Source organism: Hymenobacter antarcticus, from assembly GCF_039539545.1.
Taxonomy (GTDB): Bacteria; Bacteroidota; Bacteroidia; order Cytophagales; family Hymenobacteraceae; genus Hymenobacter; species Hymenobacter antarcticus.
In genome coordinates, this window is record NZ_BAABDI010000006.1 from 114,476 (window position 1) to 169,508 (window position 55,033).

A 55,033-nucleotide genomic window follows, 5' to 3' on the forward strand; every position below is an offset into this window, starting at 1 on the left:
TCCAGTGGCTGTGCTCCTCAGAGTAGTAGTTCACCACCAGCCCGGCAATGTGGATTTTGTCGGACTCGAAAATCCGGGAAATCGACTCGTAGAGCTCCTCGCCGGGCACGCCGTAGTTGCCCACCATGGGGGTGGTGAGCACCAGAATCTGGCCGGCGAAGGACGGGTCGGTGAGGTTTTCGGGGTAGCCGGTCATGGCCGTGCTGAACACGACTTCGCCGGCGGCGGAGGTGAAGGCGCCGAAGGATTCGCCTTCTATCGTGGTGCCGTCTTCGAGGGTTAGGGTTACTGTTTTGGTCATGATGGATGAACGTAGGAAGAACGTCATGCTGAGCTTGTTGAAGCATCTCTACCGCTTCGTTGAATGGCTCAGCCGAAGCGGTAGAGATGCTTCGACAAGCTCAGCATGACCGCTCGTTTAATGTGAATTTTTTCTAACACAAACGGCCTCTATATGGTATCCAGCCCCGGCAAGCCTAGCAAACCAGCGGCGCGCCGCGCTACGGTTTTGACACTGGCGACATCCGGGCCGGTGATGGTCAGGTGGCCCATTTTGCGGCCTGCGCGCACGTCCGATTTGCCGTACAGATGCAGGTGCGCGCCCGGCAGGCTCAGCACAGCATGCCAGTCCGGCTCCCGCAGTTGACCGCTGGCGTCGAACCACACATCGCCCAACAGGTTGAGCATGATGGCCGGGGAATGCTGGCGCGGCTGCGGCAAGGGCAGGCCCGCCATGGCGTGGACCTGCAGGTCAAACTGCGACACGTCACAGGCGTCCAGGGTGTAGTGGCCGCTGTTGTGCGGGCGCGGGGCCATCTCGTTGACAACCAGGCCGCCGTGCTCGCTGCCGTCGTCCACCACAAAAAACTCGACGCACAGCACCCCGACATAGCCGATATGCTGCGCGATGGAAACAGTCGCGTTGCGGGCACGAGTTGCCAGGGCGGGCGGCATATTCCCTTCGTAAGTGTGGGTCACGGCCAGAATGCCATCGACGTGCAGGTTGCGTTGCGGCGCGAAGCTGACGACCCGCCCGTCCCAGCCGCGCGCCACCAGCACCGAACACTCGGCGGTTAGCGGCAGCATCTTTTCCAGCACGCAGGCGGCGGCGCCCAACTCCGCCCAGGCGGCGGCCAGCTCAACGGCCGTCTTGACGCGGACCTGGCCCTTGCCGTCATAGCCCATGCGCGCGGTTTTCAGGATACCGGGCAGCAAATCCGCCCGGTCGGCCTGGACGGCCTGCAGCTGGGCCAGCGTTTCAATCACCGCATAGGGCCCGCAGCTCACCCCCGACACATCAGCGCAGGCTGCGAAGTGGGCCTTTTCCTCGATGCGGTTTTGGGCAATGCCCACTACGGCCGCGCCGGGTGCCACGGGTCGGGTCAGGGCCAGCGCTTGCAGGGCCTGGGCGGGCACGTTTTCGAACTCGGTGGTGATGGCCTGGCACAGCTGCGCCAGCTGCGCCAGCCCGGCCGGGTCGTGGTAGTCGGTCTGGATGTGGTGGTGACTCACCCGCCCGGCCGGGCTTTGCGCGTCGGGCTCCAGCACGGCGGTGAAGTAACCCAGGCGCTGGGCGGCGTGCACAAACATCCGGCCCAGCTGGCCGCCACCCATCACCCCCAGGGTAGCCGGCTGGCCCGCGGCATCCGTACTGCCTGGAAAAATAGGGGTCATCGCGGCAACTTGGTTATTGGCGTTCATAGCGGCAGCATCATAGCGCGGGCGGCTTCGGTTTGTTCGGCGCGAAACGCCTGCAGCCTGGTCGCCAGGTCCGCGTCGTGCAGGGCCAGCATGCTGACCGCGAACAGCGCGGCATTGGCCGCCCCCGCATTGCCAATGGCAAACGTGGCCACCGGCACCCCTTTGGGCATTTGCACGATGCTGTGCAGCGAATCAACCCCCTGCAAATGGCGACTGGCCACCGGCACGCCCAGCACGGGCACCGTGGTTTTGGCGGCCATCATGCCCGGCAGGTGGGCGGCCCCACCCGCGCCGGCAATGATGGCCTGCAAGCCGCGCGGGCCGGCTTGTTCGGCGTAGGCAAACAAGTCGTCGGGCATGCGGTGGGCCGACACCACGCGCGCTTCGTGGGCCACGCCAAAGTGCGCGAGCATCTGCACGGCATGCTGCATGGTGTCCCAGTCGCTGCTGGAGCCCATGACAACGCCAACCAGGGGTTTGTCCGGGGCGGCGCTGGGGGTTTCGGGGGTGGAAAGAGTGTTCATCGGAGTTATTTGGTTGTCATGCTGAGCGAAGGCGCAGCCGTAGTCGAAGCATCTCTACCTCACGTTTGCGGCCGTGTAGACGAAGCGGTAGAGATGCTTCGACTACGGCTGCGCCTTCGCTCAGCATGACGTTCTGTTTATTAGCGCTCCAGCAGGATTTCCGTGCCTAAAATCACCAGGTCTACCCGGCCTTTCAACGTTTGGTCGAGGAAGGGCGTGTTGTGGGATTTGGATTTCATGAATTCCCGCGTGAAGGTTGTTTCCGCTTCGGTATCAAACAAGAGGCACTCGGCTTTCTGGCCGACTTCGATGGCGGCGACCGGCAGGCCCATCAGGCGGCGGGGCTCCGCCGAGTAGCGCTTCACCACCACGTCCCACCCGAATTTTCCGGGCTCGACGAAGTGGTGATAGAGCGACACCAGGGCCGTATCCAGACCGGTGATGCCGTTGGGCGCGCTGATGAAATCCTGTGCTTTTTCGTACGGCGTGTGCGGCGCATGGTCCGTGGCAATGAGGTCGAGTACGCCTTCAATGAGTCCTTCGAGCAGCGCATCACAATCCGCCTGCGTCCGCAGCGGCGGGTTCATTTTATAGTTCGTGTCGTAGTTACCGATGTGCTCTTCGGTGAACAACAGATGGTGCGGTGAAACTTCGGCCGTGACCTTCACATCGCCGCGCGATTTCCACCAGCGGATGGTTTCCATCCCCATCTTGCTGGAAACGTGCTGGATGTGAACGTGGGCGCCCGCCGCGTGGGCCAGGCGGATGTCGCGGTCGATGATAATTTCCTCCGCGCAGGCCGGCGAGCCCTTGATGCCGAGCCGGTAACTCATCACCCCTTCGTTCAGGGCGCGCGGCCCGGCCAGCTCCGGCACCTCGCAGTGGCTGGCGAAAAACATCCCAAACTCGGTGGCATACTGCATCGCCCGCAGCAGCACCGCCGGGTCGGCCGTGGTATCCCCGTCGTCGGTCAGCATTTTCACCCCGAGTTCGCGCATCCCGTCGATTTCCGCCAGTTCCTTGCCCTGGCGGTCCTTGGTGACGCAGCCGGAGGTGTAAATCGGAATGCGGGACCGGTGTTTGGCATTGTCCAGCACGGTAGCCACCACCATCGCCGAGTCGATGGCCGGGCGGGTGTTGGGCATCATGACCACGCCGGTAATGCCGCCGTTGATGGCCGCTTCGCTACCCGTGGTAATGGTTTCCTTGGCCTCAAACCCCGGGGCGCGGAAATGGACGTGGGCATCAAACATGGCCGGCATCAGAACCCGGCCACGCGCGTCGATGACGCGGGCGCCCTCGGGAACGGCTAGATTTTTACCGATTTTCTGGATTTCTCCTTCGACAATCAGGACATCGGCCTCGAGAAGCACGGGTGAATTTTCGGAGGCAATGCGGGCGTTTTGAAGGAGGAGCATGGAGGAATGATTTCTGTAAACTGGCCAGGCGTGTTGGGAGGTCCTGGCTATTGGAGATGCAAAAGCTGTTTATAAAGTCCATTGAACGGTCATGCTCATCTGGCGTCCGCTTGTCGAAGCATCTCTACCGCAGTAGTAAACTCAATCGAAAGGATTAGTTACGCGGTAGAGATGCTTCGACAAGCGGACGCCAGATGAGCATGACGTTCAGAAGACCGCCCGAAAGTCGGTTCTGCCCTCGGAGCTTCCCCACCCGGCGTGAGCCAGTCGAGCACGGCCATGCGAATGACGATACCGTTTTCGACCTGGTTGGTGATAAGGCTGCGCTCATAGTCCATGACGGCGTCACACAGCTCGACCCCCCGGTTCACGGGGCCGGGGTGCATGATGTAGAGGCCGCGTTGGCGGATTTCCGCCAGCCGGTCGTTGGTGATGCCGTAGAGCCGGTGGTATTCCCGGAGGCTGGGAAAAAACTGCACGTCCTGGCGCTCCATCTGCACGCGGAGCAGGTACACGACATCGGGCGACCAGGCCATGGCCGCCTGATAGTCGGTGAAGCGGCGGATGGTTGCCGGGCCATACTTGGGCACCAGCGACCCCGGGCCGAGGTAAGCGACCTCGACGCCCAGCTTTTGCAGCAGGGTGCTGGTAGAGCGTGCGACGCGGGAGTGAAGAATATCACCGATGATGAGGACTTTTTTGCCCCTGGGGTCGGGAAATTTTTCCTTGATGGTGAAGGCGTCCAGCAGGGCCTGGGTTGGGTGCTCGTGCGCCCCGTCGCCGGCGTTGATGACCGACGCCGTGGTTTGGCGGGCAATCAGGCCGGGCAGGCCGGACCGACCATGGCGGACAACGATGTAGTCGGTGCGCATGGCCTGGAGCGTCTCGACCGTCTCGCGAACCGACTCGCCCTTGGTGATGGAGGAGTGGGCGATGTCGAAATTCGTCACATCGGCGGAGAGGCGTTTGGCGGCGACCTCGAAGGAGGAATGCGTCCGGGTACTGTCCTCATAGAAAAGCATGAGCACGGACTTCCCCTCGAGGGCAGGGACTTTGTTCACCGAGCGCGTGGCAAACAGCTCCTTAAAGGAAGTGGTTTGGTCGAGCAGGAGCTCGATTTCCTCACGGTGAAGGGATGCGATGTCGAGCAGGTCTTTACGTGCCATACCGGAGTTGGGGAAAATAGTAGCGTGTGCCGAAAACTGCCATCAAGTGAGGTGGCCGGGGGCAAATGGATAACCAAAGGGTGTTTCTATAGGTGCAAGACTAGCTGCTTTCGATGCTTTTATATAGGAATTGGCTGCGGGGCGGCAGCCGACGAACCCAAGGGGCATAAAAAAACCGTTTCGAAATCCGAAACGGTGGCGGGGCAATAACCAGAAAAAACAACGGAAATGCCAGCGGCAAAATCGGGAAAACCGACGGTGGCGAAGACCTTCTGGTCCTCTCGCGGGGCCCTGCCGAGCAGGGTCCCGCGCTTCATCAACGGGTTTTTTGGTTGAAGCACGATGCAAAAATACGGCATTGTTACGCCCAGTAATGTATCGGTAATGTTACTTTTTTTCCGCACCGCTTTTCTCAAACTTTATTTTCGACCTAACGGGCTAAACGACGCACTTTTTGTCAGTCTTTTCGCCATCAAAAAAAATTATGGCTCGCGTAACCAATTGCTTTGCAAGCACAACCTGCCTTAACTTTGGCTCTTTATTCCGCAACTTCAGGTTGCGGGCTGCCACTTCCCGGCGGCAAGCAGCCCATGAAGTACTCGGTATTTCATGGGCTGCTTCATTTTCGGCCGGCGCAATTAGTATTTCTTGTCCTAAGTTGTTAGTCATTAGTTATCAGTTGTTGGTAGGATGACAATCGTCTGACTGACAACTAACAACGAGCAACTGACAACCCGTTTACTTTTGAACGACTGCTTAAACGGAGACTCCCTTTTTACTGCTCTACCCCACGATTTTTACAGGTATTTGATAGTGAGTAACTTGTCTGATAAGCCAGTCCAATAAGGCTTCGACTATTCGGGCCAGCTTGGTTCGGGCATCGGTGGCGGAGCGGGTGAGTTGGCGCACGATATTCAGGCCGTGGCGGCTCAGGCTCGTAGCCCGATAGCCGTGGTTCTTGTGCGCCACTGGCGTCCGCCGGTCCGCGGCCTAGCCCACGCTCAGGCAAAAAGCATAGGCCAGGCTGACCAGCGCGACAAGTTTGCGCAGCTTGTCGTGCGAGCGCAAGTGGCTGTTTTCCAGGTTAAATTTCCTGCCTTTCAGGTTCTGAAAGCACTGCCCTATCGTCCAGCGCTTCGCGTAGAACTGCCCCAGCGAGCTCAGGCCGGCCGTGCCAAAGAGAAAGAGAAACGCCCCTTCAGCCAGGGCCTTGACTCAGACTTGCCCCCCACGCCATCGACTTGCACGTGGGCAAAGCGGCGCACCTGCCCCACGGCCATCCCCGGGTCCGCAATGGCGCGACGGCGGCCGCTCTGCTCGGTCAACAGGTGGTATTTGGGTAAGCACATGACGAAATTCAACCCGCTGTCTTTAAGTTATTTGAGCCAGATACGGCCGACAAACTCGCGGTCCCCCAGCACCAGGCCAATGCGCTCGCGGCCCAGCACCGCCACGCAGACTTCGAGCACGGCAATGCGCTGGGCCGCGTTGGAGTTGCCGCTGCGATTATTGAGCAGTTCCGAGTAGAGCGGCACGTGCCACGCGCCGCAGCCCACGGTCACGAGCAGGATGTTGACCTGATACTGGCCGAAGATTGCCCACCAGGGGCACGTACTGTAAAACGGTCGTAATTTTGGCGATGAGGCCTTGCTTCACGGGGCGGGAAGGCCGTTGAGGTGTTGGAACCACAAAGGTCGGCCCGCCCCGTTTTAGCCTATAACCCCTTCAAACAGGCGGCAGAAGGTACTGTTTACTCGCAAATAGCTGTTTGATAACTGATTGAAAAATCATGGGGTAGGGTAAATTTTTATTTAACGGCCCTAAAGGTCCGAACGACCCGGCTCCGGCACATCCCCTCTCCGCGCATGGAAATTTACCTGCTTCGCCACACGGCGGTGGCCGTCGCCGGCCACTGCTACGGCCACCACGACGTGGCCCTGGCCGACACCTTTGCCGCCGAGGCGGTAGCAGTGCGCGCCAAGCTGCCGGCGGCCGGGGCCGACTGCGTTTACAGTAGCCCTTCCAGCCGCTGCCAGGCCCTGGCCCAACAGTTCGGCCCGGCCCCCGAATGGGACGAGCGTCTGCGGGAGCTGCACTTCGGCACCTGGGAAAACCAACCCTGGGACGCGCTGCCGCCCGCCGAGCTCAACCCGTGGATGGCCGACTATGTGCACACGGCCCCGCCCGGTGGCGAAACCTACGGGCAGCTGCAGGCGCGGGCGGTGGCCTTTCTGGAGGAGCTGGTGGCGCGGCCGGGGTTGAACACGGCCTTCGTGGTGACCCACGGCGGGGTGGTGCGGGCCCTACTGGCCCACGTGCTGGGCCTGCCGCTGGCCAACGCGTTTCAGGTAAATGTGGACTTTGGCTCCGTTACGCAGCTTAGCTGGGCGGCGGGCCGCTGGCAGGCGCGGGGCGTCAATCGCTAAAACGGGGGCTGTGGCGCGTCTCGCGCTGCTTTCCCGTTGGCCAGGTGCCGGCCGTGGTGGCTTATCATTTTCGCATCATGTTGGGCTGGTAGGTTTGTCTCATTCTTTAACGATTCAACCCCCAACCGTCATGAAAAAAGCACTGTTTTCCATCCTGGCCCTGGGCTACTCCATGGTCACCCTGGCGCAAGCCCCCACCACCGCCGCCGCCGATGCCCGCCGTGCCGACAAGGAGCACCGGAAAGAAGCCAAAATCAAGCAGCACGGCGACGATGACGACCACGATGCTGACCACGATGGGGATAAAGCAGGGGCCTCCACCCGCCGCGCCGACAAAGCCGCCAAGGAGCGCCGCAAAGAAGCTAAAACCAAGCAGCACGGCGACGATGACGACCGCACCGGCGACCAGGCTGGCAAGCCTGCCAACCACGGCCAGAACGTGAGCGCCTTTGCCAAGTCCACCACCCTCACCGGTGCCGACAAGGGCGCGGCCATCAGCAGTGTTGCCCGCGGCGGCCACGGCGTAGACCACGACATGGGCAACGCCCGCAGCGCCCGGGGCGGCGAACGCGGCCACGGCGGCCGGCCGGCCGGCAGCGGCCACCAGGGCGGCGGCCATTCGATGGGCGGCGGGCACCACGGCAAGCATTAATTGCTGAACTTGCCTGCCGGGTCGGCCGCGATTCTGAACCTTTCAGAAACGCGGCCGGCTCTGTTGGTTACCGCCCACCCAATGGCCGCTGGTAGCCACTTGGGTTTCTGTATATCTGTTACTTACTGTTGCCATGAACCCTTTCGTTGCCATCGTCTGCCTGGGCTTGCTCGGGCTGGGCACTACTACTGCCCATGCCCAAACGGCGCGGCCGGCCCCGGCCGTCGCCCTGCTGCCCTCCGGGTCGCTAGTGGCCCCGGACCAGGGCGAGCGGCCCACGGCGCAAACTACGCCGCAAAACTCCTCGGAGCCCCCCGTGAAAGCGGTGCCGCAGACCGAGCGCAAAAGCAAGCCGCAGCGGGTGGATGAGAACGGGGAAGCCGTGGAAGCGCCCGATGCGCCGGCCACGGCCCGTTCGGCCCGGCCGGAGCGCAGCGCCCGGGGCAGCCGCGCCAGCGAGGGCGGGCGCGGGGCGCGGGGGGCCGGCGGGGCCGGGGCCGGGGGTGGGCGTGCCACAGGGGCCGGCCGGGGCCGGGGCCACTAATGGCTGCTGAATCGTTTGCTATGACTGTTATTACTTCTCCCGTCCGGTGGCTGGGCCTGCTCTTGTTGATGGGGTGGCTGCTGGGCAGCCGGCCGGCCGCCGGGCAGGCTGTGGGCAGCGGCCAGCCCACGGGCAGCCCGGCCGTGGGCGCCGACAGCGCGGCCCGGCATGGCGGCTTCACGGCCGCGCTCAGCTACGGCAGCAACTCCTCGTTTTTTGGGCGTACCCAAACCACCCGCTACCCCTACCTGGCCGGCGAGCTGACCTACAAAAGCCGGTTCGGCGTCTGGGGCTCGGCCGTGAGCTATGATATATTCGGCACCAGCAGCTTCGTGGACGAAACGGACCTGTCGGCTGGTTGGGACTTCGACCTGTCCAAGAAAGTGGACGCTTCGGTGAGCTACTCGCGCTTTCTGTTCGCGGCCAACAGCCCGCTGGTGAAGTCCAGCGTCAACAACTCGTTTGATGGATACCTGGGCTGGGACTGGGGCTACGTGTACTCGCGGCTGAACGCGGCTTACCTGTTCGGCGACACCAACGACTTGTTCCTCGTGCTCGACAACTCCCGCAATTTCGAGTTTGAGCAGGTATTTACGCCCAGGGGCTACCTGGCCATCGAGCCCCGCGTGAGCGTGACGGCTGGTACGCAGCGCTTCGCCGAAACCAGTTTGAAGCAGCAAATCGGGCGCGGCAACAGCAAAGGTCCCGGCCGGGGCAAAAACGGCACCACTACTGTAACGACCACCCGCCTCCAGGTGCTCAACTACGAGCTGCGCCTGCCCGTGACCTACTCGCTGGGCGCGGTGTCGGTGCAGGTGGCGTGGCGCTACGCCATGCCCGTGAACCTACTGCCCGACGACGTGTCGGGGGCGCGCTCCTACTTCACCAGCAGCTTGTCGCTGAATCTATAGCCTCTTAATTCTGCGCCGCGCATGACTGTTTTAATCGTCGAAGATGAGCGCACCCTGGCCCGCGAGCTGGGCATCTTTCTGCACAACCAGAATTTTGCCTGCACCGTGGCGCGCACCGCCGCCGAGGCGCGGGCGCAGCTGGCCGATACGCCCTTTGATTTCGTGCTGCTGGACCTGGGCCTGCCCGACGGTGACGGTCTCGACGTGCTGGCCGAAGCCAAGCAGAACGAGCTGACGGCGGCCGTCATCATCCTCACGGCCCGCGGCGCAGTGCAGGACCGCATCGGCGGGCTGGAGCTGGGGGCCGACGACTACCTGGCCAAGCCCTTTTCGCTGCCCGAGCTGCTGGCCCGGATGCACGCCATCACGCGCCGCCGCTTTGGGCTGCACAAGCCCACGGTGCCGGTGGGCGCGTTCTCCCTCGACCTGCAAAACCGCCGCCTCCTGCACGCGGGCCAGGAGGTGAGCCTGTCGGTGAAGGAATACGACGTGCTGAGCTACCTGGTGCTCAACAAAAACCGAGTGCTCACGCGCTTGCAGCTCACCGAGCATATCTGGGGCAACCTCTCCGAAGCGGGGTTTGACTCCAACTATATTGACGCCCACATCAAAAACCTGCGCAAAAAGCTGGGCCAGCACGCCGAGACGGAATGGCTCGAAACCGTGCGCGGCCTGGGCTACCGCGTGCGGCTGTGAGGCGTGCGTTTTGATAACAAACACTGCAAACCAGCACGTCATGCTGAGCGGAGTCGAAGCATCTCTACCTCAATACTAATTTAATTACTTGTGCAGTAGAGATGCTTCGACTCCGCGAACGCCAGATGAGGCATGACGTTCTTTTTACCTGCTTACCACCTCCCGCTTGAAGCTCAGCACCAAATTCTCCCTGTTCAACGCCCTGTCCCGCGTGGCCATCCTGCTGCTGCTGGTGGGGGTGCTGCCGCTGGTGATGAGCCGGCTGGCGCTGCTGAGCACCGACCAACGGCTGGGCCAGAAAAAGGAAAAGGTGCTGCGCCTGATTCGCCGCAACGGCATCTCGGATTTCATCGAAAGCGGGCAGTCGTCCTACGGCAGCTACAACCTGCTCAAGGAGGAATTTATTTCCCTGGAAGCCATCGTGCCGGGACCGAAAATCGACGTCATCGAGGACTCGAAGCGGGCCGTGGAGGATGAGATTGTGGAGTACCGGGTGCTGAGCTATTCCTTCGCGCAGGGCAGGCAGAACTACCTGCTCGAAATCGGGCGCAGCACGGGCAGCATCGGCGAGACGGAGCGCAACTTTCGCCGCTACGCTTTTTACATGCTGCTGGTGGCCGTGGCCCTGACCACGCTGGCCGACCTGGCTTTTTTCCGCTACCTGCTGGCCCCGTTCTACACCATCATCCGCCAGCGGCTCAAAAACAGCCACTACCCGCCGGCCTTCGTCTTCGACCCCATCGAAACCAGCACCGACGACTTCCGCTACCTCGACGAGAGCCTGCGCGAGATGATGAGCACCATCCAGGCCTCCTTCACCAAGGAGCGCAAGTTTATTGCCGACGCCTCGCACGAGCTGCTGACGCCGCTGGCCGCCCTGCAGTACCGCTTCGATAACATGCTGGCCGACGAAGGCCTGTCGGACGAAAACCTGATGCGGGTGGTGGAGTCGCAGCGCACCGTGCACCGGCTGCGCAACATCATTAAGTCCTTGCTCATGATATCGAAAATTGAAAACGACCAGTTTGTGCGCACCGATACCGTGTCGCTGGCCGGGCTGGTGGCCGAGGTGTGCGAGGAAGTGCAGGACCGACTGGAGGTAATGCACATCGCGCTGACGTACGTGGTGGAGCCCGATTTCGTGGTGACTCACTCCAACCGGGGCCTGCTCTTCACCCTCGTATTCAACCTGGTGAGCAACGCCATTAAGTACAACCGCGAGGGCGGGCTTATCTATGTGCTGGGCCGGCCCGCGCCGGCCGGGGCGGGCTACGTGCTGGAGGTGCGCGACACGGGCCAGGGCATTGCCAAGGCGCAGCTGCCGCACTTGTTTCACCGATTCGATAAGGGTGCGACCACCGACCCGGACAGCTACGGGCTGGGGCTGTCCATTGCCCGCACCATTGCCGAGCTGCACGGCGTGGAAATTGACGTGAACTCCATTGAGGGACTGGGTACTTCGTTTCTGCTCACGTTTCCGGCCCCTTCGGCTATTAGGTAGCCGCGCGGTGGCGGGTTATCATGTTCGCATCATGTTGGCAGAGTAGCCTTGTGGACGCAACCGCCCCTGGTGGGGCAGGCTGTTCCATTTCTATTCTTTTTCCCCATGCGTCCACTTGTACGTACTGTTCCGCCGGGCCTGGCCACGGCCCACAGCCCCTGGTTCCGCTGGGGGCAAGTATTACTGCTGTTCCTGCTTATGGGCCTGGCCCCCGGCGCCTACGCCCAAAGCCCGGGCCCCGATGGCGGCACGCTGAGCCCGGCCACCAGCACGGTGTGCTCCGGCTTCAACTCCGGCACCCTGACGTTGACGGGCTACACGGGTTCCATCGTGAAGTACCAGGCCAACAGCGGCAGCGGCTACGTGGACATCGCCAACACCGCCCCGACCTATACCTTTTCCAACCTGCAAACCACCACCAGCTTCCGGGCCGTGGTGCAGAACGGGGCCAACGCTCCGGTGACCTCCACGGTGGCCACGGTGACGGTGAACCAGCCGCCCACGGCCACCATCAACTCGCAGGGGCCGACGCGGTTTTGCCAGCAGGGCACCATTTACCTGGTGGCGGGCCCGAGCGGCAACTTCACCTACCAGTTTCTGCGCAACGGCATCAACATCGCCGGGGCCACGAGCCAGGTGTACTCGGCCCTCATCACGAACAGCGCCAGCTACTCCGTGCGGGTGACCGACGCGGCCGGGTGCTCGGCGGTTTCCGCTTCCATTCAAATTCAGGTGCAGCCGCAGAACGTGGTGAACCTGAGCACGAACACGCCCACGACCTTTTGCCAGGGTGGCTCAGTGCTGCTCTCGGCCAACGTCACGGGTAGCGGCGCGGCCAACTACACGTACCAGTTTTTGAAGGACGGTAACCAGATTCCCGGCGCCACCAACTCAACCTACTCGGCCACGACCAGCGGCACCTACACCGTGGTGGTCGACAACCCGGCCACCTGCTCGGCCACGTCCAACGCCGTGACGGTGACCGTGACCCCGCCCACCGTGGCCACGATTAGTTACCCGGCCGCCAGCTACTGCCAAAGCGGCGCGACCAACCCCACCGCCACGGTCACGCCCACGGGCGGCACCTTCTCTTCCACCACGGGGCTCAGCCTGAACACCAACACGGGCGCCATTAACCTGGCGCAGAGTCAGCCCGGCACCTATACGGTGGCCTATACCAGCGGCGGGAGCTGCCCCGGCACCGCCACGGCCAGCATCACCATTACGGTCGCCCCGACGGCGGGCTTTAGCTACGCGGGTGGCAGCCGCTGCGCCGGTACGGCGGGCACCCTCACGCCCACGGCCGCCACAGGGGCCACGGCCGGCACCTACTCGGCCACCCCTGCGGGCCTGAGTTTGAATGCCGGCACCGGGGCCATCGACCTGAGTCAGAGCCAGCCCGGCAGCTACACCGTGACCAACACCGTGGCCGCTGCCAATGGCTGCGCGGCCGTTTCGGCCACCACCTCCGTGGTGCTCACGGCGCAGCCCGTGGCCACGTTGGCAGCCGGCGGGGCCACCACCTTCTGCCAGGGCGGCAGCGTTGTGCTCACCGCCAGCGGCGGGGCCGCCGGCGCCACCTACCAGTTTCTGAACAACGGCCAGCCCGTGGCCGGTGCTACCAGTGCTACGTACACGGCCACGGCGGGCGGCAGCTACAGCGTGGTCATCACCAATCCGGGGGGCTGTGCCAGCACCTCGGCCCCGACGACCGTGACGGTGAACCCGCAAACGGTGGCCACCTTCTCCTACAGCGCGGCGGCGTATTGCCAGAACAGCGGCACCACGCCCACGCCCACCATTACGGGCACGATGGGCGGCGCTTTCTCGTCGGCTCCTGCGGGCCTGAGCGGCAACGCCAGCACCGGTGCCATCAACCTGGCGGCCAGCACGCCGGGTACCTACACCGTCACGTACAGCGTGGGCGGCCCCTGCCCGAGCACGGCTACGGTCAGCGTAACCGTCACGGCTCCGGCCGTGGCCACGTTCAGCTACGGCGCGGCCACGTACTGCGTGGGCGGCACCAACCCCACGCCGACGCTGGCCAGCGGCGCCTCGGCCGGCACGTTCACCTCCACGGCGGGGCTGGTGCTCAATGCCGGCACCGGGGCCATTGATTTGGCCCAAAGCCAGCCCGGTACCTACACCGTGACCAACACCGTAGCTGCCACGGGCGGCTGCCCAAGTGCTGCGGCCACGACGCAGGTGAGCATCAGCACAGTGCCGGTGGCCAGCCTGGCCGCCAGCGGGCCCACGACTTTTTGCCAGGGCGGCAGCGTAACGCTTACTGCCAACGGCGGGGGCGCGGGCAGCACCTACCAGTTTTTGAACAACGGCCAGCCCATTAGCGGCGCGACCAGCGCCACGTTCGTAGCCTCGGCCAGCGGCTCCTACAGCGTGGTCATCACCAACGCGGGCGTTTGCTCGGCTACGTCGGCGGCTACTTCGGTTACGGTCAACCCCATTGCCACGCCCACGCTCAGCTACGCGGCGGCCAGCTTCTGCCAGGGCGCGGGCACGGCCAGCCCCACGGTGTCCATTAGCGGCGGCAGCTTCTCGGCCTCGGGTACGGGGCTGAGCATCAGCCCCACCACGGGCGTGCTGAACCTGGGCCAGAGCCAGCCCGGCACCTACACCGTAACCTACGTGGCGGGCACGCCCTGCCCCGGCAGCACCACGGCTTCGGTGACCATCACGGCTACCCCCAGCGCAGCGTTTGCTTACGCGGGGGGCACGACGTTCTGCCCCACGGCGGCCAACCCCACGCCCACGGTTTCGGGCGCGGCCGGCGGCACGTTCTCGGCCCCGGCGGGTTTGGTTATTGACCCGGCCACCGGGACCATTAACCTGCAAACCAGCACGGCCGGTACCTATGCCGTGACGTACAGCGTGGCCGGCTCCTGTCCGGCCAGTAGCACCGTCAGCGTGACCCTTACGACGGCCCCGGTGGCCACTTTCGCCTACGCCAGTGCCACGGGCTACTGCGCCGGGGCGGCCACGGCGGCTCTGCCCACGTTCTCGGGCGGCGGCAGCGCGGGCACCTTCAGTGCGGCTCCCGCCGGGCTGAGCGTCAATCTATCAACCGGGGCGATTGATTTGATGCAAAGCCAGCCCGGAACCTACACCGTGACCAATACCATTGCCGCTTCGGGGGCCTGCTCGGCGGTATCGGCCACCGCTACGGTCACCATTAACGCCGCGCCGGTGGCGAGCCTCACGGCGGGCGGGGCCACAACCTTCTGCGCCGGGGGCTCGGTGCTGCTCACGGCTCCGGCCGGGGCCGGCCTCACCTATCAATTCCTCAACAACGGGCAGCCCATCAGCGGGGCGACGGCCGCCAGCTACACGGCCACGGCTGCGGGCAGCTACGCCGTGACGGTGACCAACGCCAGCGGCTGCGCGGCTACTTCGGCGGCCACCACGGTTACCGTGAATCCAGCTACCACGGCCACCTTCACGTACCCGGCGGCCAGCTTCTGCCGCAGCAATTCGCTGGTGACGACGCCGACGGTGACCGGAACGGCGGGCGGTACGTTTGCGGCCCCGAGCGGGCTGAGCCTGAACGCAAGCACGGGAGCCATTACCCCGAGCGCAAGCACGGCCGGCACGTACACGGTGACCTACAGCGTGGGCGGCCCGTGCCCGAGCACGGGGACGGCCAGCGTGACCATCACGGCCCCGGCCGTGGCCACGTTTAGCTACGCCAACAGCAGCTACTGCGCCACCGGAACCACTGCCGCTACCTTGGCCACGGGCAGCGCAGCGGGCACGTTCACGGCCGCTACCGGCCTGAGCGTGAACGCCGCAACGGGTGCCATCAACCTGTCGGCCTCGACGCCCGGGACCTACACCGTGACCAATACGGTGGCCGCCAGCGGGGGCTGCGCGGCGGTTTCGGCCACGGCCACGCTCACCATCAACGCGCTGCCCGCGCAGCCCACGCTCACGGCCAGCGGGGCGGTGCTCTCCGTTTCGCCAGTAGCTGGCGCCACGTACCAGTTCTACCTGAACGGGGTGGCCATTGCCGGCGCCACGAACGCCACCTACACCGCCACGCAGAATGGCAGCTATACCGTGATGGTGACGGGCGCCAATGGCTGCGCATCGCTGCCTTCCGCCCCGCTCACCATCACGGTGACCGCCACCCGTGCCGGGCTGGCGGGCGTGGAACTGACGGCCTACCCGAATCCGACCACGGGCCACCTCACCATCACGATGGCCGGCCCCCATTCCCGGGCCCGTCTGGTGGTACTGAATGCCCTCGGCCAGGAGGTGCTCACCAGCACGCTCGCCGCCACGGCCACCGCCCGCGAACTAGACCTAAGCCAGCTGGCCACCGGGGTCTATGTGCTGAAAGCCACCACGACGGAAGGCACGCTCACGCGCCGCATCGTGCGGCAGTAAGCCCGGCCGCTCCTCCTTCATAATAAGGCCCCTCCGACCGTGTCGGAGGGGCCTCGTTGTATCGGTCGGGGGAAGGATTAACCTGAAAGGTCACCCGCCTCTCGTCCTCACTCCGCCGATAAGCTCACCTTGGTGCGTCAAGCAACAGTGTTAAGTGCCTGCCCATAATTAATCAGCAAGTTCTATGCTGTTTCCTTGAGGATGCAAAAGCGCTACGGCGGTGGTCTAAGACGTGGTGATTTGTTTATTATGGTTATCAATACATATTTTGATTCTTGCATGGTGCATGGTTAACGATTTACTGAACGAACAGGATTTGCGAACCAAGACCCCGCAGCGGTGGCGGAGCGAACAGTTGAGGGCCTCCACGATGCTGGTTCGCCCGCTGCCTTTGGCGCTGGGCTGGTGCGCGTGGGCGGGCAACACCGTGGCATAGGCTTCCCAGGCATCCGTGTAGTACGTCGTACTGGTCTGATAACGGGCGGGCAAGGCTTGAAAAAGCCGCCGCCCCGTGGCCGCTCCCCGGCAGCCCAGCACCCAGGCCACGATGCGCCGGGAGGCCCGTTCGACCGCCAACCACAGCCATACTTTGCGCTTGCCGACAAAGGTCCATATTTCATCCAGTTCCAATACCGCTTCTTCCGGCTCACCCACCTCCGGTCCAACCGCCTCCGGCTCAACAGCATCCGGCTCAACTACTTTCGAATCAACTACTTCCGGCTCAACTATTTCCGGTTCAACTACTTCCGTTGCGACTTTTTTTTATCCACCGCGCAATCGTCATGCGGGCAACACCCGTGACCCGCACCACGCTGCGTTGCGAGTTGCGCTCGACTAACAGCTTGAGCACCTGCGCGTACTGGGCGGACCGCTGCGGCGCGGCGGGGGCAAAAACCGCCTAATGGCCGCAGTCGTAGCAGCGATACTTGGCTTTGCCGCGACTCGACCCGTTTTTTTGGAGCCGTTGGCTTGCACACTTGGCACACGTTAGAATAGTTGAAATCATACATAAAGATAATAACTCACCACGGTTTAGACCACCGCCAAATGTTTTTGCCGTCGCGGGTGCTGCTCAGGATGCCCTTGAGCTTCATGCCCGAGAGGTAGTGGGAGAGCAGGCTCTGCTCCACGTTGAGCCGCTCGCTGATATCGGAAACCGACAGACTTTCCTGCGCGGCCAGCAGCTGCACGATGGCAATGCGCGTGGGGTGCGCCGTGGTTTTCAGGATAAAGGCCACCTTCTCCATCTTCTCGACGCAGAGGCCCATATCAACGGTGGGAGCAGGGGTTGAGGTCATAACGAGGGCAATCTTATGAACAGTTGTTCATTTATACAAGTGTAGTCCCTATATTTGTTGCAGCAAGTACATTTTTCGCTGAGCTTGTGCCTCCCCCAAGCGGCCAAAGTACCACGGCAGCTTTTACGGACCATTTTTCTGTCTTCCGATGATGAACCGCAAGAACCTCACTGCGTGGCTGCCGCTGGCCCTGTTTGCCCTCATGATATTCACGCCGTTGCGGCCCATCGTGCTCGGCGGTGTGCAGCGCGGCCTGTTGGCCACGGGCCTCTGGAACGCCGACGCACCCGCTACCCCCGCCGCCGGAATGCCGGTAGTGCTTGCCAGCGGCGGGGCTTATCCGCACAATCTGCCCCTGGTCACCCTCGACGGCAAGGCCGTCAACCTGAGCGACCTCAAAGGCAAAGTGGTATTCGTGAACCTGTGGGCCAGCTGGTGCCCACCCTGCCGCGCCGAGATGCCGGGCATCGAAGCCCTCTACAAGAAAGTGGACCACTCGAAAGTGGCCTTCGTGATGCTCTCGCTCGACGATGACGCGGCCAAGGCCCGGAAGTTTGTGACGGCCCGGGGCTATACTTTCCCTGTGTACCTGCGCACCGGCAACCTGCCCGCGCCGTTTGATTCCAACTCCATCCCGTCCACCGTTATTCTCGGCCCCGATGGGCAGGTGGCGGCCCGGCACGACGGCATGGCCGAGTACGACACGCCGGAGTTCAAGGCCGCGCTGGATAACCTGGCCAAGTCGGTGCGATAGGCTAATGCTTTGCCGGGCAGGAGTCTGAACTGCGACCATTCGCACCGCTACAACGCAATGTTGTCGTTAAGTGCTTGCGCAGAAGTAAACGGGTTATTAGTTGCTCGTTGTCGGTTGTTAGTCAGAGTTTTATCTAATGGCTAACAACCGACAACTAATGCCTGACAACTTAGGAGCTTACTTTGAACACGTCAGATTTCGCGTACTACGACCTGGTTACCTACCTTGCTTTATTCAAGTAGTATCCTGCTGCCAACCAGAAGGCACACGTTTATGGTCTTCGCTTCATGATATTCCGGTTCCTGGTTTGCCTTAGTCTGCTGCTCATTCACCTGAAAACGGTTGCACAGGGTCTTGACTCGCTGGCCGTAGCCGCGCCCGCCGGGGCGGCCGTGGTGCTGCCCCCGGCCGATACCCTGTTTCGGGTCTACGGCCGGGTGGGGTCTTTTGGGCCCAAGGAGCGGGCCGAGGCTATTCAGCGCCGGCTCGAAGGGCTGCTGAAAGCGCCGCTGTTCGCGCCCGACTCGCTGACCGTAGTCGATGCCGAGCAGGATTCCGAAATTCTGTACGGCGACCAGCAGCTGCTGAGCGTGGGCGCGGCCGAGGCGCAGGCCCTGGGCCAGCCCCGGCCGGTAGTGGCCCGGAAGTATCTGGCCCGGCTGCGCACCGGCCTGGCCACCGCCCGGCAGGCCAGCAGCCTGCCCGAGCTGCTCAAGCGCGGCGGGCTGGCCGTGCTCACGCTGGTCATGCTGGTGGGGCTGATTTACGGGCTGAACCGTTTTTTTCGCAGCATCAACCAGCGAATTCTGCGCTGGCGCGGCAGCCCGCTGCGGCCTTTTCGCATCAACAACTACGAGCTGCTGACCCAGGAGCGGCAGCTGGCGGCGCTGCGAACGGCACTCAAGCTGCTCCGCCTGGTGCTGGTGGCCCTCACGGTGTACCTGGCGTTGCCGCTGTTGTTCAGCTTGTTTCCCTGGACGGAGGGCTTCTCGCGGCAGCTGCTGGGCTACGTGCTGGGGCCGGTGCAGCGGGTGGTGCTGGCCGTGGTGCACTACGTGCCGAACCTGCTCACCATCATCGTTATCTACTTCTTCACGACCTACGCCGTGCGCTTCCTGCGCTTCCTGGCCGACGAGGTGGCGGCCGGCAAGCTGGTCATCGAGGGCTTTTATCCGGACTGGGCGCTGCCGACCTTCAACCTGCTGCGGTTTGCGCTCTATGTGTTCATGTTCATTGTGATTTTCCCGTACCTGCCGGGGTCCGATTCGCCGGTGTTTCAGGGCGTGTCGGTGCTGCTGGGCTTCGTTATTTCGTTTGGCTCCACGTCGGCCATCGGCAACGTCATTGCCGGCATCGTCATCACCTACATGCGGCCCTACCGGGTGGGCGACCGGGTGAAAATCGGCGACGTGACGGGCGACGTACTCGAAAAAACCTTGCTCGTGACGCGCCTGCGCACCATCAAGAACGAGGACGTGACCATTCCCAACGCCAACATCCTCTCGGGCCACACCACCAACTACACGGCTGCCGCCACGCACGAAGGGCTCATTCTGCACTCCACCGTCACCATCGGCTACGACGTGCCCTGGCCGCGGGTGCACGCCCTGCTGCTGGCCGCCGCCCGCGCCACCGAAGGCGTGGAGGAAGCGCCCGCGCCCTTCGTGCTGCAAACCAGCCTCGACGATTTTTACGTGGCCTACCAAATCAACGCCTACACCCGGCTGCCCCACCGCCAGGCGGGGCTCTATTCGCTGCTGCACCAGCACATTCAGGACGAGTTTGCCCGCGCCGGGGTCGAAATCATGTCGCCGCACTACCGCGCCACCCGCACCGGGGCCGCGGCCGGCAGTACCATTCCGCCGGCGCCGACCCCGGCACAACCGTAGAGCCGGCGCAGCAGTAAACCAAGGCATATGAATAAACTGAAAGCCCTGTGGCTGAAACTGGATTCCAGCCTCTGGTTTGTGCCCACCCTGATGGTGGTGGCCTCGCTGTTTGCGGCGTACGGGCTGGTGGTGCTCGACGTGTACATCGGGGCGAAGTGGACGGCCAAGTACCCGCTGCTGTTTGGGGCCGGGGCTTCCGGGGCGCGGGGCATGCTCGCCGCCATTGCCGGCTCCATGATTACGGTGGCGGGCCTGATATTCTCGCTCACGCTGGCCACGCTGGCCCAGGTGGCCAGCCAATACACCTCGCGCCTGCTGCGCAACTTCATGCGCGACCGCACCAACCAGGTGGTGATGGGCTTTTTCGTGAGCATATTCGTGTACTGCCTGGTGGTGTTGCGCACCATTCGCGGGGGCGACGAAGGCTCGTTTGTGCCGCCACTGGCCGTGGCTTTCGGGTTGGTGCTGGCCCTGGTGAGCATCGGCATGCTGATTTTCTTCATCCACCACATTGCCAGCTCCATTCAGGCGGCCAACATTGTGGCGGGCGTGGCGGCCGAAACCGAGAAGCTGCTCGATAAGGTGTTTCCGGCCCGGCTGGGCGAGCCCGCCACCCCCACCGAGCGCGCCGACCTGGCCACCGGCCCGGACCTGCGCTGGCAGCAGGTGCCGGCCCCGGCTACGGGCTATGTGCAGGGTGTGGATTATGGGGCGTTGCTGGCCTTTGCCGAGCAGGCGAATGTGGTAGTGCGCATGGAGCAGGCCATCGGCAGCTTCATTGTGAAGGGCGCGCCGCTGGTTGCCGTCGCCAGCCCCGACGGGCACGACTTGCCCCCGGCCGACGAGCTCGCCGGCAGCCTGGCCGACAGCTACCGCCTCGGCGACCAGCGCACCCTCGACCAGGACGTGGGCTTCGGCCTGCGCCAGCTGGTGGATATTGCCCTGAAAGCCCTTTCGCCGGGCATCAACGACACCACTACGGCGGTGATGTGCGTGGACCGGCTGGGCGCGCTGCTGCGTTTGCTGGCCGACCGGCAGCTCGCCAGCCCCCTGCGCGCGGCTCAGGGGCAGGTGCGCGTTCTCACGCTGGGGCCCGATTTTGCCGGTTACCTGGGCACGGCTTTCGACCAGATTCGCACCAACGCGGCCAGCGCGCTGGCTATTTACCTGCGTCAGCTGGCGGCGCTGCGCACCATCGCGGCCAAATGTCCCGCCACGGCCGCCCGCGCGGCCCTGCGCCAGCAGGCCGACCTGACCCTGGCAGCGGCCGAAGCTGCCCTCACCACTCGCTACGACCTCGACCAGGTGCAGGGTCGCTACCGGGAGCTACGCGACGATTTAATGGCTTTGCCGGAGGTGGGGGCTTAGGTTTTTATCAAGTAAATAACCCAGAACGTCATGCTGAGCTTGCCGAAGCATCTCTACCGCAGCAGTAATCATTTACTATTGCGGTAGAGATGCTTCGGCAAGCTCAGCATGACGTTCTGGGGAATTCCGAAGTAGTTTTATTGCCATTCCCTTTCCATGAAACTACTACTCGTTGAGGATGAGCCCAAGCTCGCCACGTTCGTCAGCAAAGGCTTTCGGCACGAAGGCTACGAGCTGGACGTGGCCTACGACGGCCGCATGGGCCTCTCGATGGTGCGGCAGCAGCCGTACGATTTGGTAATTCTGGACGTGAACCTGCCCCACATCAACGGCTTCGAGCTGTGCCGGCTCATCCGGGCCGACTACCCGCGCCTGCCGGTTCTGCTGCTCACGGCCCTCGATAGCCTCGACGATAAGGTGACCGGCTTCGAGGCCGGGGCCGATGACTACCTCGTCAAGCCCTTTGAGTTCAAGGAGTTGCTGCTGCGGGCGCGGGTGCTCACCCGGCGCGGCACCGAGGCCGTTGCCGTGAAGCAAGTGCTGCGCCTGGCCGATTTGGAGCTGAACCTCAACACCAAGGCCGTAACCCGCGCCGGCCAGCGCATCGAGCTGACCACCAAGGAATACGGCCTGCTCGAATACCTGCTGCTGAACCGCAACCGGGTAATTTCGCGCGTCGATATCGCCGAGAAAGTCTGGGATTTAAACTTCGATACCAATACCAACATCATCGACGTGTACGTGAGCCACCTGCGCAAGAAGATGGACAAGGGGTTTGGGATGAAGCTGATTCATACCGTGGTGGGCATGGGCTACGTGGCTCGGGAAGGCGGGTGAAGTCGCAAAAGAACGGTCAGGCTGAGCTTGCCGAAGCATCTCTACCGCGCAAGTAAATAATTACTACTGCGGTAGAGATGCTTCGGCAAGCTCAGCATGACTGTTCTTCCTTGCTCGTTCTGCTTACACTCGATTCATGCTGATTCGCAATAAGTTGATTCTGCGCTTTACGCTGCTCGTGCTGGCCATTCAGCTCGGGTTTTCGGCGTTTGTGTACTACTTCCACGCGGCGGCGCGGGAGCAGCGTTTCACGCGGCGGCTGGCGGGCAAGGCCATTATGACGGCGCGCCTCCACCTGAGTACGGCACCCGCCGACTCGGTCGGGGCCGTGCGCCGGGCCTTCAGCCGCAGCGATTTGCTTACCATCGAGCAGGAGGAAATCAGCATTTACGCCCCCGATAACCGGCTGATTTACGTGAGCGCCGATACCGTGCCGCAGCTAGCCAACCTGAGCCAGCTGCCGCGCCTGGCCACGGGCGCGCCGCTGGTGCGCTTCCGCACCGGGCCGCTCGATGCCGTGGGCTTCACCTACGGGCCGGCGGGGCAGCCCTACCGGCTGTTTGCGGCCGGCTACGATGAGTTGGGCTGGGCCCAGCTGGCCAGCCTGCGGCTGATTTTGCTGGCCGGTAACATGGGGGCGCTGGTGCTCATTATTCTGGCCGGCTGGTACTTCGCCGACGAGTCGCTGAAACCCATTGCCCGGGTGGTGAAGCAGGTGAAGAAAATAACCGCCCGCGAGCTGAGCCGCCGCGTGGACGAAGGCAACGGCACCGACGAAATCGCGCAGCTGGCCATCACCTTCAACCAGATGCTGGGCGGGCTGGAGCAGGCGTTCGAGGCCCAGCGCAGCTTCGTGAGCCACGCCTCGCACGAGCTGCGCACGCCCCTCACCGTGGCCCTGGGTACCCTGCAAACCGCCCTGGCCTACGACCAGACCCTGCCCGACGCCCAGGAAAGCATGGCTTCGGCGGTGGAGGATTTGCGCCAGCTCGTGGGCATCACCAACGGGCTGCTGGCCCTGGCCCAGGCCGGCGAGATGGGCGGCCGCCGCGAGCCCGTGCGCCTCGACGAGTGCCTGACCCAGGCCGTGGCCCAGTGCCAGGCCCGCCACCCCGGCCGCCTGGTGCAGGTGGCTTTCGGCGATGTGCCCGACGAGCTGGATACGCCTTTTGCCGTGGCCGGCAATGCCCAGCTCCTCACCACGGCTCTGCTCAACCTGCTCGATAATGCCTGCAAATACTCGGCCGCCGAGGTGCGCGCCACTCTGGGCTACGCCAACCCCGAAACCGTGCAGGTGGCCGTGGCCGATACCGGCATCGGCATCGCCCCCGATGATTTGGCGCGGGTGTTCGAGCCCCTGTACCGCGCCGAAAATGGCCGCCAGCAGCCCGGTTACGGCATCGGCCTGGCCGTGACGCAGAAAATTGCGCAGCGCCACGGCGGCACGCTGACGCTGGCCTCGAAGCCGGGGCAGGGTACTACCGCCACGCTGCGTCTGCCGGTGGTGGGGTGATGTCTGGGAGAAGGGTATGGGGGTAGGAGGGTAGGAGGGTAGGAGGGTAGGGGGGTAGGAGGGTAGGAGGGTAAAAAGGAACGTCATGCTGAACGCAGTGAAGCATCTCTACCGCAGCAGTAAATCCGACGATTGGATTACTCCCACGGTAGAGATGCTTCACTGCGTTCAGCATGACGTTCCTTTTTTCACCCTACCCGCCAAGCACATTTTAATGTTTTTTAATCTCGCGTTCAGGCCAGGTTAATACCGGTTCAGGTCCTTTGTAGCCAACACTGCCACTGGCGTTGCTATGAAGAGAACCGCTCAAACCCGTCCGCGCATGCTGCTCTACCTGTTGGTGGGGGCGCTGGTGCTGTCGACGGCTTTCAACTTCTACTGTTTGCTGCGGCTCGAAACGCACGCCTTCGACCAGGCGCTGGAGGCCCAGCTGCGCGTGCCGGCCGCCCTGCTGCTGCCGCCCGATTCGCTGCGGCCGCCCGCCGCCGCGCCGGCCGATTCGCTGCTGGCCGTTCGCCCCTGATACCTCACGCTATTCTTAACCCAGCCCACCACCATGCTTTCGCCTTCCTATTCAACCGCTCCGGCAAATCCCGAAATGCTGCCCCGCCAGCAGGCGCTGCTCGATGCCCTCTTTACCTGCGTCACGGCCTGCAACGAGTTCATTGCCTATAGCTGGAACGAGCCCGACCTCCCGAGCCGGGCGCGCAGCATGCGCCTGGGCCGCGACTGCGCCGATTTGTGCCAGCTGGCCGGCGTGTTCGTGGCCCGGGGCTCCGAGCACTTCCGCTACATCCTGCGCGAGTGCGCCGAGCTGTGCCGGGCCTGCGCCGACGAAACCACCCAGCACCCCGGCAGCCTGAGCCGCCGCTGCACCGAGGCCTGCCGCATGGCCGAAGACGCCTGCCGCACCAGCTACTAGCGCCCCGCTTTCTCGCCCTTCTCACCCATCCTTTTCCCGCCCTTGCCATGACGACGACCAGCTTCTCCGCCCTTCCGCCCGCCGCCCAGTGGCAGGCCGTTATTCAGCTGCGCTGCGACATGGTGCGCCGTCTGGGCCGTTCGGCGGCCTCCATCTCGTGGTGGCACCGCGCCATTCTGGCCGCCGACCCGGTGCTGGAATGGTCGGCCGACCAGCACACGGCCGTTGTGCGCCGGGGCCAGACGCTGCTCGATTTCATGGCCCGTTGCTACCTGGTTACGCCCCGCGCCTCGGCCGCCACGCCCGATGCCGTGGACGAGGAGCTGCTGGCCCTGCTGCCCTGAGCCGGCGGGCCGGCGGCCCTTTTTCTGTCGATTTTTTCCCTCCGTGGACCCCACTATTCTTTTTATGCTGATTACCTCTTTTCGCCGCTTGCGCCCCGTGCTGTTTCTGCTGCTGCCCGTGCTGGGCGGGGCCGCCCTCACCGGCTGCGGCAACGGCGAAGCCAACACGCCCACTAAAGACGACCAGCCGCTGGAGCTGCCCGTGGTGCGCCTCGCCGCCCACGATACCGTGCTGACCCGCGAGTACGTGGCCGAAATTCAGGCCGTGCGCAACGTGGAGCTGCGGGCCCGGGTGAAAGGCTACATCGAAAAAATCTTCGTCGATGAAGGTAAAAAGGTGAAGAAAGGCCAGCCGCTGTTTCAGATTTCGGCCGCCGAGTACCGCACCAAGCTGGCCCGCCTGCACGCGGGCCTGAGCAACGCCATTGCCCAGGCCCGCGTGGCTGCCCTGCAGCTGGACCGCGTGAAAATGCTCACCGCCAAGAACATCATCACCGCCTCGGAGCTCGACGTGGCCCGGGCCCAGCTGAACGCCGCCGAAGCCAACGTGGCCCAGGCCCGCTCGGCCCAAAGCAACGCGGCTCTCATGCTGAGCTACACGCTGGTGCGCGCCCCTTTTGATGGGGTGGTGAACCGCGAGCTGCTGAAAGTGGGCAGCCTCGTGGACGATGGTACGCTGCTCACCACCGTGTCGGATGCCAGCCAGGTATTCGCCTACTTCAACGTGTCGGAAGCCGATTACCTGGAGTTCATCAAAACCCGCGCCCAGGACTCGGCCCGCAGCACCAACAAGGTGCGGCTGGTGCTGGCCGACGGCTCGCTCTACACCCCGCCCGGCAAGATTGAAACCGTGGAAAGCGAGTTCGAATCCAATACCGGTGCCATCGCCTTCCGCGCCCGTTTCGGCAACCCGAAGCGCATTCTCAAGCACGGCGCGACCGGCAAGGTGCGCCTCGCCAACACCGTGGCCGATGCCGTGCTGGTGCCGCAGAAAGCGGTGTTCGAGCAGCAGGACAAGTATTATGTGTATGTGCTCAATGACAAAGGCATTGTGCATCAGCAGAGCTTCATGCCCCAAAGCCGCCTGGCCGCTTACTACGTGGTGAAATCGGGTTTGAAACCGGGCGAGCAGGTGGTGTGCGAAGGCATCCAGGACCTGCGCGACGGCACGCACATCGCCGGCCGCGCGGTGACGCTGAAAAGCGTGGCGGCGAACGAGTAGACGCTTCGCATCGCACTAAAAGAACGTCATGCTGAGCGCAGCCGAAGCATCTCTACCGCTTCGCTGCAATGACGGTTAGTTTTCCAGGATTACTACTGCGGTAGAGATGCTTCGGCTGCGCTCAGCATGACGGGCTGAACGACTAAAAACCCCACGATTCTATGTTCAATATCTTCATCCGGCGGCCGGTTCTATCGCTCGTTATTTCCCTGTTTATCACGCTGCTGGGGCTGGGGGCGCTGTTTGTACTGCCGGTCACGCAGTTTCCGGACATCGTGCCGCCGTCCGTGACGGTGCGGGCCAAGTACAACGGGGCCAACGCTGAAGTGTGCGCCAAGGCCGTGGCCACGCCGCTGGAGCGCGCCATCAACGGCGTGCCGGGCATGACCTACATGAACACGGTGACGACCAACAACGGCACCACGCTGGTGGAGGTGTTCTTCGAAGTGGGCACCGACCCCGACTTGGCCGCCGTGGCCGTGCAGAACCGCGTGACCACCATCATCGACGAATTACCGGAGGAGGTAATTAAAGCCGGCGTGACCACCGAGAAGGAGGTAAACTCCATGCTGCTCTACCTGAACGTGGTGAGCGACGACAAGAGCGTGGGCGAGAAGTTTATCTACAACTTCGCCGATATCAATGTGTTGCAGGAGCTCAAGCGCATCAAGGGCGTGGGTTTGGCCGAGATTATGGGCTCGCGGGAATACGCCATGCGCGTGTGGCTGAAGCCCGACCGCATGCTGGCCTACAAGCTGGGGGCCGATGAGATTGTCACTGCCATTCAGGCCCAGAATATTGAGGCCGCTCCCGGCCGCTCGGGCGAAAGCTCGGGCCAGAAGGCCCAGGCCTTGCAATACGTGCTGCGCTACACCGGCAAATTATTCGAGCCCGAGCAGTACCGGAAGCTGGTGGTGCGGGCCAACCCCGATGGCTCGGTGCTGCGCCTGGAGGACGTGGCCGACGTGGAATTCGGCGCGCAGACCTACCGCATGACCTCCAAATCGGACGGCCAGGCCTCGGCCGCCATCATGCTCAAGCAGCTGCCCGGCTCCAATGCGTCGGACGTGATTGACGCCGTGAAAAAGCGCATGGCCGAGCTGCAAAAAACCAACTTCCCGCCCGGCATGCGCTACAGCATCAGCTACGACGTGTCGCGCTTTCTCGATGCCAGTATTCATGAAGTGCTGCGGACGCTGGCCGAGGCGTTTTTGCTGGTTTTTGTGATTGTGTTCCTGTTTTTGCAGGACTGGCGCTCGACGCTGATTCCGGCGCTGGCGGTGCCGGTGGCGCTGGTGGGCACGCTGTTTTTCATGAAAATAATGGGCTTCAGCATCAACCTGCTCACGCTGTTTGCGCTGGTGCTGGCCATTGGCATTGTGGTCGATAACGCCATTGTGGTGGTGGAAGCCGTGCACGCCAAGATGCACGAGGAGCACCTGAGCGCGATGGACGCCACGCTGGCGGCGATGGGTGAAATCGGCGGGGCCATCATTGCCATCACGCTGGTGATGTCGGCGGTGTTTATTCCGGTGTCGTTCATGAGCGGGCCGGTGGGCGTGTTTTACCGGCAGTTTTCGCTCACGCTGGCCATTGCCATTGTCATTTCGGGCGTGAATGCCCTGACGCTCACGCCGGCGCTTTGCGCGCTGCTGCTGAAAGAGCCGAAAGCTGATAGTGAGCGCACGGGCCTGATGGGCCGCTTCTTCGCCGGCTTCAACCGCCGCTACGAAGCCTTTGCCGACCGCTACCAGGGGCTGGTGCGCGCGGTGGCTTCGCGCCGCCTGATTACGGTGGCGATGCTACTGTTTTTCTTCGCCGCGACCTGGGGCGTGAGCCGGATTCTGCCCACCGGCTTCATCCCGAGCGAGGACCAGGGCATGGTGTACATCAACGTGACCACGCCGCCCGGCGCCACCGTGGAGCGCACCCAGCGCGTGCTCGATAAGGTGCAGCGGGTGGCCAGCAAGCTCGGCCCGGTAGAGTCGGTTTCGACCCTGGCCGGCTACAGCCTGCTGAACGACGTGTCGGGCGCCAGCTACGGCATGGGCATGATTAACCTCGCCGCCTGGGACAAGCGCGAGCAGTCGACCACCGACATCATCAACGAGCTGAAAGCCAAAACGCGCGGTATCACCGATGCCCAGATTCAGTTCTTCACGCCGCCCACCGTGCCGGGCTTCGGCAACGCTGGCGGCTTCGACCTGCGGGTGCTGGACCGCACCGGGCGCGGCGATTTGCAGCAGACCGCGCAGGTTACCCAGCGCTTCATTAAGGCCCTGAATGCCACGCCGGCCATTGAGGGCACCTTCACCGGCTTCGACCCCAACTTCCCGCAGTACCTCATCCACCTCGATACCGACCTGGCCGCCAAAAAAGGCGTGACCGTGGAGCGCGCCATGGGCACGCTGCAAACCCTGATGGGCGCGAACTACGCCTCCAATTTCATCCGCTTCGGCCAGATGTATAAGGTGATGGTGCAGGCCCTGCCCAACGCCCGCACCCAGCCCGAAGACGTGTTGAAGCTCTACGTGAAAAACGACCGGGGCGAGATGGTGCCCTTCGCCACGTTCCTGCGCCTGGAGCGCGTGTACGGCCCCGAGCAGCTCACCCGCTACAACATGTACACCTCGGCCCAAGTGAACGGCGACGCCGCCCCCGGCTACTCCTCGGGCGATGCCGTGAAAACCATTCAGGCCGTGGCCGCCAAGGAGTTGCCGCGCGGCTACAGCTACGAATGGAGCGGCATGACCCGCGAGCAAATCATCTCCGGCAACCAGGCGCTCTACGTGTTCGGCGTGGTGCTCATTTTCGTGTACCTGCTGCTGGCGGCGCAGTACGAGAGCTTCCTGCTGCCCCTGCCGGTACTGCTGAGCCTGCCCACCGGCATCTTCGGGGCCTTTCTGGCCCTCAAGCTGCTGGGTCTCGAAAACAACATCTACGCCCAGGTGGCGCTGGTCATGCTGGTGGGTTTGCTGGGTAAAAACGCCATTCTCATCATCGAATTCGCGGTGCTGCGCCGCAAGGAAGGCGCATCGGCCCTCGACGCGGCCGTGGAAGGCGCCCGCTCCCGCCTGCGTCCCATTCTGATGACTTCCTTCGCTTTCGTGGCCGGCCTCATTCCGCTCTGCATCGCCGATGGCGCGGGCGCAATGGGCAACCGCTCCATCGGTACGGCCGCGGCCGGCGGCATGTTCATCGGGACGATATTCGGGGTTATTCTGATTCCGGGGCTGTACGTGCTGTTTTCGCGGGGCAAGAAGGAGAAGGAGGTGGAGAAGCCGCTTTCGGAAGACGAAGTGCGGGAGGCGGCCCACGCGTAACCTCACGAGACCCCTATGGGGCCGGCCCCCTCTCCAAAAAAGAGGGGGAGCCAGACGATTGTAGCACATGCTTCAGCTTGTGTATCGAAATTTCAACCTGATTTATGTCATTGATTCGCTCTTTTTTCTTTCTAAAAATCCCACTCCAAAGTCGTCAGGCTCCCCCTCTCCGCGGGAGAGGGGGTCGGGGGGTGAGGTTGACGTTAGGTGGCATCCTGCTTTTCTTAACGAGCTGCACGGCCTCCCTGCCCCTCGTCACCACGCCCCGCGCCACGGCCGTGCCCACCGCCTTCCAGAACCCGGCCGCCGACACCGCCACCATCGCCCGGCTCGACTGGCAGCAGTTCTTCGCCGATTCCGCGTTGGTTTCGTTGATTGACACGGCCTTGCGGGCCAATCCCGACCTCGGCATTGCCCTGCAACGCGTGGAGCAGGCCCGCGCCGGCTTGCTGGTGGCCCGGGGTGCCTTATTTCCGCAGGTGAGCGCCGGGGCCGTGGGCAGCTTCGACAAGTTTGCCGACTACAGCGGCGTGGGCAACTCCGATACCAACGACGGCCTGCGCCAGCTGCCCAGCATCGTGCCCGACCTGTTTCTCGGTTTCCGCAGCACCTGGGAAATTGACCTGTGGGGCAAGCTCCGCAGCCGTCGCAAAGCCGCCTATGCCCGCCTGCTGGCCACCGAGCAGGGCCGCCGCCTGGTGCAAACGCAACTCGTGGCTCAGGTCGCCAGCGGCTACTACGAGCTGCTGACCTACGATAACCAGCTGGCCGTGCTCGAAAAAAACCGCGCCTACCAGGAGCGCGCCCTCGAAGTGGTGAAAATCCAGAAGCTGGGCGGGCGGGCTACCGAGCTGGCCGTGCAGCAGTTTGCCGCCCAGCTGCTGCGCACCCGCAGCCTGGCCGCCGAAGCCCGCCAGCGCATCGCGGCCTCCGAAAACACCCTCAATCGCCTGCTGGGGCGCTACCCGCAGCCCATCCGGCGCGGCCGGGTCCTCACGATGCAAACGGTGCCCGCGGCCGTGTCGGCCGGCATGCCCGCCGCCATGCTGCTGCGCCGGCCCGATGTGCAGCAGGCCGAGCTCCAGCTAGTGGCCGCCCGCGCCGATGTGGCTGCCGCCCGCGCCGCCTTCCTGCCCTCGCTCACGCTGGGGCCTTACTTCGGCATTAATGCCTACACGCCGGCCCTGCTGCTGAGCACGCCCGGCTCGCTGGCCTATGGCCTGCTGGCCGGCGTGGCCGCCCCGGTGCTCAACCGCAGCGCCGTGCGGGCCGGCTATGCCCGCAGCGCCGCCGAGCAGCGCGCCGCCTACCTCAACTACCAGAAAACCATCCAGACCGGTTTCGAGGAAGTGACCACCAACCTGCGCGGCCTCGAAAACTACCGCGAAGTGGCCGACCTGCGCCAGCAGGAGGTCAACGCCCTCACCAATGCCGTGGCCACGGCCAACGACCTCTACCGCGCCAACTACGCCAACTACCTCGAAGTCATCACCGCCCAGCGCAGCGTGCTCGATGCCGAGCTGAACCTGACGGCCGTCCGCCGCCAGCAGTTCCTGCTGCTCATTGACCTCTACCGCGCCCTCGGCGGCGGCTGGACGGTGGCGCAATAACCGCCAGAAACGGATTACCCGCGCTTTTGCCAGCCCGCGCCGGCAAAAGCGCGGGTAATCCGTTTCTGGCGGCCGCTATTACGTACATCTTTTTCCTATGCCCACTTTGCCCCAGCCGCCTGCGCTCCATCTTACACTCCGCGACGAGCTGGCGCTGGAACGCACCAACCTGGCCAACGAGCGCACCTGGCTGGCGTACCTGCGCACGGGCATGGCGCTGGTGATTGCGGGTTTTTCGCTAATCAATTTTTTTCGGGAGCATGTTTTTGTGTGGATAGGAGCCTTTTTCGTGCCGTTTGGGCTGGCCTTGGTTGCGCTGGGCTGGGTCCGGTTTCGGGCGAAGCACCGGCGCATCAATGCTGCCCTGCGGGCCCGGCAGGTACGCGAAGCTGCCTATACTTCACCGGTTCCGGTCTGACCGCCCTAGGCGGTCTGACCGGTTGTCGTCAGGGCGAAATCGTAATCACTTCAATCGAACTCACTTCAACCGGTCAGACCGCTTAGGGCAGTCAGACCGGTGATTCCGCCACGCTGACAGTTAGAACGGGCCTCTGCCTGTTCCTTTTTTCTCTCACCCTCTGCCTTTGGCTGCCTCAGCCCTTCTGCTATGTCAAAAACGATTATTGTTTCTAACCGCCTCCCCACCAAAGTTCAGCGCACCGACGACGGCCTTACTTTTCAGCCCAGCGAGGGCGGCCTGGCCACTGGCCTGGGCTCCATCTACCGCCAGGGCGACAACGTGTGGGTGGGCTGGCCCGGCCTGTTTGTGCACGACGAAGCCGAGGAAAGCGTCATCACCCAGGAGCTGCACGCCGATAACATGGCCCCGGTTTTCCTCACCGAAGATGAAATCAGGGACTATTATGAGGGCTTCAGCAATTCCACGCTCTGGCCCACTTTTCATTATTTCACCGAGTTTGCCACTTACCTCGACGAGCACTGGGCCGCCTACGTGGCTGTGAATCAAAAATTTTGCAAAGCCGTGCTGGCGCAGTCCGGCCCCGACGACATCATCTGGGTGCACGACTACCAGCTGCTGCTGCTGCCCGAGCTGCTGCGGCGCGCCCGACCCCGGGCCACCATCGGCTTCTTCCTGCATATCCCGTTTCCTTCCTATGAGCTGATTCGGGTGCTGCCCTGGCGCACCGAGCTGCTGCGCGGCATGCTGGGGGCCGATTTGATTGGCTTCCACACCTTTGGCTACATGCGGCACTTCCTCAGCGCGGTGTCGCAGCAGCTGGGGCTGCCCAACCAGAACGGGCAGATTGAGACGCCGAGCCACACCGTGCGCGTCGATGCTTTCCCGATGGGCATCGACTACGAGCGCTACGCCACGGCCGCCGCTTCGGCCGAAGCCCAGGCCCACATCGCGGCCTACCGCGAGGCCTTGCACGACACGCGCGTCATCCTCAGCATCGACCGGCTCGACTACACCAAGGGCATTCCGCAGCGCCTGCGGGCCTTCAACCAGCTGCTGGAGCGCTACCCCGAGTGGCGCGGGCAGGTGAGCCTGATTATGGTGGTGGTGCCCTCGCGCGACCAGGTAGCCCAATACGCTGACCTGAAAGTAGAAGTCGACGAGCTGGTGGGCCGCATCAACGCCCAGTACCGCACCATCAGCTGGAGCCCGGTGCACTACTTCTACCGCTCGTTTCCGCTAGCCGAGCTGGCCGCGCTCTACGCCATGGCCGACGTGGGCCTGGTAACGCCCCTGCGCGACGGCATGAACCTGGTAGCTAAAGAGTACGTGGCCAGCCGGCTCGACCACCGGGGCGTGCTCATCCTGAGCGAGCGGGCCGGCGCAGCCCGCGAGCTGTCTGATGCCCTCATCATCAATCCTACCGACACCCGCGCCCTGGCCGAATCCCTGCACGAGGCCCTGGTGATGCCCGACGACGAGCAGGAGCGCCGCATGCGCAATATGCAGGCGCTGGTGCAGCGCTACAACGTGTTTTCCTGGACCAAACTTTTTATGAACCAGCTGGCCTATACCAAGATGAAGCAAGAAACCCTGGCCACGGCCAACCTCGACGAAGCCGCCACCGCCAAGCTGCTGGCCGATTACCACGCCGCCGAACAGCGCCTGCTACTGCTCGACTACGACGGCACCCTGGTGCCTTTCCACCCCGACCCCACCCGCGCCGCCCCCGACCAGGAGCTGCGCCTGCTGCTGCGCGCCCTCACCGACAACCCGCAGAACCGGGTGGTTATCATCTCGGGCCGCGACCGTACCACCCTGCAGCAGTGGCTGGGCCATCTGCCGTTGCACTTCATTGCCGAGCACGGCGTGTGGCTGCGCGCCGCCGATGCCGACGACTGGCAACTCTTCCAGCCCCTGCGCAACGACTGGAAACGCGAGCTGCGCCCGGTGCTGGAGGTGTACGTGGCCCGCACCGCCGGCTCCTTCATTGAGGAGAAGGACTACTCGCTGGTCTGGCACTACCGCCGCGCCGATGCCGAGCTGGGGCCCGTGCGCGCCCGCGAGCTGCTCAGCCACCTCAGCTTCATCACCGCCAACACCGATTTGCAGGTGCTGGAAGGCAATAAAGTACTCGAAATCAAGAACGCGGGCATCAACAAGGGCACGGCGGCCGTGCGCTGGCTGGGCCAGTACGAGCCCGGCTTCATGCTGGCCCTCGGCGACGACCGCACCGACGAAGACACGTTCCGTGCCCTGCCGCCCGAGGCCTACACCGTGCGCGTGGGCTCGGCGCAGCACTCAGCCGCCCGCTTCCATATAGCTTCGCCTACGGACGTACGGAAGCTTCTGCGCCAATTGATTGTGTGAGAACGAGGTAGAGACGCGGCACTTCGCGTCTCGTCGTTGAACGATGCAAGTTGAACGACTAAAACCACGACGGATACTAACGACATCAGCAACGAATAAAGACACGATACTGTGCGTCTTTATTCGTTGCTGATGTCGTTTACAAGCTGGTTGAATCGGCTTTTTTAGCGTTAAGTTGTTAGTCATTAGTTATCAGTTATTGGTAGGATGACAATCATCTGACTGACAACTAACAACGAGCAACTGACAACCCGTTTACTTTTGAACGACTGCTTAGCTCTACTTTGGCAGGTTAGCGTGTTCTCACCGCAGAAGACGCAGAAGAGTCGCAGAAGAAACGCAGAGGCCGTTCTTCTGCGACTCTTCTGCGAAACCTTCTGCGTCTTCTGCGGTGAAAATAGCGGTATTGGAAGCCGCTGCAAGCAGCCGGTTATGACTTGCCAAAGTAGAGTTAGAAACGAGGCAGTATTCTTGGACCTCGCTGGCCGCGCCAAATGGCCAGTCTTCGTTCAACGACGAGACGCGAAGTGTCGCGTATCTACATCGTTCAGGCGTGCTTGCCGGGCGTCCAGCCGTGGCCGGCCAGCTGCTGCCCGCCCAGGGCCACGGCCCCGGGCTCCAGGTGCGTGCCCATCGAGTCGTTCCAGCGGTTGAGGTAGCCAAAGAGGCTGATGACGCCCAGCATTTCCACGATTTCACCCTCGTTCCAGTGCTGGCGCAGGTTGTGGGCAATGGCCTCGTTCACGGCGTTGGGCACGGCCGAGGCAGCCACAGCAAAATCCAGGGCCGCGCGCTCGGCTGGCGCGAAGGCGGCGTGCGTGGCGTATTCCCAGATGTGGTCCATCTGCTCCTGCTCGGCCCCGTAGCGGCCGGCGGCCAGCATGGTGTGGGCCTGGCAGTACTGGCAGCCGGCCGCCAGGCTGCTCACGTACCCGATGAGGCGCTTGAGGGCGCTGCTCACGCGGCCGTGGTTGGCCATCACGGCCTTGTTCAGCTCGATAAAAGCCGTGGCAATGGCCGGCCGATGCTGCATGGTGAGCACGCTGTTGGGGCAGAAGCCCAGCGTTTCGTTGAAAAAGGTGGCCAGCTGCGCCACTTCGGGATTGGCATCGGGTGGGAGGGGAGCTACGAGCGGGAGGGACATGGGAGGAAAAAAAGGGTGACGAACGGCTGCGCAAAGCTGCGTCAAAATAAATAGCGCTGCTTTGAACCGATGGACAGTAACCCCAAAAATAAAGAACCCCATGCTCAACCGGCTTCTGCTTGTCAAAGCATCTTCATCTGCTGGTTTACCAGAGCAGCTTAAGAGTGCATTTGCAGAGCTAAAAGTTGAGAGTTAAAAATCAGACGTAGTGCATCTTAACCTTTAAATCTCAACTTTTAACCCTGTATACTAACCTGAGAACCGCTGTATTGCCGTAGAGAAGTTTCGTCCGGCGGATACCGGTTGAACATGGCCGCCTGTTCGGCTTAGCCGCCAAGCCCTTTCCCCACGCTGATTCCTGAAGATACTATGGCCGAAGATGCTGCTGATTTTGACCTGATTGTGCTCGGGGCCGGTTCGGCCGGGCTGGGGCTGGCCCTGTTTATGGCCCGCATCAAGCTGCGCGTATTGCTCATCGACCTCACGGCCGAGGACGTGGGCGGCGACTGCCTCAACCACGGCTGCGTGCCCAGCAAGGCCCTTATTCATGCCGCGCGGCAGGTGCACCAGGCCCGGCAGGCTACTCAGTTTGGCTTGCAGGTGAGCGGCCCGGCCGACATGGCCAAGGTCATGGACTACGTGCGGGGCCGGCAGGATATCATTCGCCACCACGAAAACCCCGATTACCTGCGCGGGCTGGGCATCACCGTCGAAATCGGCAGGCCCCGGTTTGTGGGCGACCACGCCGTGGAAATCAACGGCCACACGCACACCGGGCGCAAGCTGGTGGTGGCCACCGGCTCGCGCCCGCAGCAGCTGCAGGTGCCCGGCGCGGCGCAGGTGCGCCTCTACGACAACCAGCATGTGTGGGACCTGCGCGAGCTGCCCAAGCGCCTGCTGGTGGTGGGCGGCGGCCCCAACGGCGTGGAGCTGGGCCAGGCCATGCAGCGGCTGGGCGCGCAGGTAACCATTGTGCACCACGGGGCCAGCATCCTCGAAAAGGAAGACCCCGCCATCCGGGCCGTGCTGGCTGAGCGGCTGCGGGCCGAGGGCCTCACCATTCATCTGGAAGCCGAAGTGGAGGCCTTTGCCTCGGCCTCCCAGGCCCGCGTGAAGCCCAAAGCCGGCGACTCGTTTTCCGTCGACTTCGACCTGGTGTACGTGGCCATCGGGCGGCACGTGAGCTTTGAGGGGCTGCAGCTGGAGCGCGCCGGGGTGGAGGTGGACGAGAAAGGCCACATCAAACTCAATGAGCACCTGCAAACCACCAACCCCGATATTTTTGTGGCCGGCGACGCGGCCAACTCCCTCAAGTTCAGCCACGGGGCCGAGCTGCACGTGCGCCTGCTGCTGTTCAACTTCTTCTCGCCCCTCAAGAAAAAGCTGAGCTACGACCATTTTTCCTGGGTCACTTTCACCGACCCCGAGGTCGCCCACTTCGGCCTCGATGCCGCCGAGCTCGACCGGCGCGGCACGGCCTACGAGCGCTGGGAAACCGATTTCGCCGACGACGACCGGGCCGTGGTGGACAGCTACCGCGACGGCCGCCTGCTGCTCTTCATCGAGAAGAATGCCCTGCCGCTGCCCGGCCGCAAGCGCCGCATCCTGGGCGGGGCCATGGTGGCCCCCGGCGCGGGCGAGCTTATTCAGGAGCTGATACTGGCCAATGCCAGCGGGCTGGGCATCAGCGAAATATTCGACAAGGTGTACCCGTACCCCGTGGCGGCCCGCATCAACCAGAAGCTCATCGTGGAGCACCAGGAAGTATCGCCGCTGCTGCAAACGGCGCTCGACGTGGCGTATAAGCTGCAATAAGGCTGCGGCTACAGCGCGGCAGCCACCCGGCGCACCGATATGCGCCGGCAGTAGTCGGGGTTGAAGCAGGTAAACTTGATGCGGCCGTCGCGGCCGATGACGGAAGTGGCCAGCACGGGCGGCACCTCGCCGCTCGTAGCGTTGGCCTTTGGCAAACCCGTCCAACGGCGGCCGGGCGGCTTACCAGATGAGCTGGCGGGCAATGTCGGACAACGTGGGGCCGGTGAGGGTGGGCGCGGGGGCCAGCGGGTAGGTTTGCTGGCCCGGGCGGGCAATGAAGGCAGCCTGCAGGCCGGCCCGCTGCGCCCCGGCCGTGTCCCAGCCGTGGGCGGCCACCAGCATGGCCTGGGCGGGGGCCACTTTCAGCCGCTCGCAGGTGGTGCGGTAGGTGTCGGGGTGGGGCTTGTAGCGCCGGAGCGAGTCGATGCTGAGCAGCTGCTCGAAAAAGCCGGTGAGGCCGGCGTAGGCCATCTGCTTCTGCCCCGTGGCATCGGGCGAGTTGGTGAGGGTGACCATCCGGAAGCCCGCCTGTTGCAGGGCCGTGAGGCCGGGAATGATATCGGGGTGCGGGGGCAGCTCCGTGATGATGGCGAGCAGCGCTTTTTTGCGGCCGGCCGGGCGGGCGGGCTGCCCCAGGGCCTGGGCCAGCATGTCGAGGGCGGCGTCGCCAATCTGCCCGAAGTTGTGGTAGTGGCCGGTCACGGTATCGACCAGCGAATACTGGAGCAGCAGCGCAAACCACTGCTTGAAAGCTGTTTCAGACTGAAATTCCTGGTTGACGGCCCGCTGAAGCTTGCCCAGGTCGAGCAAGGTTTCGTTGACATCAAAAATCAGCAGCTTGGGACGATTGGGAGCTAGCGACATGGCGGGTAAGGCAAGGGGCAGGGCCACGGCCGCAGTGGCCCGGGCGAGCGAGGACAACACAAAGCGACGGGTAACCATCGGCCTGCTTACGCAGCCGGCGGGCACCAGGGTAGCATGGACTGCTTTTTTTGAAAATTCAGCGCTGCGCTACTGCTGGCCGAGCCCGCCAACGCGCCGGTGAGGCCTACAGCTTATCCTGCCGAATCAGCCGCCGGTAGAGCCGCACCAGCCGGGGCTGCGAGACGCCCAGCCAGTAGAGTCCGGTCAGGAGGGCAAACGCGGCCTGCAGGCGAAACACGCCGTTGGCCAAGTACTTGCGGGCCGAAGTGGTGACGGCGCGCGGCAGCACCTGAAAGGCCGCCTGAGCCTGCAGCCGCCGCACCATTTCCTGGTCCTCCATCACCAATAGGTCCTCGCGGAAGCCGCCCACCCGGGCAAACAGCTCGCGCTGCACAAACAGGCTCTGGTCGCCGAAGCGCACCAGCAGCAGCGGCAGGCGCGTGCACCAGGCACTGAAGCGCAGAAACCAGTGCCCGTGGTCGAAGGCCAGGCGGTAGCAGCCGCTGCCGTAGCCCTGCCGCCGGGCCCGCCGCAGGTCGACCAGAAAGCCCGGCGGGGGATAAGTATCGGCATGCAGGAAATAGAGAATATCGCCGGTGGTCTGGCTGGCTCCGTAGTTGAGCTGGGCGGCCCGGCCCTTGCGCGGGCTGCGCACCACGGCCGCGCCCGCCCGCCGGGCCAGCGCCCGGGTGTCGTCGGTGCTGCCCCCGTCGGCCACCATGATTTCCAGGTCCGGCTCGTCAGCCGTGGCCCGCCGCAAGTAAGCCAGCAGCTCCCCGATGCCGGCGGCTTCGTTGTAGGCTGGGATGATGATGCTAACCGTTGCCAACGCCGCCCCCGCTCTGCCAGAAACAGGGGGCAGCAGCGAAGGAGCGGGGCCGGTAAACCACATAAATCAGCGTTGGGAATGAGGGTGTGCCAGCGCCCGGTCTACGCCCGCTTTGCGGCATCAAAAGCGGATGACCGGGACTTTTCTGCCCGCTGTTGCTTCCCCGAATACGCCCGCCCGGCGCGGGGCGTTGCCCGGCCGGACAAATGTTCGGGCCCCGGCGGCCCATCGTGCCCGGCGGTGTGCAGCGCGGGCTGCCGGGAACCAGCCGCCGGAAAGCCGACGTGCCCGTCACGAAGGTATGACCGGGTACGACACGCCCGCGTTCAACGCTACGTCGCAACCCCAGGCCGCCCGGCAGGCCAGGGGGCAATTAATGGCTGAGCAGCCGTGCGGGCCGGGTACTTACCACGGGGCTCACCAGGCAACCCCGGCGGCTCCGGCGGGGTATTAGGTTTCATTGTTATCCTCTCTTCCACTCACTTAGTCTTATCGCCGTGGCGCTGCTTCCCCTTTTCTCCCCCCTGCTGCGCCGCTTCGACCGCTGGGCCGGCCCCGCCCTGGCTGTGGCTGCCCTGGGACTATTGTTGCTGGAAACCCGCCGGCCCCTGCGCCGCCGTACCCACCCCCGGCCCGAGCGGTGGCTACGCAACGTGGCCCTGGCCGCGCCCTCGCTCCCAGCCATGCGCCTCACCCTGCTGCCGGCCATGGTGGGCCTGGCCCAAAACTGGGCCCCGCGCCGGCCGGTGCTGGCCCACCTGCCCGCCCCGCTGCGCCTGGCGGCCGAAGTGCTGCTGCTCGACTACCTGGGCTATACCTGGCACCGGCTGCTGCACGCCCCGGTGCTGTGGCGGCTGCACCGCGTGCACCACTCCGACCTGGACATGGACCTGACCACGGCCTGGCGCTTTCACTTTGGCGAGATGCTGGCCAGCATTCCCTGGCGGGCGGCCCTGCCCGCGCTGCTGGGCGTGCGGCCGGCCACGGCGCTGGGCTTCGAAGCGGTGTTTGAAGCCTGTACGGCTTTTCATCATAGCAACTGGCGATTGCCCTTTGACGTGGAACGCCAACTGGTGCGCCTAATGGTAACGCCGCGCACCCACGGCATCCATCACTCGCAGGTGCAGCGCGAAACGGACAGCAACTTCGGCGTGGTCCTCACCCTCTGGGACCGGCTGCACCGCACCCTGCGCCTGAACGTGCCGCAGCAGGCCATTACCATCGGGGTGCCGGCCTACCCGGAAGCCGCGGAGCTGCCGGTGACCCGCCTGCTGGCCCTGCCGCTGGAGCCGCTCCAGCCCTGGGCCCGCCCCAACGGCTCGGTACCGGGCCGGGGGGCATTGCCCGGCCCGCTGCACGAGTTGGTGCCGTAGCGCCGGCGGCTCACCCCCGGTCCGGGTTTGCTTCGTGCGCGAAGCCTTGGGCAGCAAGATGAACGCGCCGGCGAAGCGGTAGAAACGCTTCGTTGGCGCGTTCAAAATCAACCCACAAAACTCGGCTTGTCCAGCCGGTGCGCGATGCGGTAGGCGGCATTCACCAGCCCGACGTGGCTGTAAGCCTGCGGGAAATTGCCCCACTGCGAGCCGGTTTTGGCGTCCACGTCTTCGCTCAGCAAACCCAGGTGGTTGGCGTATTTGGTCAGCTTTTCAAACTCGACCACCGCTTCATCCACGCGGCCGACGCAGGCCAGGGCCTCCACGTACCAGAAGGAGCAGATGAGGAAGGTGGTTTCGGGCGTACCGAAATCGTCGGGGTGGCGGTAGCGGTAGAAGAGGCCCTCGGGCGTCATCAGCTCCTTTTCCAGCTCGGCCAGGTGGTGTTTGGCGCGTTCCGACGACGGGTCGAGGTAGCCCATGGTGATGAGCTGAATGGTGCTGGCGTCGAGGTGGGGCGAGCCGATGGCGTTGGTGTACACGCCGCGCTCGGCGTTAAAGCATTCCTCCAGGCGCTCCTGCGCCATGTTCAGCAGGCGGGTGGCGCGGGCCTCCATGGCGGTGTCGCCTATGCTTTGGGCTACGCGGCGGGCGGCGTGGCTGCCGGCCCAGTGGAAGAGGTAGGTGTAGCAGTGCTTCTGGGCAATGTGGCGGAACTCCCAAAGGCCGGCGTCGGGCTGGTCCATGGTGGTTTCGATGAGGCGCAGGCACTCTTCCACCAGGCCCAGCGGGGCCACGCGCTCGGGGTCGCGGAAGCGGCTATCCACATAAAGCGGCAGCAGCGCTACCAGCACCTGCCCGTACACATCGTTCTGAATGTGGGTGTACGCGTCGTTGCCGATGCGCACGGGCTGGTTGCCCAGATAGCCGGCCAGCGGCAGCTCCGTCTCCGTCAGCTCCGAGGCCCCGCCGATGCCGTAGAGCGGCTGGAACTTGTCCTTGACCTTGGTGCTGATGTTGGCGATGAAGTGGAAATACCGCTCCAGCTCCTCGAAGTGGCCGATGTTGTTGAAGGCCGTGAGGATGTAGTAGGTGTCGCGCATCCAGCAGAAGCGGTAGTCCCAGTTGCGGGTGCTGCCGGGCGCTTCGGGCAGGCTGGTGGTGGTGGCCGCAATCACGGCCCCGGTGTCTTCGTACTGGTGGATTTTCAGGGCCAGGGCCGAGCGGATGACCTGCTCCTGGTGGAAGCTGCCGATGCTGGTGCTCTTCACCCAGTCGCGCCAGTAAGCCGCCGTGCCCAGCAGAAACCGCTCGGCGGTGCTTTCCAGCGGGGCCTCCAGGGGCGCGCCGTAGGTGAGCACGAGGTACTTGGTTTCGTTGAGCACGAAGTCTTCCTCGTCGAAAATGTAGGTCAGCGGGATGTTGGTGGTGAGGCGGATTTCCTCTTCCAGGCCCAGAAAGGCAATGTGGTTGGAGCTGCGGCGGCGCGTGAGGGCGAGCTCGCCGTACTTGCCCACCGGCCGGCAGGCCACCCGGATGCGCGGCGCGCCACTCAGCGGCTCCACCTTCCGGATAAACATCAGGGGCTTGTAGTAGCGCTCGTACTGCGGGAAGCGGGGGGCGAAATCGGTGACGCGGTAGCGGCCGTCCTCGGTTTCGATTTCGGTGCACAGCACGTTGGTATTGGGCTGGTAATACTGCCGGCCCGGCGCGGTGATGCCGGCGGCGGGCCGGATGCTGTACTCGCCGCCCTTGTCCTCATCGAGCAGGCTGCCAAACACAAAGCTGCTGTCGAAGCGCGGCCAGCAGAGCCAGCGCACGGCCGTATCGGTGCCAATGAGGCCCAGGAAGGCGCAGTTGCCTACCAGGCCCATGTCATAGGTATGTTTCGTCATCAGGTTGCGGAATTGGTATGCATTGGCCCCGGCGGGCGGGGCGGGTTCGGTATAGGGTACCCCGTTCGGGGGGCTGGGGTTGTGCCTTGTAGCACATGCTTTAGCTTGTGCAGCGGCTGCGCTTCGCCAAAAACATCAGACTGGCTGTTCAACGCCGCACAAGCTGAAGCATATACTACAAGCCCCTGCCCAGCCGGGCCAGCACCTCGGCCGGCAGCTCCAGGGTGCGCATGGGGAAGGGAATAACGATACCGGCCGCGTCAAAAGCCCGCTTGATGCGCATAATGGCCTCGCTTTTGGCCCCCACATAGTCCACCTGCCGGCGGTACGGAATCCAGAAGCGCAGGCTGAAGGTGATGGCGCTGTCGGCGAAGGCGGTGAACATCACCTGCGGCGGCTGGTCGGTGAGCAGCTCGGGGAAATCCTGCATGGCGGCCAGCACCACCTCGCGCACCTGGGCCAGGTCGGAGCTGTAGGCCACGCCGCATTCCACATCCACGCGGCGGCGGGTAGTGACGGTGAAGTTGGTGACGGCACCCTCGAACACCTTGCGGTTGGGCACCCGCACCAGCTCGCCGGTTACCTGGCGCAGGTCGAGGGTGCGCAGGTTGATGCGCTCGATGGTGCCGAAAAAGGAGTCGGTCTGAATCACGTCGCCCACCGTGAAAGGCCGCTGCACGGCGATAATAATGCCGCTGATGAAGTTGGCCGCAATGTCCTGAAAGGCAAAGCCCAGCGCCAAACCAATAATACCGACCCCGGCCAGCAGCGAGGTCACGGTCTTATCGAGCCCCAGCACTTCCAGCCCGAAAAAAGCACCCACCAGCAGCACCGCCGCGTAGGCCAGCGTGCTGATGAGGCTGTGCAGCGTGACGGCCCCCGGCGATACCCGGGGCAGCACGCTGGCCAGGGCCCGCCGCGTGAGCCGGGCGGCAAACACCGTGGCTACAAGTACCAGCAGGGTAATGAGGAGGTTGGGCAGGAGCAGAATAAACTGCTGCACCCAGCCCAAAAGCTTGTTCGAAAGCAAGTCAAACGTGCGGTGAATCTCAATCATGCAGTAAAAAACAGGGCGGTGGTATACCCGCTGATACGTGGCTGCACTTGGTCCCGGTGCATTCGCTTTGCTTCCGCTTGCCTGCTACGGGCCAGGTGCGGGCTTCAATCAGCAGCCTTTTCCACTTGCTCCGGTGGGGCGGCATCGGTGGCAGCGCGCTGCTCTTACTGCTGCTCTTGTTTCTCTTGCCGCCCTTCGGCCCGCGACTGAGGTACGTCGCCCTTGCCGGTGGGCCAGCCTTCGCGCTGGCTTTTGCGGTCCCCATCGGTGAGTTCGGTCTGGTTGTGCCACAGGATTTGCTGGGTGGGAAACGGCAGGTCGATGCCGTGGGCCGTGAGCGTGTTTTTGATGGCTTCGAGCACCAGGTCCTGCGCATCCATGATGTCGGCGCGGCGCGGCGGATTAATCCACCAGCGGGCGCGGATATTGACGCTGCTGCCAGCCAAATCCACCACCAGCGCCTCGGGCGCGGGGTCGGCCAGCACACCATCCACGCCCTTCATTGCTTCAATAATGAGCTGGCGGGCCTTGCCGATATCGTCGCCGTAGCCAATGCCGATGTCGTATTGCAGGCGGCGCTGCTCGTAGGCCGTGTTCACCGTCACGGCGTTGATAAACAGCTCGGCGTTGGGGATAACCACCCGCCGGCCATCGTAGGTTTTAATGGTTGTGGCCCGCGTCTGAATCGTTTCGACCGTGCCCTCAAAGTCCTTGTACTTAATCTGGTCGCCGATTCTGAAGGGCTCGGTCACCAGTAGCAGCACCCCGGCCAGGAAGTTCTGAAAAATGTCCTTGAAGGCAAAGCCAATGGCCACGCCCCCCACGCCCAGCGCGCTGATGAGGCTGGCCGGCGTGAAGCTGGGCACCACGATGGTGACCGTAATCAGAATGCCCAGCAGGAGGGCGGCCACGTAGGACAAGCGGCTCAGCAGCAGCTTCAGGCTTTGGCTTTGGCCCCGGTTCTGCACCAGCCGCTCCACCAGCGACTGCACCCCGCGGGCAATGAAAATAAACACCACAAACACCACCAGCCCAAAGAGCAGGTTGGGCAGCAGGGCCATAAAATCGCGGCCCATCTGGTTGATTTTCTGCCAGGCGATAGAAAAATCCATTAGCTAAAAAGGAAGTGCAAGAGAGTAAAGAAGTGCGGAGATTATTCCCGCGTCAACCGGTCAGGCAGCTGGTCTTTAGGGAGTTGCCTGCACTTCTTTTTTGATGCCTTCCAGGTTTTGCCGCGACCCTTCCAGCTGCTGCTCAATGGCGGTGAGCTTGGCCTTTTCGGTTTCGATAACGGCCTTTTGACGTTCTATTTGGGTGGATAATTCCTGCACTTTGCGGGCTTGCTCGGCCACAGCCGGGTTGGTTGAGTTGAGGTCTGTAGCCACGGGCGTGTCGGCCCCCGATTGGCAGCTGGCCAAGGCAAAGGCGCTGACCAAGAGCAAGGTATGGGAGAAAGAAAAGGTGGGCATCGGGTTAATGGGTTAGGTTAGAAATGTGAGTCTGTGTAACTGCATGCTTACCAGTGAAACGCTTACTTATCAGGCAGTGCCAGCTCGACATACAGCGGAAAATGGTCGGAGCCCACGTCGGGCAGGCGCTTCAACCCCACTACTTTAAACGGCTCGCTGACAAAAAAGTGGTCGATAGGCCACCGCATCAGCCACGAGCGGGCGCTGAACGTGTTGTAGAGGCCGCGCCCAAGGTTCACGTCGTGCAGGTCCCCGTCGCGGGTAAGCTCGTGAATCGTGCTCGACCAGCTCACGTCGTTGAAGTCGCCGGCCACGATGGTGGGCCGCTCATTCTGCTGCACCGCATTGGTCACCTTTTTCAGCGCTTTCCCGCGCAGGCCCACGCCATCGGGGTAGGTATCGGGGACGGGCGGCGTGGGGTGAATGCCAAAAAACGTGACCTGGCGGCCATCGGGCAGCCGCAGCCGCGTGCGAATGGACGGCACGCCGTCCTGGAGCAGGTACTGCACCTGCGTATCAGCCAGCGGCAGGCGCGAGTAGAGTATCATGCCGTAAGCATCGGAGTTGGGCCGCTCGATGCGGTAGGGGTAGTCGGGCTGCAAGGGCCGCAGGGCCTTCGCCCACCAGGCGTCGGGCTCCAGGGCCAGCAGCACGTCGGGCTGCACGCTCTGCACCAGCTGCCGCAGGCGCTCACCCTCCCGGTTTTTTAGCAATACATTGATTACCAAAATACTTAATCGAGTGGTGGCACCCGCAGGAGCATCTGGCACATCTTTGGGCGCGAAGGGCAGGTAGGGCCACAGGAAAAAGGCCTGTACGCATATGCCAGCTCCTAAGCTTAGCAGCAGCCCCTGCCGTACCCGCCGATGCGCCGGCCAGCCCAGCGCCACCCACCCCAGCAGCACTACAGTCAGCACCACCAGCAGTTGCAGCCGGGGGAAGCCCAGCACCTGCACCCACCATTCATTGGATGGTACCACCGAAACCAGGGTCACCAGCAGCGCCAACGTGCCCAGCGTGGCCAGCAGGTAGCGCAGCCCGGTTAGGAAATACTTCATGAGTAAGAAGTTGGCAGGTAGTTATTCGGCATCAATTGTCTGGGTGCCAATTCTTTCCTGACAACCGACCATTGCACAACCGACCATTGATACCCCGCCCGCTACTGCGTTTTGGCCTGAGTTTTCACGCCCTTCAGGTTCTGCTTGGCACCGTCGAGTTGATTCTTCAGGGCTTCGAGGCGCTTCTTCTCGACATCGGCCTCTTCTTTCTGTTTGTCTACGGCCTTCTCCCGGTCTCTTACGGCGTCTCTCTGGTCGTTGTACACTTTCTCCTGCGCATCTACCTGCTGCTGAAGGTCAACCACCTTTTGGGCCTGGAGGGCCACGGCGGGGTTGGTCGATTTGAGGTCGTCGCTCGCCGAACGACCCAGCGAACAGCCGCTACCGGCGAGGCAGACCAGGACAAATAAGTAGTTGAGGCCTGTGGGAAAACACTTCATAATGCGGGGTATTATTTATTGAAAATGCGCTTGAAAGCACGTAAGACTAGTTAGTGTTACGGGGTTGGGAGGGGTAAGTTCGTTCCGGCACAGGTGGGTGCGGCCGGGACGAACCCCGGCCTGTGGCAGCGATGCGAGGGCCCCAGCCTTGAAATCAGCGCCTTTTGGCCGGGGCAATAGGCGTTACGAGTAGTTGCAGCGGCAGCCGGCCGCCGGCCCGCAGGCGCAGCCAGGTGGTCAGGCGCTGCTGTTCGGCGGCCGGCAGCGGCCGGCGGGTGCGCACAGCCACCAGCAGGGTGGTATCGGCCCGCAGCGAGTCGGTGGCGGGGCGCACCAGGCGGCTCAGGCCCAATTGGCGCACGGCGGGGTGCTCCACCTGCACCTCGCGCAGCAGGGCGGCCGTGCCGGGCAGGCCGGCGGTGGCGCTATCGGGGTGGGCCAGCAGCTGCTGAAGCTGCGCCATGCGGGTTTCGTAGCCCACCAGGGTTTGCTCCTGCCGGCTGCGCACGTCTTCGAGCACGCTGCTGCGCAGGGCCTGGGTGTCGGCCGAATCGAGGCGGGCCAGGCCCTGCCGCACGGTGAGCACGGCCCCGGCCAGGCGGTAGCGCGGCAGCTGGGTCCGGGCTTTTTGCAGCTGGGTCGGGGTGAGGCGCTGGCCGGCCAGCAGCACGTTGAGCGTGCGCGGCCGGGGCAGAATGCGGCTGGTGACGACGAAGGTGCCGGGCAGGTTCAGCTGCTCTTCCACGAAGCGCTGGGCGTTGTGCGTGAACGTGCCGTCGCGCACGATGCCCACGGCCAGGTACACGCTGGGCGCGGCCGTGAGCAGGGCCACCGCCCAGATGCTGAGCTGCACCCGCCGCGCCCGCTTCACGCTGACGAAGGTATGCTTGGGCAGCGGCAGCACCCGGCACACCAGAAACGTGGCCAGCGCAATGAACACGCAGTTAATCGAAAACAGGTACAGCGCCCCGAACAAAAACGACCAGTGCGCCGTGGCCAGCCCGTAGCCGGCCGTGCACAGCGGCGGCATCAGGGCCGTGGCAATGGCTACGCCCGGCACGGCATTGCTGTGGCCTTTGCGGGCGAGGGCCACAGCCCCGGCCGCGCCGCCAAACAGGGCAATGAGCACATCCCAGGTGGTGGGCTGGGTGCGGCTCAGCAGCTCGGAGCCCGCGTCGGTGAGGGGCGTGAGGCGGAAGTAGAACGCCGACACCAGCAGGCTTAACATCGAGGCCGTGAACAGGCTCTTGAGCCCGCGCTGAATCAGGCCCAGCTCCAGGGTAGCGGCGCCATAGCCAATGCCCACGATGGGCCCCATGAGCGGCGAGATGAGCATGGCCCCGATGATAACCGCCGTGGAATTCACGTTCAGCCCCACCGAGGCCACCAGGATGGCGAAAATCAGCACCCACAGGTTAGGGCCCCGGAAGGAAATGCCGGACACCACGTCGGCCTGAATCTGGGCCGGGCCGGCTATGTCTTCGTTGGTGAGCAGAAAGCGGGTGTGCAGAAAGCGGCGCAGTACTTGCAGCATAGGTGGCGAGTGGGGGCTTATTCTTTACTAAGGTGGGGGGAAAGTCACTAAAATCCATCTCAAGAACGGTCGTGCTTCATCTGGTATCCGCGAAGTCAAAGCATGCTGTCCTTTTCAGTTTGACAGACTTTCTGGCTACTATAAGCACACGCTAGGTCGCTGGTGCATCGTTCCGTAGCCATTCGGCGGCGGGCGAAATATCGGTAAATAAGGCCGTCGTTACCACGCGGCGCATGTGCTCGGCCACGGCGGGGGTGTGCAGGCGGTTATCGGGGGCAATGGCGGGCACCACGGCATAGCGCTCGAAGGCGGTGTCTTCCAGCACGGCGGGCAGCCAGGTGGTCAGCAGCCAATCACGGTCGGCGGGGGCGGGGGCGGCGGGCATGGCGCGGTGGTCGGCCAGAATGCCCCGCAACTGGTAGCGCCGCAGCAGGTTATGGGCGTGGGCATAGAGCGCCCGAAATTCGGGGCCAGTCATGGGCGCGCCCGACCAATGGAGGAGCAAGTAACCGTCTTCGGGTACAAAATCGACCGAGCCGACGGCGTTGGAGAAATAGTGTTGGGTGGGAGTCATTAGAATTGGTACGAATATCAACAGTAGGACCGGTGGCCCGGTCAGGCAGAACGCGGGGCGAGCAGGCCTAACAGCCGCTTTAACGTGAACCCCTGCACCACAGCCGAAAACAACACCACGGCAAACGTCATCGGCACAAATACTTCCGGGTGCAGGCCCGCGGGCAGGCCCAGCGCCAGGGCCAGCGAAATGCCCCCGCGCAGCCCGCCCCAGCTCAGAATAACCAACGTGCGCGGCGGCAGCTGCTTCGAGAGGCCCAGCAGCCGGGTGGGCAGGGCCAGGGCCACATAGCGCACCAGCAGGGCCAGTACCGCCGTTACCACGCCCAGCCCCAGGTAGAACGGGCTGAACCCAATCACCACCAGCTCCAGGCCCATCAGCACGAAAAGCACGGCGTTGAGCACCTCATCCAGCGCCTCCCAGAACTTCTCCAGGTAGTCGCGAGTGGTGTCCGACACGGCTTCGCTGCGGCTCACGTTGCCGATGGCCAGGCCCGCTACCACCATGGCCAGCGGCCCCGACACGCCCAGCGTGTGGCACAGCGCGTAGCCGCCCATCACCAGAGCCAGGGTCAGCATGACTTCGGTCTGGAAGTGGTCGACCGAACGGATGAGGCGGTAGCCCACGTAGCCCAGCACCGCCCCGGCCAGCAGGCCGCCCCCGGCCTCGCGCAGCAGCAGCAGCGCTGCCGAGCCCACACTCGGCACCTGGCCCGGCGTGGCCAGCTCCAGCAAGGTCACGAACACCACCACCCCGAAGCCGTCGTTGAAGAGCGACTCCCCGGCCAGGTTGGTTTCGATGTTCTTGTCCAGGTCCGTGGTTTTGAGAATGCCCAGCACCGCAATGGGGTCGGTGGGCGCGATAAGGGCCCCGAATAGCAGGCACGGCAGCAGCGGCAGCCCCGCGCCGGCCAGGTGCAGCAGGCCGTAGGTGCCCACGCCCACCAGCCCCGTGGCCAGCAGCACGCCCAGCGTAGAATAAGCCGCGATGCTGCGCCACACGGCTTTCAGCGCCTCCACCCGCACGTGCAGCGAGCCGGCAAAGAGCAGAAAGCTCAGCACTGAGCCCATCAGGAACTCCGTGAAATCGAACTGCACCAGCGCGGCCCGCACGCTGACCGTGAAGCCCGGCACGATATGCCCCCCGGCCAGCACACCAGCCGCCGCGACCACGCCCAGCAGCAAAAACATAATCCCCGCCGGCTGGCGCAAGAAACGGGCATTCAAATAGGAAAATAGGGCGGCCAGCGTCAGGAGCGCGGCTGAAAAGGAAAATAAACTCATCTTTAAGAATAACGGCTCTTGGCGGTTGAAGTTTGTGGAAACGGCCGGCTACGGCTGCGGGGTAGAAACTGCGGGGATGGCTGCGGCCCTTGCTGCCGGCGGGCCTTCCCGGCTCAGCGTTTCGCGGATGAAGCCCTGCCGCAGGTGCTCGTAGAGCGAGTGCGGGTCGACGAGCGCGGCCACGGCCTGGGCCAGCATCGCCCCAATCAGCAGCTGGAAAATGGCTGAGTGCCGGTCCGTCATCTCCAGCACCAGGATGGCGGCCGTGAACGGCGAGCGCACCACGCCGGTGAGGAAGCCCACCATGCTTACCAGTATCAGCAGGTTGCGGTCGGCCACGGCCACGTGCGCCAGCTGCGCGATGGCATCCCCGAGCAGCGCGCCCGCGCTCAGCGAGGTGGCAAATACGCCGCCCGCCCCGCCGCTGCTGTAGCTCAGGGCCATGCCCGCGAAGCGCACCGGAAACAGGTAGCCCGGCGTCACGCCATCGTTCTGAAACAGCAGCCGGTTGATGATGGGCTTGCCCGTGCCCACGCCATCGGGGCCCACCAGGTAGGCCAGCCCGGCCAGCAGCAGGCCGCAGCTCATCACCCAGCCGGCCTGCGCCAGCGGCGTGGCAAAGCGCTTGCGGTAGCCATTGAGCCAGAGCAGGGTTTTGGCGAAATACGCACCCGCCAGGCCGCAGGCCACGGCTGCCACCATCACCAGCACTTGGTACCAGCCGGCGGGGGAGGTGATTTTGGGAAAGCCCAGGTACAGGTAGGAGCCCAGAAACTGCTGGGCCGTGAGCCCGGCGATAATGACGGCGCTGAACACGGCCATGCGAAAGCGCGAGAGGTGAATCTGGGTCAGCTCCTCTACCACGAACACGATGCCGCCGAGCGGGGTATTGAAGGCCGCCGCCAGGCCCGCCGCCCCGCCCGTCACCAGCGCAATCTGGCGCGAGAGCTGCGGCCAGCCCGCCGGCTGCAGCCGGTTGATGGTCCGGAAAATGGCCGCCGCCACCTGAATGGTGGGGCCCTCCCGCCCAATAACGCCGCCGCCGAGCAGCAGCACCACGCTGCTCAGAACCTTAACCACGGCCACCCGCAAACTCAGCAGGTAGGCCGTGTGGCGGTGCTGCGCGGGGTTCGAGAGCTCAATGCCGGCCATCACCTGCGGGATGCCGCTGCCCCGCGCCGCCGGGGCCAGCCACTTCACCAGCGCCCACGACCCCAGGAAGGCCAGCGGCGTGAGCCCAAAGGCCAGCAGCGGCTCCCGGCGCAGCCAGGCGAAGCTCACTTCCTCGGCCCAGGCAAAAACCTTTTCGTAGCCCACGGCCATTAGTCCGGTCAGCAGCGAGGCAATCCAGAAGGGGAAGCTTTGCAGGATGAGGCGCCGCACCCGTGCCGTATACAGCGGCTGGATAAAAACGCGGTCGAACCAGGCCAGCGCGCGGGCATAGCGAGAGGGAGAATCGGGCATAGAATAGGCAAAGGTGCGGGTAATCTGGGCGGCAACACCGCCACGGCCGCTGTTTCTTAACCAGTTTGGCGGCCGGATGGTGACATAACCATCGTCATTCAACGCCCGTTGGGGTAATAAAGGCCTCCATTCCAAGAGTTGGAATCAGCGCGCGTTTCCCGTTTATTCCCTTTTTCGATGATGAATCCTTCCACGCCTGCCGCCCCCATGGCCCAGGGCCACTACCGCAAGTTTCTGCTGACGCTGGGCATCTCCTTCGTCATCATGTACGTGGTGATGTACCTCAACACCTACGAGCTCGGCCACGTCTATTTCAGCCTCACCCGCTTCTACATGACGGTGCTGATGGTGACGGCCATGGCCGTGGTCATGCTGCTGATGATGCCCATGATGTACCCCAACAAAACCCTGAACGGAATTATCATGGGGGCCAGCCTCACGCTGTTCATTGGCGCCTTGATAATGGTGCGCAGCCAGACCTTCGTGAACGACACACGCTGGATGAAGGCCATGATTCCCCACCATTCCATCGCCATTCTCACCAGCGAGCGGGCCACCATCCAGGACCCCGAAGTCCGCAAGCTGGCCGATGGCATTATCGCTGCCCAAAAGCGGGAAATCGGCGAGATGCAGGCGATGATTAAGCGCCTGGAGCAGCAGTAATCGCAGGTGTGTTTCGTCGCGTGGGCGACCCCATGCCTGCCATTGGCCCATCTGGCGGTAAATGCCCGATTCCCCTGCCTGGATGTGGATGCGTTTGCCCCTGGCCGCCACACCAGCCATTGCCGCGGGCTTTCTGCGCCAGGTGCTGGTGTGGCGGCCAGGGGCATACCGTGCTGACCGATAACGAGGGGCAATTTGGCAACATACCCCATCACGTGCATTGCGGCCGCCACGTCTTTGACCAGGTCTACGACGTACACGGCATTGAGCACTACTTCATTAAACCGGCTCATCCTCGGCCCACGGCCGTGTAGCGCAAAGAGGTCATGGTCAATGTGTCGAACACCTCCACTGAGACCCTCGATACCTGCTTGCCGGCCTTCTTTTGGGCCTGCCATTTTATACATTCGGCTCAGGCGGGCTGCAGGTGGGGCACGTCGTGCGTGGCGGCCACGGCCGGTGGCGGGGCCTGGTTGCCACTGCGATAAAACCAGCGGAACACGAGCGGGAAAATCAGCAGCGTGAGCACCGTGGCCGACACCAGCCCGCCGATGACGACAATGGCCAGCGGCTTCTGCGTTTCGGAGCCGATGCCGGTGCTCAGCGCGGCCGGAAACAGGCCAATCATGGCCATGAGGGCCGTCATCACCACGGGGCGCACGCGGGAGGCCACGCCCTGGCGCAGGGCTTCATCCAGCGGCAGCCTGCGGCGCAGGTTCTGCTTGAAGACGGTGATGAGAATCACCCCGTTCTGAATGCAGATGCCGAAGAGCGCGATGAAGCCGATGCCGGCCGAGATGCTGAAGTTGACGCGGGTGAGGTGCAGGGCCACGATGCCGCCGATGAGGGCAAACGGCACGTTGATGAGCACCAGGCCCGCGTCCTTGCCGTTGCCGAAGGTGATAAAGAGCAGGATGAAGATGATGACCAGCGCCACGGGCACCATCTGGGTCAGGCGCTCGGTGGCCCGCACCTGGTTCTCAAACTCGCCGGCCCAGGCAATGCGGTAGCCCTTGGGCAGGTGAATTTGGGCGTTGACCTTCTTCTGCGCCTCGGCAATGGTTGAGCCCATGTCCCGGTCGCGGATGCTGAACTTGACGGCGATGAAGCGCAGCCCGTTGTCGTGGTAAATGGAGGCCGGGCCGTTGAGCGTGCGCAGGGTGGCCACTTCCTTGAGGGCCACCCGGCCGCCGCGCAGGGTGGGCACGCGCAGCTCCCCGATTTCGGCCTCGGTGCTGCGGTACTGCTGCGGGTAGCGCACCCGGATGTCGAACTTGCGCTCGCCCTCGTAGAGCTGGCTGGCGGCCTTGCCGCCGATGGCCATTTCCACCACGGCCTGGGCGTCGGCGGTGACCACGCCGTAGGTGGCCATGCGGTTCTGGTCGAGCACCACGCTCATCTCGGGCTGGCCCAGGTTGCGCAGAATGCCCAGGTCCTTCACCCCGCGCACCCCGCGCAGGATGGTGGCCACGGAGTCGGCCTTGCGGTCGATGGTTTCCAGGTCGGGGCCGAAGATTTTCACGGCCAGCGAGGCGTTGATGCCCGCCACGGCCTCGGCCACGTTGTCGATGATGGGCTGCGAATAGTTGAAGATGATGCCGGGGTACTGGCGCAGCCGCGCGTCCATCTCGTCAATGAGCTGCTCCTTGGTGATTTTGCGTTTCCACTCCTCCTGGGGCTTGAGGTTCACCTGGCACTGCACGTAGTACATGCCCGAGGGGTCGGTGCCGTCGTTGGAGCGCCCGGTCTGACTCAGTACGCCGTTCACTTCCGGAAACGAGCCGAGGATTTTGCGAAATTCTCCCACCTGCTTGGTCGTTTCGGTCAGCGAGGTGGACATGGGCAGCTTGGCTTCCACCCACAGCGCACCCTCGTTCAGCTCGGGCAGAAATTCCGAGCCGAGGAAGTTGAACGAGTACAGCACCGCGCCCATCAAGCTAAAGGATACCACCAGACTCAGGGCCCGGTTGCGCAGCGTGAAGGCGAAGCCGTTGACGACGATTTTGTCGAAGAAGTTGACGATGGGGTTGTTCTTCTCCCGCACGTCTTTGTTGAGCAGGATGCTGGCCAGCACCGGCACCAGCGTCAGGGTCAGCAGCAGGGCCCCAATCAGGGCAAAGCCCAGCGTCCAGGCCAGGGGCGAGAACATCTTGCCTTCCACTTTCTCGAAGGCGAAAATGGGCAGCAGGCAGGTCAGGATGATGAGCTTGGAAAAGAACACGGCCTTACCCAGCTCGCCGCCGGTGCGCTTGATGAGGCTGCGCTTGGCCAGCTTGTTGAACACGGGCATCCCCACCTGATGGGCCTTGTGGTCGAGCACCACGAAAATCCCTTCCACCATCACCACCGCTCCGTCGATGATGATGCCGAAGTCGATGGCGCCCATGCTGAGCAGGTTGGCGCTCATGCCCTTCAGGCGCAGGCAGATGAAGGCAAACAGCAGCGCCAGCGGCACCACCAGCCCCACGATGAGCGTGGAGCGCCAGTCGGCCATGAACAGAAACACCACCAGCGTGACCAGCACAATGCCTTCGAGCAGGTTGTGAATGACGGTGGTCGTACACTTATTCATCAGCACGTCGCGGTCGTAGAAGGTCACCAGCCGCACACCCTTGGGCAGCACCTTGGTGTTGAGCTCCTCGATTTTGGCCTTCACGCGGCCCAGCACCTCGGCCGGGTTTTCGCCCTTGCGCATAATCACGATACCTTCCACCACGTCGTCGTCGGCGTTGAGGCCGGCCTGGCCCACGCGGGGCAGGTGGCCTTCGCTCACGCGGGCCACGTTGCGCACCAGAATGGGCGTGCCGTTGAGTTGGCTGACGATGATGTTGCCGATTTCCTCGGCGTTCTCCAGCAGGCCGATGCCGCGCACCACGTAGGCCTGGCCGTTTTTCTCAATCACGTCGCCGCCCACGTTCACGTTGGAGCGCTGCACGGCCTGAAACACTTCCAGCGGGGTCAGGCCGTACTTCTGGAGCAGGGCGGGCTCGGCCGTGATTTCATACACCTTGCGGGTGCCGCCGAAGGCGGCGATGTCGGCCACGCCGGGCACGGCTTTGAGCTGGCGCTCCACCACCCAGTCCTGCAGGGTCAGCAGCTCGTTGGTGGAGCGGCCGGGGCCCTGCACGGTGTAGCGAAAAATCTCGCCGGTGGGGCCGTAGGGCGGCTGCACGTGGTTTTCGCAGCCCTCGGGCAGGTTCACGCCGGCCAGCAGGTTGTTCACCTGCTGCCGGGCGTAGAAGTCCTCCACGTCGTCGTCGAAGTTGATTTTGAGTACCGACAGCCCGAACATGCTGATGGAGCGCATGTTGCTCTTCTTCTGCACCGAGTTCATGGCCACCTCAATGGGCACCGACACGAAGCGCTCCACTTCCTCGGCCGAGCGGCCGGGCCACTGGCTCACGATGATAATCTGGGTATTGGTAACGTCGGGAAACGCCTCAATCGGCGTGTGCAGGTAGCTGTAGCTCCCCCCCACCACCAGCAGGGCCGTGAGGAAGAAGATAAGAAAGCGGTTTTTCAGCGAAAACCCGACGATGCCTTGAATGAGCTTGTTCATTTTAAGCTGTTAGCTAACCCAAGTTGCGGACTATATGCCGGCTTGGTCGAGGGCGTGCACAAAGATGAAGAGGACGATTTTGAGGAAGAAACCTTGGGCCGTAACGGCATGAATTTGCTTGGGAAAGCGGGCCGTGAGTTG

At 63.6% G+C, this 55,033-nt stretch carries 49 protein-coding genes and 1 pseudogene (1 of these 50 only partly in view); 25 read left to right on the top strand and 25 right to left on the bottom strand.

The window, feature by feature from the left end; translation table 11 throughout:
• The 6 genes from carA to ABD819_RS06710 all read right to left on the bottom strand — a co-directional run.
• A protein-coding gene (carA, locus tag ABD819_RS06685) for a glutamine-hydrolyzing carbamoyl-phosphate synthase small subunit (RefSeq protein WP_345122341.1) crosses the window boundary here: on the bottom strand, positions 1 to 301 show its beginning. 785 nt of this gene lie to the left of the window's left edge; only the first 301 of its 1,086 coding nucleotides appear in the window; the start codon lies at positions 299 to 301; its stop codon lies off the left edge, out of view.
• Positions 302 to 450: 149 nt separating this feature from the next.
• Positions 451 to 1,674 carry a 5-(carboxyamino)imidazole ribonucleotide synthase gene (locus ABD819_RS06690; RefSeq protein ID WP_345122343.1) on the bottom strand — a complete coding sequence of 408 codons (1,224 nt, stop codon included), beginning with the start codon at positions 1,672 to 1,674 and terminating at the stop codon, positions 451 to 453.
• 23 nt (positions 1,675 to 1,697) lie between these two features.
• The gene (purE, locus tag ABD819_RS06695) at positions 1,698 to 2,225 is read right to left on the bottom strand and encodes a 5-(carboxyamino)imidazole ribonucleotide mutase (protein ID WP_345122345.1); all 528 of its coding nucleotides are present in this window, start codon (positions 2,223 to 2,225) and stop codon (positions 1,698 to 1,700) included.
• Positions 2,226 to 2,365: 140 nt separating this feature from the next.
• Complete coding sequence (locus ABD819_RS06700) at positions 2,366 to 3,643, bottom strand: dihydroorotase (protein WP_345122347.1); 1,278 nt, start codon at positions 3,641 to 3,643, stop codon at positions 2,366 to 2,368.
• 158 nt (positions 3,644 to 3,801) lie between these two features.
• Positions 3,802 to 4,809, bottom strand: coding sequence for an aspartate carbamoyltransferase catalytic subunit (locus tag ABD819_RS06705; RefSeq protein WP_345122349.1), 1,008 nt, complete (start codon positions 4,807 to 4,809; stop codon positions 3,802 to 3,804).
• A 1,376-nt stretch (positions 4,810 to 6,185) separates the two neighbouring features.
• Complete coding sequence (locus tag ABD819_RS06710; protein ID WP_345122351.1) at positions 6,186 to 6,371, bottom strand: hypothetical protein; 186 nt, start codon at positions 6,369 to 6,371, stop codon at positions 6,186 to 6,188.
• A gap of 303 nt (positions 6,372 to 6,674) precedes the next feature.
• On the opposite strand from ABD819_RS06710, the gene cobC reads away from it, so the two are divergent.
• The 7 genes from cobC (at position 6,675) to ABD819_RS06745 (ending at position 15,943) form a co-directional block, all read left to right on the top strand.
• Positions 6,675 to 7,235 (top strand): alpha-ribazole phosphatase, encoded by a 561-nt coding sequence (gene cobC / locus ABD819_RS06715; protein WP_345122353.1) that lies wholly within the window; start codon positions 6,675 to 6,677, stop codon positions 7,233 to 7,235.
• Between the two features lie 130 nt (positions 7,236 to 7,365).
• Positions 7,366 to 7,887 (top strand): hypothetical protein, encoded by a 522-nt coding sequence (locus ABD819_RS06720; protein WP_345122355.1) that lies wholly within the window; start codon positions 7,366 to 7,368, stop codon positions 7,885 to 7,887.
• Positions 7,888 to 8,020: 133 nt separating this feature from the next.
• Entirely contained in the window at positions 8,021 to 8,431 is a 411-nt protein-coding gene (locus ABD819_RS06725; protein ID WP_345122357.1) for a hypothetical protein, read from the top strand.
• 20 nt (positions 8,432 to 8,451) lie between these two features.
• A complete protein-coding gene (locus tag ABD819_RS06730; protein ID WP_345122359.1) occupies positions 8,452 to 9,342 on the top strand; it encodes a hypothetical protein in 891 nt (296 codons plus the stop codon).
• A 21-nt stretch (positions 9,343 to 9,363) separates the two neighbouring features.
• On the top strand, positions 9,364 to 10,038 hold the full coding sequence (locus ABD819_RS06735) for a response regulator transcription factor (protein WP_345122361.1): 675 nt from the start codon (positions 9,364 to 9,366) through the stop codon (positions 10,036 to 10,038).
• Between the two features lie 166 nt (positions 10,039 to 10,204).
• Positions 10,205 to 11,539 carry a sensor histidine kinase gene (locus ABD819_RS06740; RefSeq protein ID WP_345122363.1) on the top strand — a complete coding sequence of 445 codons (1,335 nt, stop codon included), beginning with the start codon at positions 10,205 to 10,207 and terminating at the stop codon, positions 11,537 to 11,539.
• A 105-nt stretch (positions 11,540 to 11,644) separates the two neighbouring features.
• Positions 11,645 to 15,943, top strand: a complete 4,299-nt coding sequence (locus ABD819_RS06745) for a T9SS type A sorting domain-containing protein (protein ID WP_345122365.1) — start codon at positions 11,645 to 11,647, stop codon at positions 15,941 to 15,943.
• 225 nt (positions 15,944 to 16,168) lie between these two features.
• Here ABD819_RS06745 and ABD819_RS06750 read toward each other — a convergent pair whose 3' ends face one another.
• The 3 genes from ABD819_RS06750 to ABD819_RS06755 all read right to left on the bottom strand — a co-directional run bounded on the left by ABD819_RS06750 (position 16,169) and on the right by ABD819_RS06755 (position 17,241).
• Complete coding sequence (locus ABD819_RS06750) at positions 16,169 to 16,597, bottom strand: IS1 family transposase (RefSeq protein WP_345122367.1); 429 nt, start codon at positions 16,595 to 16,597, stop codon at positions 16,169 to 16,171.
• Positions 16,598 to 16,841: 244 nt separating this feature from the next.
• On the bottom strand, positions 16,842 to 16,949 hold the full coding sequence (locus ABD819_RS21500) for a transposase-like zinc-binding domain-containing protein (protein ID WP_425553939.1): 108 nt from the start codon (positions 16,947 to 16,949) through the stop codon (positions 16,842 to 16,844).
• A 16-nt stretch (positions 16,950 to 16,965) separates the two neighbouring features.
• Entirely contained in the window at positions 16,966 to 17,241 is a 276-nt protein-coding gene (locus tag ABD819_RS06755; RefSeq protein WP_345122369.1) for an ArsR/SmtB family transcription factor, read from the bottom strand.
• Between the two features lie 148 nt (positions 17,242 to 17,389).
• Here ABD819_RS06755 and ABD819_RS06760 point away from each other — a divergent pair, with 148 nt between their 5' ends.
• The 13 genes from ABD819_RS06760 (at position 17,390) to ABD819_RS06820 (ending at position 33,811) form a co-directional block, all read left to right on the top strand.
• Entirely contained in the window at positions 17,390 to 17,995 is a 606-nt protein-coding gene (locus tag ABD819_RS06760; protein ID WP_345122371.1) for a TlpA family protein disulfide reductase, read from the top strand.
• A 287-nt stretch (positions 17,996 to 18,282) separates the two neighbouring features.
• On the top strand, positions 18,283 to 19,884 hold the full coding sequence (locus ABD819_RS06765; RefSeq protein WP_345122373.1) for a mechanosensitive ion channel family protein: 1,602 nt from the start codon (positions 18,283 to 18,285) through the stop codon (positions 19,882 to 19,884).
• Between the two features lie 27 nt (positions 19,885 to 19,911).
• The gene (locus ABD819_RS06770) at positions 19,912 to 21,252 is read left to right on the top strand and encodes a DUF2254 domain-containing protein (RefSeq protein ID WP_345122375.1); all 1,341 of its coding nucleotides are present in this window, start codon (positions 19,912 to 19,914) and stop codon (positions 21,250 to 21,252) included.
• A 156-nt stretch (positions 21,253 to 21,408) separates the two neighbouring features.
• Positions 21,409 to 22,089: a response regulator transcription factor gene (locus ABD819_RS06775; protein WP_345122377.1), complete on the top strand. Its 681-nt coding sequence runs from the start codon at positions 21,409 to 21,411 to the stop codon at positions 22,087 to 22,089.
• A gap of 136 nt (positions 22,090 to 22,225) precedes the next feature.
• Complete coding sequence (locus ABD819_RS06780; RefSeq protein ID WP_345122379.1) at positions 22,226 to 23,602, top strand: sensor histidine kinase; 1,377 nt, start codon at positions 22,226 to 22,228, stop codon at positions 23,600 to 23,602.
• 292 nt (positions 23,603 to 23,894) lie between these two features.
• Positions 23,895 to 24,125 carry a hypothetical protein gene (locus ABD819_RS06785; RefSeq protein ID WP_345122381.1) on the top strand — a complete coding sequence of 77 codons (231 nt, stop codon included), beginning with the start codon at positions 23,895 to 23,897 and terminating at the stop codon, positions 24,123 to 24,125.
• Positions 24,126 to 24,158: 33 nt separating this feature from the next.
• On the top strand, positions 24,159 to 24,524 hold the full coding sequence (locus ABD819_RS06790) for a four-helix bundle copper-binding protein (protein ID WP_345122383.1): 366 nt from the start codon (positions 24,159 to 24,161) through the stop codon (positions 24,522 to 24,524).
• A gap of 47 nt (positions 24,525 to 24,571) precedes the next feature.
• Positions 24,572 to 24,868 carry a hypothetical protein gene (locus ABD819_RS06795; protein WP_345122385.1) on the top strand — a complete coding sequence of 99 codons (297 nt, stop codon included), beginning with the start codon at positions 24,572 to 24,574 and terminating at the stop codon, positions 24,866 to 24,868.
• Between the two features lie 64 nt (positions 24,869 to 24,932).
• Positions 24,933 to 26,090 carry an efflux RND transporter periplasmic adaptor subunit gene (locus tag ABD819_RS06800; protein WP_345122387.1) on the top strand — a complete coding sequence of 386 codons (1,158 nt, stop codon included), beginning with the start codon at positions 24,933 to 24,935 and terminating at the stop codon, positions 26,088 to 26,090.
• Positions 26,091 to 26,251: 161 nt separating this feature from the next.
• Entirely contained in the window at positions 26,252 to 29,413 is a 3,162-nt protein-coding gene (locus ABD819_RS06805) for an efflux RND transporter permease subunit (protein WP_345122389.1), read from the top strand.
• A gap of 191 nt (positions 29,414 to 29,604) precedes the next feature.
• Positions 29,605 to 31,023, top strand: a complete 1,419-nt coding sequence (locus tag ABD819_RS06810; protein ID WP_345122391.1) for a TolC family protein — start codon at positions 29,605 to 29,607, stop codon at positions 31,021 to 31,023.
• A gap of 97 nt (positions 31,024 to 31,120) precedes the next feature.
• Complete coding sequence (locus ABD819_RS06815) at positions 31,121 to 31,441, top strand: DUF202 domain-containing protein (RefSeq protein ID WP_345122393.1); 321 nt, start codon at positions 31,121 to 31,123, stop codon at positions 31,439 to 31,441.
• A gap of 189 nt (positions 31,442 to 31,630) precedes the next feature.
• Positions 31,631 to 33,811, top strand: coding sequence for a bifunctional alpha,alpha-trehalose-phosphate synthase (UDP-forming)/trehalose-phosphatase (locus ABD819_RS06820; RefSeq protein ID WP_345122396.1), 2,181 nt, complete (start codon positions 31,631 to 31,633; stop codon positions 33,809 to 33,811).
• A gap of 547 nt (positions 33,812 to 34,358) precedes the next feature.
• On the opposite strand, the gene ABD819_RS06825 is transcribed toward ABD819_RS06820, so the two are convergent.
• Entirely contained in the window at positions 34,359 to 34,955 is a 597-nt protein-coding gene (locus tag ABD819_RS06825) for a carboxymuconolactone decarboxylase family protein (protein WP_345122397.1), read from the bottom strand.
• 369 nt (positions 34,956 to 35,324) lie between these two features.
• Here ABD819_RS06825 and ABD819_RS06830 point away from each other — a divergent pair, with 369 nt between their 5' ends.
• The gene (locus ABD819_RS06830; RefSeq protein WP_345122399.1) at positions 35,325 to 36,770 is read left to right on the top strand and encodes a dihydrolipoyl dehydrogenase family protein; all 1,446 of its coding nucleotides are present in this window, start codon (positions 35,325 to 35,327) and stop codon (positions 36,768 to 36,770) included.
• A gap of 8 nt (positions 36,771 to 36,778) precedes the next feature.
• On the opposite strand, the gene ABD819_RS06835 is transcribed toward ABD819_RS06830, so the two are convergent.
• From ABD819_RS06835 to ABD819_RS06845, 3 genes are all read right to left on the bottom strand, one after another.
• Positions 36,779 to 36,925, bottom strand: a complete 147-nt coding sequence (locus ABD819_RS06835; RefSeq protein WP_345122400.1) for a hypothetical protein — start codon at positions 36,923 to 36,925, stop codon at positions 36,779 to 36,781.
• 25 nt (positions 36,926 to 36,950) lie between these two features.
• Positions 36,951 to 37,694: a haloacid dehalogenase type II gene (locus tag ABD819_RS06840; protein WP_345122401.1), complete on the bottom strand. Its 744-nt coding sequence runs from the start codon at positions 37,692 to 37,694 to the stop codon at positions 36,951 to 36,953.
• A gap of 124 nt (positions 37,695 to 37,818) precedes the next feature.
• The gene (locus ABD819_RS06845) at positions 37,819 to 38,586 is read right to left on the bottom strand and encodes a TIGR04283 family arsenosugar biosynthesis glycosyltransferase (protein WP_345122402.1); all 768 of its coding nucleotides are present in this window, start codon (positions 38,584 to 38,586) and stop codon (positions 37,819 to 37,821) included.
• Between the two features lie 92 nt (positions 38,587 to 38,678).
• Here ABD819_RS06845 and ABD819_RS06850 point away from each other — a divergent pair, with 92 nt between their 5' ends.
• Entirely contained in the window at positions 38,679 to 38,828 is a 150-nt protein-coding gene (locus ABD819_RS06850; RefSeq protein ID WP_345122403.1) for a hypothetical protein, read from the top strand.
• A gap of 192 nt (positions 38,829 to 39,020) precedes the next feature.
• A complete protein-coding gene (locus ABD819_RS06855; protein WP_345122404.1) occupies positions 39,021 to 39,896 on the top strand; it encodes a sterol desaturase family protein in 876 nt (291 codons plus the stop codon).
• A gap of 107 nt (positions 39,897 to 40,003) precedes the next feature.
• Here ABD819_RS06855 and ABD819_RS06860 read toward each other — a convergent pair whose 3' ends face one another.
• The 10 genes from ABD819_RS06860 to ABD819_RS06905 all read right to left on the bottom strand — a co-directional run bounded on the left by ABD819_RS06860 (position 40,004) and on the right by ABD819_RS06905 (position 50,670).
• Positions 40,004 to 41,791, bottom strand: a complete 1,788-nt coding sequence (locus tag ABD819_RS06860; RefSeq protein WP_345122405.1) for a glycoside hydrolase family 15 protein — start codon at positions 41,789 to 41,791, stop codon at positions 40,004 to 40,006.
• Positions 41,792 to 41,966: 175 nt separating this feature from the next.
• A complete protein-coding gene (locus ABD819_RS06865) occupies positions 41,967 to 42,848 on the bottom strand; it encodes a mechanosensitive ion channel family protein (protein ID WP_345122406.1) in 882 nt (293 codons plus the stop codon).
• A gap of 164 nt (positions 42,849 to 43,012) precedes the next feature.
• Positions 43,013 to 43,960 (bottom strand): mechanosensitive ion channel family protein, encoded by a 948-nt coding sequence (locus ABD819_RS06870; protein ID WP_345122408.1) that lies wholly within the window; start codon positions 43,958 to 43,960, stop codon positions 43,013 to 43,015.
• 75 nt (positions 43,961 to 44,035) lie between these two features.
• The gene (locus tag ABD819_RS06875; protein WP_345122410.1) at positions 44,036 to 44,317 is read right to left on the bottom strand and encodes a hypothetical protein; all 282 of its coding nucleotides are present in this window, start codon (positions 44,315 to 44,317) and stop codon (positions 44,036 to 44,038) included.
• A 62-nt stretch (positions 44,318 to 44,379) separates the two neighbouring features.
• Positions 44,380 to 45,375, bottom strand: a complete 996-nt coding sequence (locus ABD819_RS06880; RefSeq protein WP_345122412.1) for an endonuclease/exonuclease/phosphatase family protein — start codon at positions 45,373 to 45,375, stop codon at positions 44,380 to 44,382.
• Positions 45,376 to 45,476: 101 nt separating this feature from the next.
• Positions 45,477 to 45,815: a hypothetical protein gene (locus ABD819_RS06885; RefSeq protein WP_345122414.1), complete on the bottom strand. Its 339-nt coding sequence runs from the start codon at positions 45,813 to 45,815 to the stop codon at positions 45,477 to 45,479.
• Between the two features lie 154 nt (positions 45,816 to 45,969).
• Positions 45,970 to 47,349 carry a DUF389 domain-containing protein gene (locus tag ABD819_RS06890; protein WP_345122416.1) on the bottom strand — a complete coding sequence of 460 codons (1,380 nt, stop codon included), beginning with the start codon at positions 47,347 to 47,349 and terminating at the stop codon, positions 45,970 to 45,972.
• Positions 47,350 to 47,500: 151 nt separating this feature from the next.
• Entirely contained in the window at positions 47,501 to 47,923 is a 423-nt protein-coding gene (locus ABD819_RS06895; protein WP_345122418.1) for a hypothetical protein, read from the bottom strand.
• 41 nt (positions 47,924 to 47,964) lie between these two features.
• Complete coding sequence (locus tag ABD819_RS06900) at positions 47,965 to 49,206, bottom strand: cation:proton antiporter (protein WP_345122420.1); 1,242 nt, start codon at positions 49,204 to 49,206, stop codon at positions 47,965 to 47,967.
• Between the two features lie 48 nt (positions 49,207 to 49,254).
• Entirely contained in the window at positions 49,255 to 50,670 is a 1,416-nt protein-coding gene (locus ABD819_RS06905) for a chloride channel protein (protein ID WP_345122422.1), read from the bottom strand.
• Positions 50,671 to 50,847: 177 nt separating this feature from the next.
• Here ABD819_RS06905 and ABD819_RS06910 point away from each other — a divergent pair, with 177 nt between their 5' ends.
• Both ABD819_RS06910 and ABD819_RS06915 read left to right on the top strand, forming a co-directional pair.
• Entirely contained in the window at positions 50,848 to 51,333 is a 486-nt protein-coding gene (locus ABD819_RS06910) for a DUF305 domain-containing protein (protein ID WP_345122424.1), read from the top strand.
• A gap of 61 nt (positions 51,334 to 51,394) precedes the next feature.
• Positions 51,395 to 51,517 (top strand): hypothetical protein, encoded by a 123-nt coding sequence (locus tag ABD819_RS06915; RefSeq protein WP_345122426.1) that lies wholly within the window; start codon positions 51,395 to 51,397, stop codon positions 51,515 to 51,517.
• 228 nt (positions 51,518 to 51,745) lie between these two features.
• Here the strand turns inward: ABD819_RS06915 and ABD819_RS06920 are convergent, their stop codons facing one another.
• Complete coding sequence (locus ABD819_RS06920) at positions 51,746 to 54,892, bottom strand: efflux RND transporter permease subunit (RefSeq protein ID WP_345122428.1); 3,147 nt, start codon at positions 54,890 to 54,892, stop codon at positions 51,746 to 51,748.
• A 30-nt stretch (positions 54,893 to 54,922) separates the two neighbouring features.
• Positions 54,923 to 55,033: pseudogene (locus tag ABD819_RS21505) on the bottom strand (IS982 family transposase); the annotation flags it as partial.

Coding starts and splice junctions, on each gene's coding strand:
- ABD819_RS06825 (WP_345122397.1), bottom strand. CDS start 34,955: ATGTCCCTCCCGCTCGTAGCTCCCCTCCCACCCGATGCCAATCCCGAA.
- ABD819_RS06920 (WP_345122428.1), bottom strand. CDS start 54,892: ATGAACAAGCTCATTCAAGGCATCGTCGGGTTTTCGCTGAAAAACCGC.
- ABD819_RS06865 (WP_345122406.1), bottom strand. CDS start 42,848: ATGATTGAGATTCACCGCACGTTTGACTTGCTTTCGAACAAGCTTTTG.
- ABD819_RS06820 (WP_345122396.1), top strand. CDS start 31,631: ATGTCAAAAACGATTATTGTTTCTAACCGCCTCCCCACCAAAGTTCAG.
- ABD819_RS06910 (WP_345122424.1), top strand. CDS start 50,848: ATGATGAATCCTTCCACGCCTGCCGCCCCCATGGCCCAGGGCCACTAC.
- ABD819_RS21500 (WP_425553939.1), bottom strand. CDS start 16,949: ATGATTTCAACTATTCTAACGTGTGCCAAGTGTGCAAGCCAACGGCTC.
- ABD819_RS06765 (WP_345122373.1), top strand. CDS start 18,283: ATGATATTCCGGTTCCTGGTTTGCCTTAGTCTGCTGCTCATTCACCTG.
- ABD819_RS06790 (WP_345122383.1), top strand. CDS start 24,159: ATGCTTTCGCCTTCCTATTCAACCGCTCCGGCAAATCCCGAAATGCTG.
- ABD819_RS06905 (WP_345122422.1), bottom strand. CDS start 50,670: ATGCCCGATTCTCCCTCTCGCTATGCCCGCGCGCTGGCCTGGTTCGAC.
- ABD819_RS06895 (WP_345122418.1), bottom strand. CDS start 47,923: ATGACTCCCACCCAACACTATTTCTCCAACGCCGTCGGCTCGGTCGAT.
- ABD819_RS06800 (WP_345122387.1), top strand. CDS start 24,933: ATGCTGATTACCTCTTTTCGCCGCTTGCGCCCCGTGCTGTTTCTGCTG.
- ABD819_RS06780 (WP_345122379.1), top strand. CDS start 22,226: ATGCTGATTCGCAATAAGTTGATTCTGCGCTTTACGCTGCTCGTGCTG.
- ABD819_RS06755 (WP_345122369.1), bottom strand. CDS start 17,241: ATGACCTCAACCCCTGCTCCCACCGTTGATATGGGCCTCTGCGTCGAG.
- ABD819_RS06775 (WP_345122377.1), top strand. CDS start 21,409: ATGAAACTACTACTCGTTGAGGATGAGCCCAAGCTCGCCACGTTCGTC.
- ABD819_RS06875 (WP_345122410.1), bottom strand. CDS start 44,317: ATGCCCACCTTTTCTTTCTCCCATACCTTGCTCTTGGTCAGCGCCTTT.
- ABD819_RS06735 (WP_345122361.1), top strand. CDS start 9,364: ATGACTGTTTTAATCGTCGAAGATGAGCGCACCCTGGCCCGCGAGCTG.
- ABD819_RS06690 (WP_345122343.1), bottom strand. CDS start 1,674: ATGACCCCTATTTTTCCAGGCAGTACGGATGCCGCGGGCCAGCCGGCT.
- ABD819_RS06745 (WP_345122365.1), top strand. CDS start 11,645: ATGCGTCCACTTGTACGTACTGTTCCGCCGGGCCTGGCCACGGCCCAC.
- ABD819_RS06815 (WP_345122393.1), top strand. CDS start 31,121: ATGCCCACTTTGCCCCAGCCGCCTGCGCTCCATCTTACACTCCGCGAC.
- ABD819_RS06700 (WP_345122347.1), bottom strand. CDS start 3,643: ATGCTCCTCCTTCAAAACGCCCGCATTGCCTCCGAAAATTCACCCGTG.
- ABD819_RS06720 (WP_345122355.1), top strand. CDS start 7,366: ATGAAAAAAGCACTGTTTTCCATCCTGGCCCTGGGCTACTCCATGGTC.
- ABD819_RS06785 (WP_345122381.1), top strand. CDS start 23,895: ATGAAGAGAACCGCTCAAACCCGTCCGCGCATGCTGCTCTACCTGTTG.
- ABD819_RS06900 (WP_345122420.1), bottom strand. CDS start 49,206: ATGAGTTTATTTTCCTTTTCAGCCGCGCTCCTGACGCTGGCCGCCCTA.
- ABD819_RS06885 (WP_345122414.1), bottom strand. CDS start 45,815: ATGAAGTGTTTTCCCACAGGCCTCAACTACTTATTTGTCCTGGTCTGC.
- ABD819_RS06770 (WP_345122375.1), top strand. CDS start 19,912: ATGAATAAACTGAAAGCCCTGTGGCTGAAACTGGATTCCAGCCTCTGG.
- purE (WP_345122345.1), bottom strand. CDS start 2,225: ATGAACACTCTTTCCACCCCCGAAACCCCCAGCGCCGCCCCGGACAAA.
- ABD819_RS06830 (WP_345122399.1), top strand. CDS start 35,325: ATGGCCGAAGATGCTGCTGATTTTGACCTGATTGTGCTCGGGGCCGGT.
- ABD819_RS06860 (WP_345122405.1), bottom strand. CDS start 41,791: ATGACGAAACATACCTATGACATGGGCCTGGTAGGCAACTGCGCCTTC.
- ABD819_RS06795 (WP_345122385.1), top strand. CDS start 24,572: ATGACGACGACCAGCTTCTCCGCCCTTCCGCCCGCCGCCCAGTGGCAG.
- ABD819_RS06705 (WP_345122349.1), bottom strand. CDS start 4,809: ATGGCACGTAAAGACCTGCTCGACATCGCATCCCTTCACCGTGAGGAA.
- ABD819_RS06730 (WP_345122359.1), top strand. CDS start 8,452: ATGACTGTTATTACTTCTCCCGTCCGGTGGCTGGGCCTGCTCTTGTTG.
- ABD819_RS06880 (WP_345122412.1), bottom strand. CDS start 45,375: ATGAAGTATTTCCTAACCGGGCTGCGCTACCTGCTGGCCACGCTGGGC.
- cobC (WP_345122353.1), top strand. CDS start 6,675: ATGGAAATTTACCTGCTTCGCCACACGGCGGTGGCCGTCGCCGGCCAC.
- ABD819_RS06915 (WP_345122426.1), top strand. CDS start 51,395: ATGCCCGATTCCCCTGCCTGGATGTGGATGCGTTTGCCCCTGGCCGCC.
- ABD819_RS06870 (WP_345122408.1), bottom strand. CDS start 43,960: ATGGATTTTTCTATCGCCTGGCAGAAAATCAACCAGATGGGCCGCGAT.
- ABD819_RS06805 (WP_345122389.1), top strand. CDS start 26,252: ATGTTCAATATCTTCATCCGGCGGCCGGTTCTATCGCTCGTTATTTCC.
- ABD819_RS06845 (WP_345122402.1), bottom strand. CDS start 38,586: ATGTGGTTTACCGGCCCCGCTCCTTCGCTGCTGCCCCCTGTTTCTGGC.
- ABD819_RS06725 (WP_345122357.1), top strand. CDS start 8,021: ATGAACCCTTTCGTTGCCATCGTCTGCCTGGGCTTGCTCGGGCTGGGC.
- ABD819_RS06890 (WP_345122416.1), bottom strand. CDS start 47,349: ATGCTGCAAGTACTGCGCCGCTTTCTGCACACCCGCTTTCTGCTCACC.
- ABD819_RS06760 (WP_345122371.1), top strand. CDS start 17,390: ATGATGAACCGCAAGAACCTCACTGCGTGGCTGCCGCTGGCCCTGTTT.